The sequence below is a fragment of the Bacillus sp. V33-4 genome, assembly GCF_002860225.1.
GTDB lineage: Bacteria > Bacillota > Bacilli > Bacillales > Cytobacillaceae > Bacillus_BJ > Bacillus_BJ canaveralius.
Window position 1 is genome coordinate 1 of record NZ_PGVC01000002.1, and the last position, 57,671, is coordinate 57,671.

Genomic DNA, 57,671 nt, shown 5'->3' on the forward strand with positions numbered 1-57,671 from the left:
CATGAATCCGCTTACACGTTTTAGGTGGAAATAAATTCCGCCAACAAATGCTTGACTCAAACGTACCTATATAAATATTTCATCATAACCATTCAAACATGCTATTATTATAATGGTTATAGGTAAAATTCAGGAGGACTTCATGAAAAAAACTGTAAAAGTCGTAGCTGCAATTATCGAAAACGAACAAAAAGAAATTCTATGTGCTTTAAGGTCACCTCAAATGTCTATCCCTAATATGTGGGAGTTCCCAGGTGGCAAAGTGGAACCCAACGAGGACCTTTTCTCTGCTTTAAAAAGAGAAATTGAAGAAGAATTGTATTGTCAAATTGAACCGTTAGAATTACATAATGACATCGTTCATGAATATGAAACATTTATCATTAATCTTATTGCAATCAAATGTAAGATTACCGGAGGAACTCCAAGTCCAACCGAGCACTCAAAACTGATATGGCTGAAACGTGAAAACCTAAACTCACTTGTATGGGCTCCAGCAGATATACCCTCAGTAGAACAATTGATCAATGAAAAATAGTCTTCTCAAAAGAGAAGACTATACTTTTTTAGTAAGCTCGGTATAAAGGTTAAAGGGTAATTCATTTTCTAATTTAAGCTGGACCGTTATTGGGTTATTATCTTCGAATTTAATCGTATTACCCTTTCCGATGTAAATAAAAGGTTCGTTTTTACCATCAATTTGCCGATATTTCCTTACAAATAAGTGAAGATTAATTCCTCTAGTTCTATTGTGAATAATATTTTGTCCTGAATTTGTACGTTGAGAAGTAGTATGTGGAGTCTGCCACTGAAAATGTTGGGTGTCTACTATTTCATCTTTGTATGCCAACCTTTCTTCAACGTCCGCCTCTTTGTGCAAGTCTATATAAAGGAAGTAGTCATTTCCATTCGTAAGCAGTCCCGATCCCCTAAAAGAGCTATGACTTTTTCGGAAATTAGAGAGCAGCGCTGCATCCGCCATTTTATATTGCTCGTACAATTTAAAATGAGGTACTCCATAGTATTCATTCATATATTCCTTTTCATATCTGAAAATCCCATAGGTAATAATGTCTTCAATGAATTCCCTGTATTCTGGATTAGCCAGGACTTTTTCAAAAATAGGCGTCTTTACAAGAATCCCATTTGAAAACTGAAATAGCTTCAAGTTAGTCTTTAATTGACCACTATCATAAAAGTCTTGATTTAAGTACTGGAAGGCATGTAGAACAGTATCATCATCGACATCTTTAACCAGCTTTAGAATTTCATGTTTAGCTGTTACCAGAGAAATTTCCTTTTGATTCAAGAGATAACGTATCACCACAAAATCAAAAACACGTTTAATTGGCAGTTTACTAGATAACTCTTTTATAACCCCTTCAAATGAGTCATCTAATAATAATGTTTTTAACCCTTCATCCTTTTCAACTTTAACAACAAATTGCAAATATGTTTTCTCGCGGTCAATAAATTTGATCGGATCGGGTGCTCCGTCATACTTCAAATAGTCCAGTAAAAAATAAGGAGTTCGACCTTGGTTTAGTTTTTTAAACTCAAAATATTCTTCCTTCAGGTACTTCATCGAGTTGAAGTTTTCCTGATCTATTTGCTTCAAGATTCGTTCCTGCGAAACTTTGTCCATTTGAATATGAGTACAGCCAGGAATATTAGCAAAATCTGTAGCAACGGCCACCTTTAAGCTTTCCTTGTCATAATACCGGCTACCATTAAGCGCTAAGGCAATCAAAAACGTTTTATTATGATTACCGATAAAATCTAGGACCGTAAGAAAGCTCTTGCTTCCATGCTTCCTCAACCCACGTCCGAGCTGTTGGATAAACACGATTGGAGAATTTGTAGGCCTTAACATGAGAACGGAATTAACGGAAGGAATGTCTACCCCTTCATTAAAAATATCAACGGTAAAAATAAATTCCAACTCGTCTTGTTCATTTTCTAAGCGGTTAATCGTGCGTTCACGTGTTTCAGAAGAATCTCCGCCATGTAAACAAGTACTCTTATATCCCCTGCAGTTAAACTCGGCAGCCATATATTGTGCATGTTCAATGCTTGCACAAAAACCAAGGCATTTTCGTTTCTCTCCATCGTGTCCATAAAAATTCATTTTTTCAATAATAAAATCAACCCGCTCATTTACTTTCAAGCGCTTAGTAATCTCGGCAATATCGTCAATTACAACATCACTTAAATCGATTCCTTCTATATCTGTGATCCCGAAATAATGAAACGGAATTATCAACTCATCATCAAGGGCCTCATGAAGCCGAACCTCGAGCGCAACATTATTATCAAATAAATCGAATACATTATAGCCATCAGTTCGCTCAGGGGTAGCAGTCATTCCAAGTGTAAATTTAGGGTCAAAATATTCTAAAACATTCTGATAAGTAGGACTAGTAACATGGTGAGCTTCATCTATGATTATGTAGTCAAATTCATCGCTCGCATATTCATGGTAACACTTCGAAAGGGTCTGAATTGTTGCGAATACATAATCAGCATCACTCTCCTTATGATTTCCTGTCAATAATCCAAATTTGATATTTTCATTTGGAAGCAGCGTTTCAAATGTATCTTTTGCTTTCTTTAAAATCTCTTCCCTATGTACTACAAATAGAAGTTTCTTTGGCCTGTAGCTTTTTACATCAAAGGCTGACATATAGGTTTTTCCTGTACCAGTAGCTGCTATAACAAGAGCTTTCTTTTCTCCATAACTCCGAAGTCGCTCTAAATTTTCTGTGGCCCTTCTTTGCATTCGATTCATAGTAATATATTCTGGTTTTTCAAAGATAAGCTGCTGAGCAGACTGTGTCTTGATCAAACTCTTAAGGAAATCTTCATAATCTTGAAGGAGATTATCATCTGCATCCTGGCTCATATTCCAAATTTTATCGTATTCCTTTAAAACTTCTTTTATAAAATAAGAATCCTCTTTTGAAACGATTTCTACATTCCACTCAATATTACTCTTTAAAGCACTTTGTGTAATATTGGATGATCCAATAATCACTTTATAGCTATCTTCATATTCAAAAATATAAGCCTTAGTATGAAAACCAATCTCTTTATCCGTCACAAATACTTTTAACTTAACTTTAGGAAACTCACGAATCTTTTCCAATGACTTTACATCGGTAAAATTGAGATAGGTAGAGGTAATGATCTTCCCAGAAACACCTTTATCCATGGCTTCCTTTAAAGGATCAAGCAAAAGCTGAAGACCACTAAAGTTCATAAACGCCACACTAAAGTAGAACCGCTTGCATTCATTCATTGATTTTACTAGCTCTCTTAACAAATTCCCTTTATCGGAGTTTACAATTAATTTCTTTTCGACTTGCATGAAAGGTCCCCTGACTAAAAAAACATTTAATGTTAAAATTTTACTATAAAACAGTTGGACAGACAAATAAAATCAGTCGTCCTCTAAATACCTTCCAGTTCCACGAAATACTTCTTTTACATGCCAATGTATATATGTATGGTCGGGATAATAATTAGGACTTATAGGCTTCCTAATTTCTTTCCCATGGAACCGCATAAGCCACTCATTAAAACCATTGGTGCCATAGGTTTCTTCAGAAACAATCAATTTTCGATCTTCCAATATTGTAAATGCCCCTCTATCGAATAGTTTGTGGTGAAGGATACACAAACATAATCCATTCTCTTCAATTGCGGGCCCACCTGCCTGGTGCCATTTTATGTGAGCGGCCTCCAAACCAACCGGAACATGACCAACCCGAACATTAAAACCACAAACGGCACATTGATATTCGTAAGCTTTTAATATTTTTAATCTAAAATCTGGAGCCCTCTTATAACATTCTATATTATTACTATTTTCTTGAATGGGAAAATCATAACCGAGACCCACTGCCTGCAAAATATCATCGTGCAATGTTGTTGGAAAATGATCATTAAGAAGTTGAAAGGCTACCTCTTTTTGAAGCACTTTATTACTTTTTAATAACTTGTAAACGTCATCTGTAAATCCTCCGCTTACATGATTAGCAAGGAGATCCCTGTTAAAATTGGTCGAATCAATTGGTTGTGACAATCTCCAAAGGCCGTCGTTTTTCAATCGAACAAAGGGCTGCTCGGGATGATAGGATTTCCTTGATGGGCCAAATTCCAAAAGTAATTGTATTAAATCTTTTCGTACTTCCTCGTACGGTAGAAATTGTATATCCTCTTTCATTTTACCGAGGGCATAAAGAATAAGCAGAGGCTTATGAGGAGCTCTTTGACTTCCATTTTTCCAGATTGATAGGTTTTTTACCTTTTTAAGTAAATTAATTTGATCCATGACTATCCACACTTTCATGAAAAACTACATCTTGAACTATTATAACGTACACTTTTGCAGCTGAAAGATATAATACCTATAGCTTGACGTTTTTGAATGTTAACACGTTGCCGCGCACAAACAAATGCCCATATTTCAATTTTACCTTAAATCCAAATGATTGGAAAAACGTTTTAATAGATAAACAACATATCCTTTCTTCTTCAGCTCTCAACCACCAACGATTTCTTCTTCACAAGCCCCCGTATCCCCTGAAAATTCGCCAAAACCGTCCCCGTAATAATCGTAAGAGTCCCTATTCCTGTATACCAGGAAATCGCTTCTTGATAAACGGCATGCCCTAATAGCACAGCGATGATCGGCGATACAAATAGCCATGTGGATGGAAAGACCGGATTCGTTCTGGCTACCAGCCAATAGAAAAGACTGTGTCCAATCATGGAACCGAAAACAATCAAGTAAAATAGAGAAGCTAATGAAGCGAGGCTTAGATTGAAGGCAATTTGACCTGTTTCCGTTATAAACGACAAAACGATCAGCAATAGCCCGCCCAACATCATTTGCGCAGCATTCAGTGCAATCGGGTGGGTATTCTGAAACTTGTTTACCACCTGTTTCGAATAAATCGCTCCCGATGCATAAAACATTTCCCCTAAGATGATCGCCAAACAGCCATAGATCCATAACGAACTCGTGTCCATTGAAATACTCGGAAAGATCAGAAGCGAGACTCCTATCACTCCGATAATGCATCCAAGAAACGCTGTGCGATTTCCTTTTTGTTTTAAAATCAGATTCTGAATGACGAGGATCAACATCGGGCCGGTTGCGGACAAAACCGCTGCAACTCCCGATGTTACATATTGTTCCGCCCAATACAGGGTCGCAAATGTTCCAAAGGTCAGGCACACTCCCGTTATAAGCATCTCCTTCTGAAAAAGCAAGCTTATGGAAGTCTTTCTTTTCCAAACCATATAGGCAAAAAGCAGCATTCCTGCAAGAAAGAATCGGATCCCTGCTGAAAAAAATGGCGGCATTCCTATATCGACCCCGATTTTAATCGCTAAAAACGTTGTTCCAAAAATCAAGCACATAAACAAATAATTGACGATGACCATGATATATCCTCCTTTTTAACCATCATAAAAGCATGTGAGTAGAACAGTTTGATAAGAATAGACCAGTTGTTTCAAAATTGTGATAAAATAAAGCCATATTTAGGGGGTATGAAGATGGTGATGGTCACTCAAGGGGAGGATTTTCTTTTTAATCAAGTGTATGATTACGTGCTGAACCGGATTGAGCGCAGCGAGTGGAAGGAAAATGAGAAGCTTCCCTCCGTACGGCAGCTGGCAGCTGAACTGGAAATCAATCGCTTGACGGTGCTGAAGGCGTATAAGCTTCTGAAACAGGATAACAAGATTTATGCAAAGGATAAGGTCGGCTATTATGTGCAATCAGGGCAGCCTGATCATGAAATCTGCGATCATCCAATCTATACTGCCAATCTCTTAAAAAGCTCTTTATCTGAAATCCACCAGGCACAGGTTGATTTTAATTTTTCCCAGGCCCTGATCGATCCGAATCTGCTTCCGAATCATTATTTCTCCGATTACGTGAAAAAGGTGTTTGACCTGTATCCAAAGGTACTGGCAACCTACGCCACTGTCCAGGGTGATGAGGAGCTGCGTGATACGCTTTCGCTCTATTTTACGAAGCAATATAAGACGGTGCTTACGCCAGACAATCTGTTAATCCTGTCGGGTTCACAGCAAGGGATCCACCTCGTTGCCGAAACGTTCATCAAGCAGAGGGACACTGTTTTGTTCGAGCGGCCGAGCTACAGTACGGCCATCGATATTTTTAAGGCAAGGGGTGCCCGGATTCGAACAATTGACATCACCCCGGAAGGATATGACCTTGAGCAGTTAGAATATTATATGAAGCTTTATCGGCCGAGATTGTTTTACCTGAATCCTACCTTCCACAATCCGACCGGTTATACCGTGCCAGCTGAACAGCGCAAACAGCTGGTCCACCTGGCCGAGCAGTATCGCTGCCTGCTGGTTGAGGACGATGCCTATCATGACATTTACTTTGACGGAAAGCCGCCCGCTCCCATTTACACCTATGATACGGCTGGTTCGGTTATTTATATTCGCAGCTTTTGCAAATACATTTCGCCGGGCTTAAGAGTGGCCGCGATTATTGCCCAGCCAGCCATCATGAAATCATTGATATCTGCCAAGGCATTAACGGACAATGGCTCTCCCCTTCTTAACCAAAAAATCTTTCTTCATTATTTTTCATCACCCAGACTGCAGCAGCATTTAGAAAAATTGCGGATCGCCCTGCAAATCCGCAAGGAAATGATGGAGGACGCGTTGTCCAGTACAAATTGGGAGTGGCACAGCCCGGCTGGAGGCCTGAATCTTTGGGTGAAGCTCCCTGACAGCTTATCAACAAACGGGCTATTGGCTAAAGCAATCGAACATTCAATCTCCTTTGTGCCAGGCCAGATTTGTGACCCGTTAAAGGAATCCTCCCCGTGGATACGGTTGAGTTATTCCTATTCGAATGAAAAGCAGCTGCAAGAAGGGGTAAAGAAGTTGATCCTTGTTGCTGAAAAATAGAAAGGAGCAGATCGATGAATTTTAATCTGGATGAAGCGATTGGGGTTTTAGAACGCACCCCAAAAACATTGGAGCATTTTTTATCTGGTTTATCTCCTGGATGGGTGAGTTCCAACGAAGGTGAAGGAACTTGGAACGCCTCTGAAGTGATTGACCACCTTATTAAAGGTGAGAAAACCAATTGGATTCCTCGCATAAAGTGGATTCTACTAGAAGGTGAAAAGAAACCCTTTCCTTCATTCGATCGGTATGCACTTTGAACCTGACAGAAAGAACGATTGAACAAAAGCTGATAGAGTTTAAGACCCTTCGCGCAGAAAACATTGCAAAGTTAAAGAATCTGATAGATCCTGAAGTGCATCTAGAGTTGACTGGAACACACCCTGAACTTGGTATTGTAAAGATAAGAGAATTAATTTCTACCTGGGCTGTCCATGATTTAACGCATATTTCGCAAATCGTTAGGGTGATGGCTAAGAGATACAGGGTTGATGTCGGGGCTTGGCGTGAGTACCTTGGAGTTTTTAAGGATAGAAAATAACCTCTTTTTAATACCATAGGTTTTAATTTGTTAAAGCATTCTTAACTCTTATTTATTGACTTAGGTTTCTCCTACCAACGGATTAATTCTAACTTAGAAAAAAAATCACAAACTCAAAAAAAAGGAGCAAAGAGTCACATCTTTGTCCATCACCATTGTACAATCGAAGAAAAGATCCACCCAACGGTTTGGTCTACAAATAATAGACGAAGATAAATGTGCCGAATCTCCTTACATACCAAGGGACGGCAAGCAAGCCGTCCCCCGATGAGAGATATCAGTTTTACTAATAACTTGGAAATAGTACCTCGTGAATATTCCCCGGCTCTTGCCTTTCAGGTATCTCCGCCAGAGCCGCCTGCAACACTTTCCTTTGTGTTTCTTTATCGTGAGGCTTACCGAGCGAATGCCCAAATTCAAACCCTTTTGGATGAATAGCCCGCGGAGGTCTCATCAAACTGGATTGTTCAACATCCAGCGTGATTAAAGTTGTTGGAATTCCCTGTGATTCAATACCACGCTGCACTGTAACTACAGTGCGATGACAGAGCGGTCAGCCGGCCGTCAAGAGAACAGCGTCTGCTTTGGACCGGACGACTTCTTTTACGAGCGCGGGAATGGTTTCTTTATTAATTTTGTTCAGTCTCATGGAATAGCCCATCATCGTTAGATGTTTTTCTGCTACTCCGCCAAGGTCTCCGTCAGCGACCATTTCTCTTAACCTGTCGATCGGAAAAACGGTGTTAATATCCTCTTTCGGAGCATCTGTATTATAATGCTCCTTTGGTGCTGCATGGGTGACGGTTAAATTCTTTGCATCAACATCGCCAGGAATGATGCGGAATGTTGCATCCCCTTCGGCAGGATCCGTGTTATACGGCTCCTGATCCTTCATGTGCACGCCGGAGGTTGAAACGATCATAATTGTCATTTCATTGAGCGGTTTGCTGCTGGGTGTATATGGGATAGCTTTTCTTGAGAGTTCCATACACAGCCTCCTTTTTTTCTGCTTGTTAAAATTACCTGCTTACAGTTTGCGTAAAACATCAAACAGCTCTTCATTATCTGGTTGCCTGTCGATTGGATGAACATCAATCCACTGAATGATCCCTTCTTTATCAATGATAAAGAGGGCACGTTCTGAAGCTCCGTATGCTGGTTCATCTTTATTCTTGCGAAGGACACCATATTTTTCCGAAACTTCTCCGTGCGGATAAAAATCGGAACAGAGCGGATAGGACACTCCGCCAATTGATTTTTGCCATGCATCATGACTGTGGACACTGTCAACTGAAATACCCAGGACCTGGGTATCAAAATCTTCAAAACGAGGCAGATCATCCTCGTATGAAGGCATTTGCGCGCCTCAAACCGGTGTCCAATCTAGAGGGTAAAAACATATGAATACATTTTTGGATCCGCGATAATCACTCAAAGTAACCGTGCGATTACCATGGGCTTCCAATGTGAAATCAGGTGCTTGATCACCTACTTTTAAGGTGCTTGTTTCAGTAGCTCCTTGTGGCATATTAACTCTCCTTTCTTGTTATTCTTTCATGCTCAACAATGTTTATTATCGGCTACTGCTTTCAGCTTTAACCTCTAAAATATGCAAAATTTACATCCGGCAGGTGCTCTTTAACAGAAAAGGATGTCGGTTCAAGAACCGACATCCTCCTACTTTCCTTCACCGTTAGCTTCCCATCTTGATATTTCTTCTCGAACCATTGGCGCAACTTCTTTTCCGAGCAGTTCTATCGCTCTCATCACATCGTCATGCGGCATTGTTCCAACCGGTACGTGCAGCATAAACCGTGTGACACCGACATTCTTCCGAAGGTGAATTATTTTTTCGGCAACTGTCTTCGGATCACCTACGTACAAGGCACCTTCGAAGCTGCGGGCGGCGTCGAAGCTGGAGCGGTCATACGGCCCCCATCCACGCTCCCGGCCCAGTTTATTCATTGCCTGCTGGGTAGATGGGAAAAATTTATCGGCCGCTGTTTCCGTATCCTCGGCAATGAACCCGTGTGAATGCGACGCTACCGTGAGCTTCGATACGTCATGACCTGCGTGCGCTGCTGCCTTTTTATAGAGCCTCACAAGTGGTTCAAAATGCAGCGGGCTGCCACCAATAATCGCCAGAACTAATGGCAGTCCAAGCAGGCCTGCACGAGCAACGGATTCGGAATTACCCCCGCTGCCAATCCATACAGGCAAAGGATTCTGAACAGGGCGCGGGTACACACCGAGATTTTGAATCGCAGGACGATGGCGACCTTGCCAGATGACTTTCTCGGACTCGCGTATTTTTAACAACAACTCCAGCTTCTCTTCGAACAGCTCATTGTAGTCATTTAAATCGTAGCCAAACAGCGGAAAAGATTCGATAAAAGAACCCCGCCCTGCCATGATTTCTGCACGTCCGTTGGAAATCGCGTCGAGTGTAGCAAAATCCTGAAACACTCGCACTGGATCGGCAGAAGAAAGAACCGTTACTGCACTTGTCAGCCGTATCCGCTTTGTTTGGGACGCAGCCGCTGCCAAAATGATAGCAGGAGCTGATGCCGCGTAATCTTCACGATGATGTTCCCCTACACCGAATACATCCAATCCTACCTGATCTGCCAGTACAATTTCCTCGACCACTTCCCGAATTCGCTGGGCATGACTGATGACCTCACCGGTTTCAACATCCGGCGTTGTCTCTACAAACGTGCTTAAACCTATCTCCACTGAATCTTCCTCCCATTCTAGTCGTAGCTACATGTCTCTTGCTGATCTTTTGATATACCTTTTCTAAAAGATACCACTCTTATCCAATCTGTGCACAATGCACTGCTTTTTCGATGATATGTAGAGTTGCTGTTGATTAGTGAAAAAATGGAAATCTGAATTTTATTCATTTTTTCTATAGACTTGGCCACCCATTTCATTAATCCCTTTTGGGTTCATCTGAAAATAAAATGTCTGCAATTTTTAACTGATATATTGTTTTCTAATCACAAAAAACAACATTCCATACATATTTTCTGACACATCCTTGAAAGGTTGTCGAACTCGAAATAAAGCACCGGTTTTTGATTAACCGGTTTGGGGAATAGGAAGAATGACAATACAGGATGGAGGAATTTAGTTTAAATGAAAATACTTTTGATTATCGCTGTGATTGCAGTTGCGTTTGTGGTGTATAAGAAGTTTGTTAAGCGAGGTTAAAATAAAGGGGCTCTTCTGAGTCCCTTTTTGACTGGATATAGGGTGCAGCCGATATTGAAGAATGCACCTGTAGTTCATGATCTATATATTTATTCAAATAACTTCATTCGAGTGGCATTTTTCTCTACTTCAATGAAGCATGCTCCCACAATCCAAGCCTTCCTTTCGCAGGAATAAATTCATCAAGCATCTTCCTGTCCTTAACCTCCCAAGCATAGCTTCCCACATCAAAGTCACCCAATATATAATCATTGCCCGATACGATCCGTCCATCCTCCAGGATTGCCCATGTCGTCTTGTCTTCCGTTACCTTTAAACAATTTACAAGCTGACATATACCAATAATCATCCCGGTTGGAAGAGTACCCTCTGTGTAGCCATGCTTGCCAAGTAAATACAGTATACCCTCATGGCTGCAGACTGCCTTGTCCACTTTCTTGCTAGTATGAATCGCCAGCGGCCCACGATAATTTGTCCTCCATGTCCTTGTTTCATATTGGGCTTCGCCAAGGATGAATAGACTTGCCCAAGGCTGGATCATTGATAAAACCTTCAAATACAGTCCCTCCAACCTGAAAAAATACTTTGTCTTTAAAGTATCCAGATGGAACAATATTATTAGTACAGGCAGTTCCTCAGAATTTCCTTACGCCCCCATAAAATGAAAATGACAATACAGGGGAGGAAATTAGTGCAATGAAAATACTTTTGATTATCGCTTTGATTGCAGTTTGCCTATGTGTATATAAGAAGTTTGTTAAACACAGTTAAAATAAAGGGGCTCTGCAAAGTCCCTTTTGGGTTGAGCAAATCTGCCCAAAAGTTTTAAAAAATCGTTGCCCTCCCTGTTATTTCACGTTTTTTCCTCCTTAACAAATTGTTTCACCCACGATATTTTCTCCAGTAGGCTAAAAATGACCTACCCTTTGGGCAGGTCAAGTGCTTGATATGCTAACTGATACTTTCCTCCATCAGCTACTTCTGAATGGTACAACGCCTTTAGGGCAAAGTTTTTCTCAAGATCATGCTCTTCCATCAGAGTTTTTAAGTGCGTCTGCAATTCTTTATTCTCTTTGACCAGCTGTTTCATTTGCGTCTTAATGTACTTCACGAGATGTGTAACTCCTTTCACCCACCAAATCTATATACTGAACTTATCATCAATTCAGAAAAAAAGCCTGATCCTGTACTGTGTTAACTCTAACATACTAGGGGTCAGGCACTGAAGTTTCTCATCCTCACAAAGACGACACTTATAACTTTATTGCCGTTTTAAAGTGTTCATGACTTTATTAGTTTATAATTTTTATGATTGACCACAGTTTTGATTGGAACGTCTTTTTTTACATCCCTGCCAATTTCCGCAATAACAGAGTTTTCCCGTGTCACTAATACTTTCCCCTTCTGTCCTTGTTCATTCCCTCTTGATATTTGGATCATATCTCCAATATTTGCTTTGTTAATGTTCTCTGTCTGGTTCTCACTTTTTTCTTCTGTCATTTCATGTCCCCCTCGTTATACCATGTTTATGCGATGCGATTTTTCATTTCACCAAGTTAGTATTACCCTTCCCATTAACTATACAAAACTAAAATATAATAAAATGGATGGGAAAATAGGGTAATCCTACAGTTAGTATATAACAGATCTCATTTGTTTCTCATCTTCTACAAAAAGAAGTCCCTTAAAAAATAAAGGAAAATCGTGCTCAGCATTTTTTCCACCGCTGAGATGGAGTTTCATAATATCTTTGTTTATTCGTGGGGTTTTATTATTATGAACGACTCGGCGGCCACTGATTTTATCTTCGAACGCGGCTTTTCCTCTAACAACTTCATCCTTTTTTGGAGCTTCCATTTTAGGTATCTCGAAGCCGATGTATTTTTCAATTGCAGAAATGAATTTTCCTTTATTGCCAGCTCTTCCTGTTCTTCCTGTCCGGTGGACATAGCTCTCTTTTTCCATTGGTACATCATTATTCATGAAAAGTGTGACATTATCAACGTCTATGCCTCTTGCCTCTACATCGGTGGCGATTATGCCTACGTTTCATGCCCAAAAAATAAATTAATAAGTACTAATTTTACATTTGTTATATATTCCCTTCTTAAAACGAAACTATATAAATCATACTATCTTCATACCCCGTATTGCGTATACTACTGTATATAACGAAAAGGATGCCCCAAACGCGAAAATTTTGGGACACCCTATACATTATTGACTGCGTACTCCTTTGTAGGCCTCCTGTATCAATTGTTCCATTTCATCCACAAATATTTTAAGCATCTTTTCCCCTTTTTCTTTAGATGCTTTTGTTGCATCACCAAAAACGCCGCTTTTACTAAGATCTCCTAAGGATATTGTGGATTTACCATACAACATTGGCTTGTCAGGGTATTCACTTACAGCCTTCGACATATCTACCAATTCAGATTTTAGTGCTAACATTAATGAAGTTTCAAATTCACATGCATGAACCATTCCATGCCAGCTTGGAGTCTCACAATGCTCTTTCATAATTTCATTTAGGTTTGGATAGAACAGGTAGATCACTGGTATATCAAGTTCATCCATCAATTCTCGTGCTGCATATTTCATACTGGTTTTGTTTGAATCGTGGCCATTTACGAGAACTAACATTTTTACTCCGTATCGGGCCACACTATGAGCAACATCCTTTACCACTGCTTCAACATGGTGCTGCTGTAAGGATATTGTACCTGGAATGTCTCGCCAAACCCAGGAATATCCAAAGGGCATAGAAGGCAATAATATCGCCCCGGTTCTTTCAGAGAGTTGTCGTGAAATGCCTTCTGCTAAAAAAATATCTACACCGAGAGGTAAATGATGGCCATGCTGCTCTGTGGCTCCTAATGGCAAGATCGCAACAGGGAAATTTCCCACTGCTTTTCTTGCTTCATCCCTTGTCATATAAATTAGCTCTTTGGCCTTTTGCATGCTCATTACCCCTCATTCTTTAATACTGATACATACTCATATGCTTTTGCCCTGATTTTTTCTTTATCCTTTTTTGTTGCTCCCCATGGAACTAGATCACTGCCGATTCCAAAGGAAGAACATCCAGCTTGATAAAACTCCATTATGTTATCCAAAGACACTCCGCCTACAGCCATCAAATGCAAGTTAGGAAAAGGACCCTTTAGATTTTTTACATAATCAGATCCGAGATTGCCTGCAGGAAATAACTTTTGCACCTTTATATTTTGATTGATGGTCTGCATTACTTCCCCTGGTGTGAATACACCCGGGAAAACATTTATATTCAACTGTAGAAGCTGCTTAATAAGTTCCTTGTCCCAACCTGGAGTAATCACGTATTTTGCTCCCGCTTCTATTGCTTTTTTCGCTTGATCAATATTTGTGACTGTTCCTACCCCAAGGTTTATTTTTTGTCCAAATCTTTTATTTAATATTCTAATGCATTCAAGGCCTTTTTCTTCTTCACTCAAAGATACTTCCACCCAGTTGATTCCGCCTTCAATCAAGGCTTCTTGAACATCGATAACATTAGATGGGTCGACTCCGCGAATTATAGCAACGATGGTTCCTTTATCAACAATCATGATAACACCTTCCTAAAATTGAGCCAGCCAGCGGGCTGGATTTTTAACAAAAATCATCTCAATATCTTCCTGGCTGACACCCTCATCCAATAAGCGAGGGATAAACTTTTGGAGTATATACTCAAATCCAGGTCCGCCGCCATAAGCATGAAGATAACTTTTTCTTCCCATATCAGCGGATACCAACAATTGTTTCACATACCCATGGTCGATCATATTTTTTATCAGCTCAACCCGTACACTATCTGGATAATATTTAATCTTACTTGCCCCATCAAATTGCACGTATGCCCCTCGCTTTGCCAGTTGCAAGTGATAATAAGGGTCTGCGTTTCGGTCGCTATGGCCTACCGCTACTTTTGTGAGGTCCACACCCTCTTCTTCAAGTATATCGAGCATTTCCTGGCCCATCGTTCCAGCTTCAGTGTGAAGCCATACCGGTGCCCCCGTTTGGAGTTGGGCTCTGGACATTGAACGAGTCACTTTTTCTTCTAAGGGATGAATAAGTTGATCCCAGGAGCCGGATTTCAAAAATCCTGCTTTAGCGGAAGTCCCATCCATTCCGATGGTAAGGTCACGCACTAATTTCTGCGTTATTTCCTCAATTGTTAATGCTTGGACCCACGTTGGAAAATAAATATGCTTATTAAATCCTGTAGTCATTACAAGATGTACACCCGTTTCCTGAGCCATTCTAATTAAGTGCTTTGCGTCACGGCCATAATCTAAAGTTGTCGCATCAACAAGAGCATTCCCGCCTGCGTTTTTAAATCTCCATAATTCGCTGACGCTTGCTTCATAATCGGTTAATTCTAAATCGCGGTCTTTTTGGCTTGCAGGGGGATTTGCCCACAAGTGTTCATGACTATAAGTAAATCCGAGCTCCTTTGCTTCTATGTCACCTAAAACAGTGCGAACTTTCGCCATTTCTATCACTCCTACAACAATTTAAAGATTAAAATAGTTAGAGGAAAGAATGCTGATTTCTTTCCTCATTTTTCTTTTAATTAAATTCCAAATCCAAATAGCGATCCAACCAGGCGAATAAGAATAATCACGATAATCGCATCAGGGGAAGCAAACCAAAGTCCTTCAACACCGTATTGGGTTACATCGACTAGCGGATATGCAAGTGCGACGAGCAATGTCCAAGTAAATCCGAGGAAAAATCCGCTGAAAACAGCTCCCCTTCTTCCGCCTGTCGCGTTCCCAAATACGCCTGCAGCTCCACCCATAAAGAACAAACCAATAACAGATGGGAGTACTACTACTGGCAGAAAACTAGAAATCAATGTTACTAGTAAACCACCAACTAATGCAGCCAAGAAACCGAGAGTCACTGCTATCGGTGCGAAAGAGTAGAAGATTGGAACATCCAGGGCTGGTTTCGCTCCGGGTACAATTTTTTCACCGACGCCTTTAAACGCTGGGACGATTTCACCCAGGAACATCCGAACCCCTTGCAATAATACAAGGATACCGACAACGAAAGTTAAGGCAGTCATAATCGAGAATTGAATCATGTTCTGCCCGCCTGCAATCTCCTCCATTTTGGCAGGACCGACAAATAATGCAGTAACCACATAAATGATCACCATGACAATCCCCATTAAGACACTCATATCTTTCAGGAAATCCAGTGACTTTGGTACTTTTACGTCTTCAGAAGATTTTTCTTTATTTCCAACTAAACCCCCAACCCACCCAGATAAACTAATCCAGGAACTTCCCCAGAAACCGAAGGCCACATTATCATTGCCAGTTATTTTACGGATAAACGGCTGAGAAATAGCAGGGAATAAAACCATCGATATACCCTGGATAATGGAACCTAGAATAACTGTCATTGAAGTTGAGAAGCCCATTTGGCTGAACACAATTGCCATTGTTCCAGCAAAAGAGAACATCATATGTCCAGTCAAGAAGATATACTTCCATTTTGTCAGTCTTGCAATCACTAAGTTAATTAAAAAAGAGAATATTAGTATTAAAGCAGTTTCTTTACCCAACACTGTTTGGACAGCGGCAACAAGGGCGTTATCTTCAGCAACTATTCCTGTTAGTCCAAACGCTTCCGTAAACATTGTACTAAACGGTATTAAAGCGGTTACAATAATGTTCGCACCTTGTTGCAGAATCAAAAATCCAAATACCGTTTTTAAAGTTCCCTTAATAATATCCGAGGTCGACTTTCTGAGAGCGATCAATCCAACCGCTGCAATAATTGCTAAAATGATAGCCGGGTTGCTTAAAATCGAAACAATAGCATCTAACATTTATTTCACCCCTTTGGCAACTCTTTCGATTACTGGCATTACTTTTCTTTCAATTTCTTCTTTGTCCAGTAAATTATTAATCGCAACCACTTCGACAGACTCCCCGTCAAGTTCTGAGGCAATTTCACCTGAAGCCACCATAAAATCACACTCCTTACCTTTTGCAGATCCTAAATCTACCGCTTCTCCCTGGATGTCATAACCATGTTTTTTTCCAATAGCCTGAACATCCATCAGCAACATGAGCGATGTTCCAAAACCCATACCGCATACCGTCACAACCTTCATTCTCCCCACACTCCTTAATTAAAGATTGAAATAATTTCTTCTTTATTATTTGAACTTAAAATTATTTCCAACTTTGTTTTATCGCCTAAAACTGAAGCCAAGGATTGCAGCATCCCAATATGACTGGTGCTGTCAATTCCAGAGATTGCACAAACCAACTGGACTGGATCGTTTGTTGGATGCCCGAATTTCACTGGGATTTTCAACCTGACAAGGGAAACACTTTGCTGGAGAACCCCATGCTCAGGCCTTGCATGGGGGATTGCAATGGACGGTGCAAGGACAATATAAGGCCCAATGTCCTGAAAGCCTTTAACCATTGCATCAACATAGCGTTCCTCAACAATGTTCTCTTCCACTAGTAAGGCACCGGCACTTCTGATTGCTGCTTCTGCAGACTCTGCTTCAACATCCAAACTAATTAATTTCTCATTTAACTGCAGCATCCTGTCAATCACTTCCTTCACTAAAAGACTTAAATTTATTTCTTCCAAATAGATCAATATCATACTGATAACGATCTGATCGGTTAGCCATTTCAACTAATTCAAACGGTGTGCCATCAGGCAGATAAGAAACCCTCGTGATATGAAGGATTGCCGAATCTGGAGAAACTCCCAGCTCAAGAGCTTCCAAATCGTTCGCGATTCTTGCCTGGATTCTTTCGTGCGCCTTTTCTAACTGAATGCCGTAATCCTCTTCCAGGACTTCATATAGAGATTCTTTGTTTAGCCCTTTTTCAAGAAAACCCGGTACAAATTTTGAGCGAAAATAGTTAATCATGATAGCAATAGTCTCTCCATCAGCACACCGGAGTCTCTTTAAACAGATGACCTTTTCACCTTTAGACAATTTCAATTCTTCGGTCAATTTTCTTGAAGGTTCAATCTCATGCATTAACAGATTTTTAGTTTCGATTATTTTACCTTTTAATCTCATCTCTTCAGTCCAGCTTGTAATGGTCCCCGCTTTTTGTACGATCTTTCGCGATTGAACAAACGTCCCTCTTCCTTGCTTTTTCGAAACAACTCCCTCATTTACAAGCTCATCAATTGTTTTTCGAACGGTGATTCGACTTACTCCATACATTTTTTCAATTTCGGACTCAATCGGAAGAGCGTCACCTTCCTGTAAATTTTCTTCTATGAACTCTAAAAGAGCAGTTTTGAGTTGCTTGTATAGCGGCTCTTTAGCGTTTTTATTTAGGGGTATAATAGCTCCCACCTCTTCCTATAAAAGGTTATCATCTTTTATTTATTGTAACCGTTTTCTTTATAATGACATTATGATGTTTAATGTCAATAACATAAATTAATTCACTAAACATTATAATGTTTAGGTGTTCACCTTACATGGTTTCACCACTTGCATGTGACCACTCAAAAAAAAGTTCGATTAAACTCAACTAAGTTAGTAGAATGCACTTTTGTTTTAATGTTTCTAGAATCTATCATCGTCCCACTTTATGTGTTTTTATGAAAAATAAAAAGCCGTTAAGACCTATATCTCAACGGCTTCAACAGTTTATATTTTTAATTAGTAAAATGGTAAACTACATAATTTAAGTTAAGAGTATAATTGATCTTCACAAGTTTCTGCAGCCAATAACAGGCTTCCGATAACCCCTGCATTATCTCCCAACCCAGGATCAACAATATATTCATTCAAATCTGGTATTGTTACATAGTTAGCCATTAGCTTAGCAAACTCATCACGAATCAGCGGAAATAGTTGCTTTTGCTTCATAACACCGCCGCCGAGGATGATTTTCTCCGGCCTTAAAGTTAGTGAATAGTCTACAAGTGCTTGTGCTATGTAGTAGGCTTCAATTTCCCAGACTTTATCCGCTTTTTCCAGCTCATCCCCCTTACTGCCATACCTGCCTTCAATTGCTGGTCCTGCTGCTAGCCCTTCGAGACAATTCCCGTGGTATGGGCAAGTGCCTTCGTAAGTGTCTTCCGGATGTAATCTAACCAAGACATGTCCCATTTCCGGATGTCCATAACCTTCTAATAGTTTACCGTTAACAACCGCCCCGCCACCAATTCCTGTGCCTACGGTTAAGTAAAGGCAACTTTCACAACCTTGTGCATTCCCTTTTTTCAGTTCGCCATATGCGGCTGCGTTCACATCTGTCGTCCAGGCAACCGCAACCGGATAACGGTCTTTGATCGTCCCCACAAAATCAAAATTACTCCAGCCCGGCTTTGGTGTTGTCGTGATATGTCCATAAGTCTCGGAATTCTTATTTACATCAATCGGACCGAACGAGGCAATCCCAATTGATTTCAAAGAATATTGATCAAAAAATTCAAACACCTGGTTAAGCGTTTCAGCAGGGCTTGTAGTTGGGATACTGATTCTGTCTTTAATTACAAATTGATCATCGCTTACCGCACAGACAAATTTTGTGCCGCCGGCTTCTATTGCTCCGTAATACATTGTTTCACCTCCAATCAGAATCAGTCGCTATTTCCACACAGAATCGAACTTCCACGATTCAATGCTGTTTACACGGACTTTACCGCCTTTTGTAAAAATATTAAACTGCGTGCTGTTGTCATCCGGGTAGATCCGGTTTGTGATGACTTGTTCCCCATCATTGACAAAAAGCTCGACAGATGTTGTGTCCATAAAGATACGCAGGTTGATGCTTCCATTTGGCCTCACTGCCATCGGAGCTTTGCTGGTTCCTTTTTCACCACAGCCGGAATTGTTACGGTCCATGATGATTTCTTTCTGATCAAGATCCAGCAAAATTTCGGTTCTTTGTTTTCCATCTTCTGAGCATCTTAGCTGAATTCCGAATAATGCAGCATCTGTTTCGTTCATGTCAAAATCAATGATTATTTCCGAGACGGGTTCTTGTGATTCATTGATCGTTGTTCGTTCAGCTACTTCGAAGCCATCCAATCTTTTGTAATCGGATCTTAATTGAGCCAACTCGGGTACAGGCTTTTGCTTAACGATGCCGTCTTCCAAAATAAGTTCCCTCGGAATTGTCATCGCTCCGGCCCAGCCGAACTGTTGGGAAGGCATTTTTGTCAGCCACTTTTCCATCCAGCCGATCATGATTCTCCGGCCTTTATCGTCAATCAATGTCTGCGGTGCATAGAAGTCAAATCCATAATCCAATGTTCTATAAATCCCTTGTGTGAAAATGCCTTTATCATAGTCCATGTCACCAATTACATAAAACGGCTTTTCGTTTTGCGTTCCATACATTGGCGAAACAAGCAGGACATGAGAATGATTTAACGGGAATAAATCTGGACACTCCCACATATCTCCCTGGGTGCCATTGCTTTCTGCGGCAACCCCTTTGTAATCCCAATGCTTTAAATCGTCAGAGACATATAGAACCGCTTTTCCTTTTCCATCCTTGTTTGAACCAACGACCATGTACCATTTATCTTCATGCTTCCATACTTTTGGATCTCTAAAGTCTTTTGAACCATCAACCGGAAAATCAGCTATCACAGGGTTTTGTTCATACTTTTCAAAAGAAATTCCATCCTGGCTTGTTGCGATACATTGAACTTGTTGCGGCGAGTTGCCGTCTACATGTCCCGTATAAATCAGAACGAGTTCTTCATTGTCTACCACTGCACTGCCGGAGAAACAGCCATATCCTTTCACGTCTCCGGAATCGTAGGACTCGGAAGGTGCCAGGGCAACCGGCAGGTGTTCCCAATGGACCAGGTCTTTGCTCTTTGCATGCCCCCAGTGCATTGGACCCCAGCTCGAAGCATACGGGTAAAATTGATAAAACAAATGGTACTCGCCCTTATACTGCACCAAACCGTTGGGATCATTGATCCATCCAGTCGGTGCCATGAAGTGATATTTTAACCGGTAAGGACTTTCCTTGATGTTGTCTTTTTTATCCGCTATTTCTTCGTTTGCTTTTTGAAGAGCTGTGAGATGTTTCGTATTTACCATATTCATTCATAGCACCCGCTTTTGTTTGATAATAGCTTCGTAAATACACATGTTAAAAACGTAACTTCTAGATTTATTTGCTTAAAGTACCCTTGACACGTTTAGCATGCTCGATATTTCCGAAAGAAGATTCTCTTGTTTTTTTGTATTTTATGTCCGCCTGGTTTTTCTTCTCCGCCACATAGACCGCTTCTCTTTCTTTCGCGGATGCATAAGCTTTTTGTTGCTCTTCATTTAATTCCTTTTTCGCTTTTTGGACCACGGCAGGCATTTCCGCAACATGAGGAATTCTTTCTTCTACTGGGAGAATATCAAGTTTTGGAGATGGCAGAGTTTGATACCAGTAAGCAGTAGAAGACCAGTCATCAGATAAATGGTTCGCATGTCCATGCTCCAGCGTAACCTTGATGCTCTCAGAGAAATGGATAGGGTCTGCGATGTGAAATCTGTAAGAAACCTGGTAGCCCGGTTTTTCACTTTCATGAATGATTGAACCGTTATATAAAAAGGCATTTTTCTGCATTCCCCAGGCATGTCCGAAATAATCTTCACTGCCTGTTCCGTTAATGCTTGGCTGTTTTTCTCCATCGATGAAAATCATGTCATCGCCTTCGCCCCACCAGCTGCCCTGAAAGTGATTTACCGATAAATTGCAGCCGACATAATGACCCTTTCCTTTTATATCCAGGATTACATAGTTATCTTTACCGGAAAGGTTCGCTACGCGTTGAACTTCCGGACTGTTTACTTGTAGATCATTTCCCCAGCCTTCACAAGGGTTTTCACGGTGCCAGCTCGCATGGAAGTAAACTGTATCCTCAGGCAGTTCTTCTTTATACAGCTCATAATCAATATAATAATAGAGGCCAAACGGCAAAGAGTTTTCGTTCACGATTTCGATTTTGGCTTTTTTATTAAACGGCATCGGGAAGTAGCAGTTTAATGCGGCAGGCGCACCGAACTTATTAGCTTCTTCCGGTTTGACAGAGACGTTGAATGGGACTGATTCAAAGTTTCCCGGCAAGGAATGGCCGACACAGAAGAAATCTCCGAAGGGTGCTAAAACGCTTGGCGTGTCTTGATCGTCCCAAGTGATTTTAATCAATGCTTTCCGGTAATAGAAAGGATCTTGCTCCTCCCATGTAACACCAAGTGCATTGTGGATTTCATTGACAGGTGCGACATTGCTTCCTAAAGCTGGGTCAACAATACTCGGGCCCATAATTTTTCTGCAGAAAGAGGTCATCCAAAAATGCGTTAAACAGCCCGGTCCTTCAATTTCCCCCAATACAACAGACTCGTTTGGCGGAATTAGCCAGTAATCCTGGTTTCTTCCTGTTTGATCCGAACTTGAAATTCTTGCCGATCTTACATCCTTATGTGTTGTTAAGTTTTGCATTAATCCATTTGATAAAGTCATAGTTTTTTCGTCTCCCATTCTAGTTTTTTATCCTTTTACTGCACCGGCAGTCATTCCTTTAATGATGTGCTTTTGGAATATTCCATAGAACACTAACTGTGGAATGATAAATAACAAGCTGGCTGAAACAATGCCGCCGTAATCGATGTTATACCTTCCTTTAAATTCGGATATGGCCAGCGGGATCGTCATGTGTGACGGGTCACTGATTAGCGTTACCGCGAACGGAAATTCATTCCATATGTAAAGAATATTGAAAATGAAGATCGTCATCACCACTGGCTTCACAACCGGAAACACGACTTTTGTACAGAGTGTAAACAGGTTACAGCCATCAATGACCGCAGCCTCTTCAATCTCAGTGGGGAAATCCTTCAGAAATCCTGTAAACAACAGCGTATTAAAAGAAATTGACGTTGCGATATAAGGTAGAATCAGAGATAAATAGGTATTTTCCAGTCCAAGCGAAATCGTAATCCGATAGATTGGAAACAACAAGATAAACGGAGGGATCGCAAGTCCGATAATCAGAAAATAGTAGAGACCATTTCTGAGCTTCCTTCGTTTAAATATCAATCTGCTGATCGCATAAGAACTGGCAAAGGTAATGATCATTTCGATGAATAGCGACACCGCAGCAATGATAAACGTGTTCTTGTACAACAAGGCAAAGTCCAATGTTTCAAAGGCGCGCTTATAGTTATCCAGGTTTATGTTGTCAGGCAATGAAAAGGGATTTGTCAGGATTGTTTGGTTATCTTGAAAAGACAATACGACCATCCACACAAAAGGAATCATGACAATCAGAGTAATAGCATACGTAAGGATATATGTGAGACTGTTCAGTCGTCTGTCTCTTCGGTTCAATGATGCTATAGAAGTATCCTTTGCTTTCATCCACTTTACACCCCTTCCTTGTTGTACAGCCTTCTCCCTAATGAATAGAATCCCAGGAAAGCACCTGAAAATACGATCGTTGCGATCAGCGATGCAACTGCAATGGCCATGCCGTAACCATACTCCCCGGCAATAAAGGTTGTACTGTACATATAAGTGACCAGTACATCAGATAAATGGTTTGGTCCCCCGTTCGTAAGCTGGAGAACGGTTTCAAAAATTTTAAAACAAAGAGTAATCACTAAAATGATGTTTAGCTTGAACGTTTCGTTTAGTAATGGAATCGTGATATTGATCAACTGTTTGAATTTACTCGCGCCGTCCATTTCAGCCGCTTCATAAAGCTCTGACGGTATCAGCGTTAAGCCTGCTAAAAATATCGTCGCGATGTAACCCAGGCTTTGCCAGCTCTGGATAATCGCAACCGAAAAAGGTGTCAATGTATCCCCGCCAATCCATTCAAAAGCGAGCCGGCCGAGACCAATTCTTTCCAATAAAGTATTAATCAGTCCAATTTGGGGATCGAGAATAAATACCCAGATCAAACCCACCATGATTGGCGCAATGATGGAAGGCGAATAGTTGATCGCCCTTAATGAACCAACGCCTTTAATTTTTTTGTTCAATAACAATGACAGTAAAAATGAGCCTGGAATCAGAAGCAATAAAGTGACTAATAAAACAATAAAGGTATTTTTTAATGCGATCATAAAAATCGGATCGTCGAACAGTCTCTGAAAGTTCGCAAGCCCCACGTACTTTGGTTTCCCAATCCCTGAAAAACTGGTAAAGCTGTAATAGGTTGCGATGACGATCGGCATCATAATATAAGTTAAATAGATTAGGAGAGTCGGCAAAAGCAACATTATCTTATTAGTATTACTGCTAAACCATCTCATTTTTCCACCTACCTTTTAGAATTGGCTAATGAGCATATACATTAGCCAGTCTCTAAAAAATTATTTGACAGTCGAAATTTTATCTTCAACAACTTTTACTGCTTGTTCAGGGGTGTAAGTTCCGTTTATGACTCCGTAAATGCTGTCATACATAGCGTTTGCAATTGATTCAGGAACGACAAGGTCCGGCTGGTTTGGCTGGCTCTCCCAGCCTTCAAGCTGCATTTGGTCAACCAGCTTTTTAAAGACTGGATGCTCCGCTTCATTAATTTCAACTGAAGCATTTGTCATTGGCGGCACTTGGTTCTCGACCATGATCTGTGTTCCTTCTTCACCGTAGTAGAATTTAAATAGTTTTAGGATCGCTTCTTTTTTCGCTTTATCTTCACCGGCTTTTTTGCTGGCAAGCAAAGGTGCAGCCGGGACGATTGAGCTTATCTTTTGGTCACCTGTACCATCCGCAAAAGTAGGTCCCCACCAAAATCCAACGTCCTTGCCTATCGCGCTTTGTTCAATTTTTTGGACATCCCACATACCGGAATCGAGCATCGCTGCCTGACCACCCAAGAATTGTTCCACCGCTTGGAAGTAGGTTTGAGTAGTTACGTTTTTAGAAAACGCTCCCAATTTTCTTAATTCATCGATCTTTTGGTAATATTTTATAAAGTCAGCGTTGTTATAGCTTTCATCTCCGGCAAGAATGTCGTCAATTTTATCAAAGTAGCCATATCTGGACAGCATCGTTAAAAATGCCCATACTGAGTATTCATCTTTGGCTCCCTTGGCAATTGTTGTAATGCCATTCTGTTCAAATACTTTTGTTGCCTCGGCAAGATCCTCAAAGGTCTCAGGGATCTTAACCTCATATTGATCAAAAAGTGCTTTGTTATAAAACAAACCTGTAATCAGTGGCTGATAAGGCAAGCCATACTGTTTGCCATCTTTGTTATAGGTATTTAACATGTTATCGTTTAGAGAGTCTTTGATGTCCGGATTGTCGTCAATAAAACCTGATAAATCCATTAGCATATCAGCCTCCTGTAATTCTTTCGCTGAAGCGGGAAGCATCCAGAACACATCCGGAAGTTTATCAGATTGCGACATCATTTTAATACTTTTCACATGCTCCTGTTGTTCTTTTCCAATCAGATTAACTTTGATATCCGGGTTTTCAGCCTGGAATTTTTCAATCACTTTATAAAAGGCAGGCTCTTGATCCTTTGCATTTGCCACATGAATCGCAAAATCAATGGTCGTGGTGCCGTCTGATGATGTGTTAGATTCTTTGCTGTTGCAACCGACTAAAAAGGAACTAATAAGCAATATCAAACTCAAAAGAATACTAAATTTTTTCATGTGAGACCCCTCCGGTTATTTTTTTATTTAAATTTTTAACATGTAACCTTACAAAGAGTTTCTAATAATGATAGATGATTCAATACAAATTTCCGTTGGCTCTTTTGTCCTATCCCTTAACTTTTCCAGCATGAGCCTGGCCGCAGCCTCACCCATCTCAAATGATGGTTGCCTTATAGTCGTAATCGCTGGTTCTGTCAGTTCCATCCAATCGAAATCATCATAAGAAAGGAAGGAGAGATCATCTGGTATTTTGATATTCTGTTCTTTTAAGTATTTGAACACTCCCATGGAAATCGTATTATTCACTACTACAATCCCATCAATTTCATGATTGGATAACAGCTTACTTGCTATTTCATATCCAGATTGAAAGGAAGATTCTACTTCAAAGATAAGCCCTTCATCCAAATCAATCCGATATTTTTTCAAAACATCTTTATAGGCTTCAAAACGTTCAATGGTACTTGACACATCGATCGGACCAGAGATAAATGCAATTTTATTTCTTTGTTTCTTTAACATCAGTTCAATTGCTTCGTAAGTTACAAAATAATTATTAGTGTAGATCGTATCTACGTTATGTAGTGTGTTTGGCTTTCGATCTACATAGACTACTGGATAATCAATATTCCAAGAGTCATTAACTTCACTTCCAATATTTGAAGTTGGCGCAATGATTAATCCATCCACATAATCAATAAACTGTGTCTTAAACATATCAATCTGGTCTAGTTCACTACTTAAATTTTCATGTGAGTTGCCAATTACCAGTCTATAGCCTTCATTGTTTAAAACGCTTTCAACTCCATTTGAAAGAGAGATGAAAAATTGTGCTGACGTGTCTTTATGCTGGATTGGTATGATTAGGCCGATGACCTTCGTATCTTTGCCCTTTAAAGATTTTGCAACTGTGCTGGGCCTGTAATTCAACTCTTCCATTGCCTCAAGAACTTTCTTACGAGTCTCCTCTTTTACAAATCTGGAGGAATTCATGACATTTGACACTGTTGCCGTTGAAACATTGGCCTTTTGCGCCACAAGCTTTATATTTGGTTTTTTTTCCAACAGGCACCCTCCCTTCTACTTTTTCGATACTATCAAAATTAAAGAGGACTAATCATCTTCTCATTAAATCGATTAAATTAAGGACAAATACATCTGAAAGACTTACTTTTAATGTACTATTTAATCGATTAAATCAAACATGAAACTATGAAATTACAACTTGTGAGTAAATCCATTTAATCGATTAAATCAAATGTTAAATAAAAATTCCAGACCTTTTTCTCCATTTAATCGTTTAAATGAGAATTAAAATAAAAAATATAGCCATTCCTTTCCATTTAATCGATTAAATAATAAGGCAGTGCTATATTTTTTTGAAAACGCTTAACTAATTAGTAGTCTAAATTATTTAAAAATTAATGTCAATACTCTTTATATTTATTTTTTTCACAGTCCTTGCAACTGTAATTAGCAGGTATACGCTAAATATTGAACCGGAGAACAGAAAAAATAAACCCGTCACCTTTGCTGTGAGAAAAAGTAGTAATAACAACCCTGTCAGAATATATAAGTTAGTCATAGGATTGTTTAACAAGATATACAGAGATCCTTTGTATATCTCCTTGTTGCCAATGCTATCACTATATACGATAAGGCTATAAAAAAAGAGCATCGTTAATAAAAAGAGAAGTAAATAAAATAAATAGACCACAAAGCTGCTATAAGGAAAATCCATCAACGAGAAGAAACGGATATCCGCAACTATGATAAAACCGCATAGACTAAATGGAAAAAATAAATGGTTACTCTTTTTAAACTGACTCTTGTATAGGCGAACAAATTCTTTTTTAATACTAAACTCGTTTTTTTCCACCAATAATTTTTTTATTATTAAAACCATTGCCGTTGTCGCAGGAAAAAATCCAAGTAGTATGCCGCCGAAAACCGTGAAAACCAGCCAAAGGATATTGATGAACACTAAATTGGAAATCCATACAGATAACCCGTGCAATTTGTTTAATACACTATTATTCATCTATTTTCACCTGCTTTATATTTAGTTACATGGCTTTCGGGGTAATTAGATACAAAGTTTAGCTCAATATTACGATTCACTTTGCACTTTGTAAAGGTTGATATTAAGAACTTATTCATTTTCGCAAGGGTTTTTACGGATATTCCCCGATTTATTTGCTGGTTACGCTGTAGCCGTTGTAAAAATCCTGGTATGGATGTCACCTATCTTTTTTAAAAGCATTGTCACTACATAGTGACCCCATCTTTAAAAATTGCAATCTCTTTAAATCCAAATACTTCATTATTGGTAAGTTTTCTACCAGAAGCTACATCTAGAATATACGAAAAAAACTCATCAGCTAATTTGTCCATAGGCATGTCCTCAATTAGCTTCCCGGCATTAAAGTCAATCCAATTCTTCTTCCGCTCAAATAATGGAGTGTTAGTAGAAATTTTAACAGTAGGAACCGGACCGCCAAACGGAGTTCCTCTTCCAGTTGTAAACAAGACAATTTGACATCCTGAAGCAGCCAGAGCCGTTACCGAGACTAAGTCATTACCCGGTCCCTGAAGTAAATGCAATCCCTTTTCACTAATCCGATCACCGTATTGCAGCACTTCTTCAATTCTTGAGAAGCCTCCTTTTTGGACACAGCCGAGGGATTTTTCTTCAAGAGTTGTGATACCGCCCTTTTTGTTTCCGGGAGAAGGATTTTCGTAGACCGACTGATTATATTTCACAAAGTAGCGTTTGAAGTCATTGACGAGATTGACGATTTCCGTAAACGTTTCTTCGTCCTTTGCTCTTTCCATCAAGATCGATTCTGCGCCAAACATTTCGGGAACTTCTGTTAATACAGTGGCGCCACCGCTTTCCACAATCATATCCGAAAACAAGCCAACTAAAGGGTTTGCCGTTATACCAGACAAGCCATCCGAACCGCCGCATTTCAAGCCAATTCTTAATTCGGAGACGGGTACTTCTTCTCTTTTAAATGCGGAAGCATATTCTGCTAACTCCTCGATTAATTCCAGTCCCAATTCCATCTCATCCTCGACTTGCTGGACATTTAGAAACTTAACGCGCTGCTGATTATAGTCGCCGATTTCCTCTTTGAATAAATCAATGTAATTATTTTCACAGCCGAGTCCAAGCACTAAAATGCCGCCAGCATTTGGGTGATGGATAAGGTCTGATAATATTTTTTGTGTGTATTTCAAATCATCCCCCAACTGGGAGCAGCCATACGGGTGAGCAAAGTGATAGATTCCATCAATATTCCTATGCTTAATTACTTTTTCAGAGACCTTGACTAGATTTTCGGCTACTTTGTTAATGCAGCCTACCGTATTTATAATCCAGATTTCATTCCGGACTCCAACATCGCCATTTTCACGGCGATATCCCAAAAACGTCTGGATGTTTTTGCTTGCAGATTGCTGTTTTATCTTTGGTTTATATGTGTATTCAAGTTCGCCACTAAGATTTGTTTTTACATTATGGGTATGGACAAATTCTCCTGGTTCAATGTCTGTTATCGCATGCCCAATCGGAAATCCATATTTGATGATATACATCCCCGCTGCGATTTTTCTGTTCGATATTTTATGTCCTCTATCTACATCTTCTTTAAGTTCTACGGTAGAGCCGTCTATTTCAAGAAGTGTCCTCTTTTCTAAGTCTTGTAGGCTGATCCAAACATTGTCGGATTCATGTATTTGAATAACGTCTCGTAACATTGCTGATCCCCCTCCATAAAAGAAAGAGGTTAACCTCGTATAGTTAACCTCCATTTTCCCCTTACAATAAACCTGCCTTTTTCAATAGCTGGGCCAACTGCTCTTTTTTCTCAATTGATAATGCTCTAGCTGGTGGCAGCACGTGTGTAGAAATGTTCAGTCCTGTCAATTTCATTGCTTCTTTCACTACATTTACGAAAGGCGAATCCAGCTTGTAGATAAGGGGAAGATGAGCCAATCTTTGATGGAGCTCTAAAGCCTCTTGCATGTTACCTTCCTGGAAAGCGCGATAAATGCCAATCGTAAGCTGCGGTGCAAAGTTTGCACTGGCAGAGATCGCTCCATCCCCGCCAAGTGCCAGTGTATTTAACAAATGGTCATCAAATCCGCAGAACACCTTAAATTGCGAGTGGTTTTCTTTTACCTTTAAAATCATTTCCCTAATATGTCCTGCCTGATCGACTGTTTCTTTAATCCCTACGATATTCTGATTTTTATCTACCAGCTTTAAAACAAATTCAGGGCTTAAATCCTGGCCGGTCAGGTTCGGAAAATTATACAGCAAGATCGGGAGATTGATAGATTGTGCGATTTGGTCATAATGCAGAAACAGATTGTCTTCCGAAAGCGACCAGTAATACGGGTTAATCATTACGACAGCGTCTGCCCCTGCCTTTTCTGCATGTTGACTCAGTTCAATCACTTCGTTCGTGCTGGTACTGCCCGTCCCTATCAAAACGGGTACCCGGCCGTTGACATAGTCAACAGAAAATTCAGCAACCCGTTTGCGTTCTTGAACGGACATTTGCGAAAACTCTCCTCCAGTCCCGAGGAAAAAAAGTCCGTTCACACCCGACTCTATTAAAAAGTCTATTAATTTACCCATCCCTTTTTCATCAAGACTGCCGTTTTCATTGATAATCGTCGATACTGGCGGAATAATGCCTTGAAATGTAACTGCTCTTTGCAAGATCGTCTCCTCCTATTCAGTAAAGAACTCCAATGGCACTGTGACGATACCCGGGAATAACACCAGTAGAAATAGAATCGCCATTTGTACGAGCAAGAACGGGAAAATCCCTTTTGTAATATCTATGATACTTATTTTACTAATTCCGCATCCTACATAAAGGACGGTTCCTACTGGAGGGGTTATTAAGCCAATTGAAAGGTTGATAACCATTAATAATCCAAAGTAAACTGGATCGATTCCAACAGCCTTTACTACTGGCAACAGTACTGGAGTAAAGATCAGAATAGCCGGAGTAAGGTCCATTACACATCCTACAATCAATAAGAAGAGCATGATAATTACCAGCAATAGAGTAGGGTTTGTGGTGATATTGGATAAAAACTCACCTAATTCCCTTGGAACTTGGCCAACCGTAATCGCATACCCTGAAACAATTGCTGTAGCAGCAACGAACATAACAACACCCGTTGTTTTAGCAGTTTCAACAAACACTTTAGGGATTTCAGTCCACTTTAATTCACGATAAATTAAGGAAATAATGAAGGCATAAACTGCCGCAACTACCCCGGCCTCAGTAGGGGTAAAGACGCCGCCACGCAAACCGACAATAATGATAACCGGCAATAGCAATGCCAGGAATGCCCGCTTTAAAGCGACCCACCGCTCTTGTGAAGTTGCTTTCGGAAGAGTATCACTATTGTCACGTTTGGAGACAAAGTACCATACAACCATTAGTCCCACTGCCATTAGAAGACCGGGAACAATACCGGCCATAAACAATTTGGAAATGGATACGCCGCCAACTACCCCAAATAAAATCATTGGAATACTCGGAGGGATTATTGTACCGAGAATACCTGTTGCAGCAGTCAAACCTGTTGCACGATTTTTGTTATAGCCCTTTGCAATCATCATTGGGATCAGGATGGCACCCAGTGCTGCTGTATCGGCAACCGCTGAACCTGACAACCCTGCGAAAATAACACCGGAAATGATGACAACATAGCCAAGTCCGCCGCGGATATGCCCAACAAGTGAACTGGCGAAATCAACGATACGCCTGGATACTCCGCCCGCATTCATGATCTCACCCGTTAAAATGAAGAATGGTATGGCCATTAGCGAGAAGCTGTTAGCCCCTTTAATTAAATATTCGCCAAGTATTCCTGTATCAAATAAACCAAGTGAAACCAGCATAACGACAGCACTTATAAGCATGGAGATTGCGATAGGCACTCCAATCAGCAACAAGGAAAACAGGGATGCAAGAAACAGCCAAATCATTTGTTATTCCTCCCTTCAATTTCAGGCTCTCCTGTTAAAGGAGGTTCCCCATCTTTGGAAAATATGAATTGAATCGTTTGGATGGCCGTAATCGCAATCATTAACACCGCGAATACAACTCCTGCCAGATAAAAGAAGGCTACTGGAATCCCTGTAGCAGGACCCGAAATCATACTATTCAGGTTGATCATTTTAAATAGCCCGTCAATAAACAGGATAAGGACAAAAATAACAAGTGTATTGGCTACCAAAGATAAAACCTTTTGCACTTTGCGGGGAACATTTGCAGTTAAAATGTCTACCCCGAGATGGCTTTTGTCTCTTGCAGCAACAACAGCTCCCAAAAAGACAAGCCAGACGAACAGATAGCGTGATAATTCTTCAGACCAGGTAATCCCTGAATCAAAAGCATAGCGAAGGACTACATTTATAAAAACTAAACCGACCATGCCCACCAGTATAATCACTATTACTGAATTTAAAATACCGTTAAGGACTTTTAACACTTTGCTCATTTTCCCACCTCACCCCAGGTATATAAACCTTATTTTTGTTCGTGAATTTTGTTGATAAACTCCTCTGCCCAATCATATTTTTTATATAGATCCTCATAAACTGGTTCCATTGAGTCTCTCAATTCATTCATGAATTTTTCATCCGGAACTGTAAACTTGATCCCGTGTTCTTCAAGGAACTGCTTTGTTTCACTTTCTGATTCTTGAAGAAGCTCCCATTCATAGTTAGCTGATTCCTTAGCCGCAGCCAAGATGATTTCTCTCGTTTCATCGTCAAGGCCATCAAAAAACTCTTTATTCATCAGATATACATTGGGACTGAACATATGCTTTGTTTCAGTCACATGGCTTTGAACCTCATACAAACCTGATTCCTTCAACGTGGTGATCGGATTTTCCTGGCCGTCAATAACCCCTTGTTCTATTGCCGTAAAAACTTCGGAAAGTGCAAGCGGCTGGACGTTCGCCCCCAAGGCTTTTCCTGTATTAATAAAGATAGGGATATTTGTCATCCGTAACCGGAAACCTTTGAAGTCTTCCATGGAAGCAATTTCACGATTGGCAGAGACCGATCTGAAACCATTGGCTGTCCATGCCAACGGCTCTGCGCCAAGTTCGCGGAAAGCCTCTCCAATTTCATCCCCGACTTCCCCATTTAAGATGCGGTTCGCTTGCTCATAATCATCAAACAAGTATGGCCACTCCACAGCCCCTATCTTTGGATTTGCTGTCTGCAAGCCCATTCCCGTAATCGCCATCTGAATGGAGCCTATCCTTACGCCACTTGTAAATGAATCTTCATCCCCAAGCTCGTTACCCGGATAAATTTCGACTACATATTTTCCGTCTGTTTGTTCTTCAACCATGGGCTTGAATTTTTCTCTTAAAGCAATGTTCTGCGGGTGAGTCTCAGAAAAATAGTTGGCAATTTTAATAGTAGTAACACCGTTTCTCTCTTTGCCAGCCGTTTCAAGCGCATTGCAGCCGGTTAATACGACCAGCATTAATCCTATCATCATAGTTAAAAACGCTTTCATTTTCATACAATAAACCCCCTTGTTTGAACTAAGGTAAGGGACAAAGTGATGTCCCATCCTTTTAAAGTGAAGACCTTGCTTCTTTTACTGCATCCACAAACTGGCGCGCTTTGTTCTCGAGATTAATAAGGAATTCCTCATTTACTTGCTGTTTCATGTTGACCAACGAACTTCCAATCCCTGCAGCCACGGCACCATTTTTAATATAGGCGCCTACATTATCTACATCGAGACCGCCTGTCGGCATAAGCGGAATTTGCGGCATCGGACCATGGATATCCTTAATGTAACTTGGGCCAAAAACATTAGCCGGAAAGACCTTAATAATATCAGCGCCATTTTCGTATGCTGTTAAAATTTCAGTTGGCGTTAAAGCACCTGGTATGCTTACAATTCCATATCTTTTGGCAACTTTAATAGTTTCCTTATTTACAGTAGGAGAAAAGATGAACCTGGCACCGGCCATGATCGCCGCTCTGGCAGTTTCCGGATCTAATACCGTCCCCGCTCCAACAATCACTTCATCGCCCAACTCTTCTGCAACCTGTTCGATCAGGGAAAGAACCTTTGGGGTCTCCACCGTAATCTCAAGTGTTTTCACTCCGCCTTTATGCAAAGACTTTGCGATTGCAACTATATTGTCGGGAGAAGTTCCCCTAATAACTGCAACAACACCATTCTCTTGAATTTGATCTATCAATCTCATTTGTCTTCCATCCTCCTTAACGATTTACATCTTCACCTGACTGACTTGAAAAACGCTCAACCTCTTCTCTTTCAGGAAGACCCTCGACATCACCATTGACCATCGTGACGAATGCCCCTGTAATATTTCCGCGTTCAACCGCTTTAACTGGTTCGAGACCATCCAAGAGACCTGAGATAAAACCTGCGGCAAACCCGTCTCCCGCTCCAACCGGATCAATTACCCGTTCTACGGTAATTCCAGAAACCATTGCTTGTTCATTCTTTGTCATATACATAGCACCTTGTGCGCCCAGTTTTAGTACAACAGTTGAGGGGCCGTGATTAAGAAACAATTCACCCAGTTTACTAGGATCACTTTCCCCAAACAAGAATTGTCCCTCTGAAACTCCTGGAAGCACGATATCTGCTTTTGAGATCAGTTTCAATAATGTGGCTCTTGCCTTGTCTTCACTCCATAATTTCCTTCTAAGATTGGGATCAAAGACAATCTTGACCCCATGTCTTTTGGCGATTTCAACTGCTTCAAAAATGGCTTCTTCACAGCTTTCGCTTAATGCAGGAGTGATTCCCGTTATATGCAGATATGTTGCTTTTGCGATATATTCCTCATCAATATCATGTTTTGATAGAGTACTAGCTGCAGAACCCTTTCGGTAATAATAGACGCGAACATCATTTTCCCTGCGCGGTTCTTTAAAATAGATTCCTGTTGGTGCTGATCCGTCCGTGATCACCTGACTGACATCGACCTTTTCACCGCTGATAAAGGACAGCATGGCACGTCCAAACTCATCATCCCCTACCTTGCTGATCCAGCCGACTTTATGTCCGAGTCTGGAAAGCCCGATTGCGACATTGGACTCTGCACCGCCAAACTTCATCGAAAATTGCTTGGCATATCTCATCAATCCTGTTGTATCAGGAGTAAACAAAACCATTGTTTCACCGATTGTGACGACATCCATTTCCTTCACTTCTTTCCTTATGCCTGTGATAAATAGTTATAAACCGTTTCCGTCACCGGAATCCCGTCACGAAGTCTGGCTTCTTCTTTCAGCTGCTCCGGCTCGCCAGGAACCATTACTTTAGAAAAACCTTCAGCAGGCTGTGTTTCATGAATTTCATTGATCATTTGGTCCATATTCGCCAAAAACTGATTTGGATCTGTGAATACAGCCGGATTTATCGCACAAAGAAAATGTCCAAGCTTCCGTTTTTTACTGTAGTCACCATACATTGTCGCGATATGCGGTCCAAATGCTGCGCCTGCCAATAATCCTGATAATACATCCACGACCATCGCCAGGCCGTATCCTTTCGGGCCAGCAAACGGAAGCAGCGCAGATACTGCATGAGGATCGGTTGTTGGCTTCCCGTTTTCGTCCACTCCCCAATCAGCAGGAACCGCCGCATCAGCCTCTCTTGCGTGCAATACCTTTCCGAAAGCAACATTGCTTGTCGCCATATCCAGTATTACCGGTTTGTTTTCCTTGGCAGGGAAACCAAATGCGATTGGGTTTGTCCCAAAATATGGCTTCGCTCCGCCGAAAGGCACGACCACTTTGTCGGTATGTGTCATCGCCATTCCGACCATATTCTTTTCAGCTGCCTGCTGGACAAAATATGATAGAGCCCCACAATGGCTGCTGTTTGTCACGACAACCATTCCAACACCATTCTTTTCTGCCAGTTTAATAGCATAATCCATGGCTTCTTTCGCAATAACGTGACCCATTCCGTCATCACCGTCAAAAATTGCTGTAGATGGGGCCGTATCTTTTACATTGAATGTTGGATTTGGATTTAACCCGCCTTCTGATAAGCGTTTAACGTAGTGTTCTGTACGCAAAACCCCGTGTGAGCTCACGCCCCGCAAGTCAGCATGGACAAGAACGTCAGCCACCGCTTGTGCATGGTCCTCACGTAAACCCGCTTTTGTTAATTTTGATACAACTAAGCCTGTTAACTCTTCACTCGAAACAATGATATCTGCCATTTATAAACACCCCATTAAGTTAATTTTCAATCTATTCAAGATTTGCATGCCGCTTTCGCATGGCTTCTTTCACTTCTTTGTTCACCTGCAGGCTATGGATAATGATGCCGTCCAGAAGCAGGTGCACACTCTGGTCAAATTGATTCCCTAAAGGCTGAATAGTTTTCGGTTCTTCAGGCCTGCGGTACTTAGTAGCCGCTGGAATTACCAGAACCGCGTCACTTATTCTAGCAATTTTGGAATCCCGGTTTGTAGTAACCAAAAAAACGGTTGCCCCCAATTCCCGGGCCTTTACACAAAATTCATGGATCATTCCAGTTGAGCCGGAACCCGAGATCGCGACAAGCAGGTCTCCTTCGTCAATGCTTGGAGTTGTCGTTTCTCCGACCACAAATACAGAATAGCCTCCATGCATAAGACGCATCGCGAACGCTTTACCCATTAACCCGGAACGGCCCTCTCCATAGACAAAGATGCGCTTTGCTTCCTTTATCTTTTGGGAAAGTGTTAAAGCTTCTTCTTCCGCTACCAATGAGAGAACACTCGTAACTTCTTTTCCTATTGTTTCAATAATGGTTTTCAAATGAGCATCCTCTCCTTTATTTTTTGACGCCGGGTTGAATGTAATCATTGCGTCGCCAATTGTGATGATATCCGCCATGTTGCGGCCCTCCATTCCTCTGTAATTAACATGATTCCCGAACAATTAATTCCGGTTCATATCGATAAATCTGTACTTCTTTCTCGGTGTTGGCTTTCTCAATTTTTTCTATTAGGAGCGTTGCTGCTTTTTCTCCCATTTCCAGCGTCGGCTGCTTTATGATCGTCAAAGCGGGACTGTAAATGCTGGCGAACGAAACTTCATCGATTCCCATCAATGCAAAGTCGTCCGGAATCTGCTTTTTATAGTCCCTTGCATATCGCAGTACTTCCATTAACGATAAATCGTTTCCAGCGAGAATTGCCTGGGGAGGTTTTGGAAGAGAAAACATCGCTTGCAATGATGCACTAATCTCTTGTACTTCAATTCCTCTTACGTATTCAGCTTGTACAGCGATATTCCGTTTATTTAGAGCTTTTTTATAACCTTCAATCCGTTCTAATCGTGGGGTTATTTTTTGGATAAGAGAAGTTGTAATAATCCCAATCCGTTCATATCCCTTTTTAACAAAATGATTGATCGCCAGTTCGGAAGCCTTTTCATTATTAAGAATGACTGTATCCACCGGAACATCAGGTACAATTCGGTCCATAAAAACAAGTGGATATCGGTTCTTCACAAGTGATTCATATAATTCGATATTGCCTCCCGTTGGGAAAACTATTAATCCGTCAACCTGCTTCGCCATTAACATCTCAATATATTTCTTTTCTTTCTTAGGTGAATCATCCGCATTACAAACGATCACGTGATAATCGTTTTCGTGGCAAATATCCTCTATCGTGCGAATTACTTGAGTGGAAAAGGAGTGCAAAATATTCGCAACAATTACACCAATGGTAAATGTCTTTTTTTGCTTCAAGCTTCGGGCGACAGCATTCGGCTGGTATCCGAGCTCAAGAATCGATTGTTCAATCCTCTTCTTTGTTGCCTTGCCCATATAATCAAATCGACTATTCAAATATTGAGAGACAGTACTCTTCGAAACATTCGCATGCTTCGCAACATCTGCCATCGTAACTTTTCTCATCTCAATGCTCCTTTTTTCATAAACCGATTTACTAAACCGGTTTAGTGATATTATAAATAAAATGAAAGCGCTTTTCAAGATAATTTTTTCCCTTCTGATTGACGATTCTTGATATTTCATTTGTCCCACAGTCGTACAAGTCGCTTTGTCCACCCCCTAAAGTAAAAAGAAACCTTGGACGGCAATGAAGCCAATCAAGGTTTCTATAAAAGTTATTTATAATTTAGGAATATCAATGTTGTTTCCTGGTGATGCGCTAAAGAAAATCTCTGGAATGTCAGGGTTATTTTTTTCAATTTAAATACTTGAATTTTGAGTCAGCCCCTTGTTGTTGATTACATTAAAAACCATCAAAAGTTAGAGCTAACGAGGGTTAGTTGTATTCATATTCATATATGTCAAAGATTTTTATCCTTCAATAATTTTTTTTGGTCTTTCTCCTTCAGTTATAAGCCCCAAATTCTTGTACTCCCAAATGATCTGTTGCTCATATGAATCTACTTCAGACAAGTCATCATAATTGTATTCGATATTAAAATCTCCGGTATGGTCAAGTGTGAATGTTAGATTTGTCCATTTTTCTTGTTTTTGGTTACCAAACTCTTCCCAAATTTCAGTAAAACAGTCATATAGTTCATCTTCTAACTGCTCAAAGTCATCCTCTTGAAGATTAAATTTCTTTACGATATCAAGACTATAGACAGGCACGGTTTCCCCTTCTGGATAAAAATAGAAATATATTTGTCTTGAATCTTCACTGACTTCTGCATAAAGGTATATTTTTTCCCAAGGTACCGGAATCATGTTATTCAGTATTTCAACCGCATTTTGATACAATTGTTCCATTCCCTTATCGTCCCTCTTTATTTTACTTTAACATCATCTCCAGTTTATCAAGCTCTACAACAAGGGGCTCTTCATAGCTTTCAATTAAATTAGTGTCAAAGTATGCCCGCAAAGCCCCTTTTATCTTAGGATCTTTACTTAAATCCCCATAGTTATTTGCATCTATTGTTTCCAATAAATCTTGTAATCTCTTTAAAAGCGTGTCTAAAAATGGGTGTTCCCTTTGTTTCTTTTTTGCAATAACAAGATCTATAACCCTTTCGACTTGATTTCTAAGTTGATCCTTTGGTTCATTTTCCATTACATATCTCCGTTTTAAAGTTCTGGATAACTTCTAATTTCTTAGGAAGAATGAAAGAGCGCTTTGGAACTGTGCCCTATAAGATTTCGTGTTGAATAAGAACTTTCTTATTTCACTTTATATACTCGGCTTCCCATCTTTCTTGTTTTTCAACAGGACCAATTTGGGAAAGATCCTCATAGCCATAATTTATTTTCATCTGACCTGTGTTATCTAGAATAAAAGTTAAATTCGTCCACTGTTCCTGTTCTTGTATTTTAAATTCTTCCTGCAATTCAGAAAAAAATCCATACAGGTCATTTTCTAATTCATCAAACTCATTTTCATTAACAACAAATTTCTCAGTAATATCAAGGCTATATATTGGCTCAACACCTGATTCAGGATAATAATAGAAGAAAACTTTTTTATAGCCTTCTCTTAACTCAGCGTATAAGTAGATTTTATTCCATTCTTCAGGGATCATATTCACTAATGTGTTCGCAATTTGCTGATAGAGTTGCTCCATTTTCTTAGTTTCCATCTTGCGTGCCTCCTGTATAGTTAGTTAGCCTATCTGAATATTTTTTACCATCTATTGTATAATTAATTTTAAACGCACTCGGTCGCAATGATTGGCCTTCATATATCGGTTTTACTTTAATATTAACATCTTTACCTTCTTCTAAAGCCTTTTTCCAGGCATTCTCTAGCGTTTTATATTCGCTCCTATTTAGTGTAGCATTCATAGGCACTAAATTGTCAATTTCACCAGACCCTTTAAAAATACTTGCTATTAAATGACCCCCATCATCATTAGATAGTCTATCGTTTCCACCAACTGTTCTTTGGGCATGAAGATTTCGGTTGGCTTTCCCTAATTCTAGTTTAGCTTCAGCAACCGTTATACGCCCATTACCATCAGTAGTATATTTATAGCCTTCACTCGTTGTATACTCTACATTTGGCTTTAACGCTTTTTTACGATTAACTTTTGTATATTGTTCGCCATACTCAACTTTATCAATATCCTTTTTCGCAACCCCAACCGATTTCTCAATCTTCGAACCATTCACCATCCGCATTACAGATTCCTTAGCATCCGCAAATGCTTCTCTCATCGAACTCTGCACTCGGGCATACCCGGCAAGCTGCGGTTGCAAGTACGTTGGTACAGGCAGGTCGCCTATCTTTTTAAAAGCTTTGTCAAACCATAATTTTGTTACCGTTAACGGTCCCCTGACCACATGATTGTATACTACTTTAAAAGCATCGGAAACCTTCTTCGGATTAAACACATTGCGCATTTTGATGAAGACTTCCGAATTTTTAGCGAGGGATGATAGTCCACTGATGGCAGCTGTGCCAGTAAGAGCTTTTCCTCCCTTAATGGCAGATTTCCCAACGACCCCGACCACCTTTGCCGGCGGGAAGAGGGTAGCTAAAACCATCCCGGTCGCAAGAGCTCGTTCTCCAGCCGACAGCTTTTTACCTGTGACCGGGTCATATTCGGCGAAAATTCGCTGGACATCGTACCAGCCGACCACTTCAAGAAGAAACTCCCCGATTTCACCTGCAAGCTTTTGATCGGCGTCTCTCATCTCGCCTGCCGTCATTTTGATTAAATGTTGTGCTTCATCAAGTTTATCCTTGTATCTTCTGATCGTTTCCTTGAACTCTGCTTCAAGGTCCTGAATTCCGCCAGGCAAAACGCCAGGAAAGTCTGCCAGCAGCGAATTGAAGTGCCAGGTTACAGCGTTAAGGGCTTGACTGCAATCTCGTTCCGCTTTGCCAATCTGATCCGCGAACTTCTCCAGCTCATCTACTTTGATCTGGATCTGGGTCATGACAGGGCCTCCACTTTCCTGCGCAATTTACGGATTTCTGCCCCAATTTCACTGACAAGATCGTCCCCTAAACTATAAACCTGATTGGCTGTCTGGTTCAATTCACCTGCAATCAACTCATAGGCTTCACGGGATTGGCCCTGCCAATTAGCCGCATAACAGCCATAAGCACTTCGATAAACCGCGGCTCCGTCTTCGAAATGAGCAGCGGCTTCTATGATATTGGACTTGTAACCTTGCAAGATATCAATCATCCAGAGATACTTCTGACGTTTCGCTTTTCTCTCAAGCTCTTCTAAAAGATTTAAATCCATGGCAACCTCCTAACGTCATTCTTCCGATGGCATTAAACCATTTAATTCCATAAATTGATATTACCAAAATTACCCTCACCACTGAACCAACTTTAGTACTGATTTTAGTGGATAATTACTCTAAAAGAGCTCACCTAGATAGATCGATATTCCTAAAATAATCTCTTCATAAAAAATAAAGCAAAGACATCTGCTTGGTAGATAAATAATGCCACGGAGGTAATAAAAGACTCATAACGCCGGCCCTGGTTTACTGCGCACATAGGCATTTAAAAAACCACCAAATACATTTGGTGGTCTACTAAATTATTGATTTATGGCTTAGTATGCAGTCCAACCTGAATCTGCGGTGACTACTGCACCGTTAACAAAACTTGATTCATCTGAAGCAAGGAATAATGCTACGTTAGCAATCTCTTCTGGTTGGCCCATACGCGGGTTAAGCGCCATTCCTGGTTGTGCGCGTCTCGCACCGTATTCATTGATATTTGTCATCGAGGAACTGATATTTGTCTCAACGCCACCTGGTGCGATTGCGTTACAACGTATGCCTTGTTGAGCATACATAAAACCAGTATTTTTTGTGAAACCAATCACTGCATGTTTAGAAGCAGTATAGGCTGCACCTGCACGAGCTCCATTTAATCCGCCCACAGACGCAACATTAATAATTACACCTTTTTGTTTCTCTAAAAAGATCGGTAACACCTTACGTGTACTGCGCATTACGCTTGTTGTATTAACAGCAAAGACACGTTCCCACTCACTATCTGAAATATCCGCTGCTGGTTCAAAATTATCCATAATTCCAGCATTATTAACTAAAATGTCTAGTGTGCCATAAGTATTGACAGCTGTATCAATTAGATTTTGAATATCATCTTCTTTTGCAACATTCGCTAATACAGCTATTGCTTCTCCGCCACTAGATTTAATTTCGGCTACTGTTGCATTTGCTAAGTCTAGATTAATATCAGAAACAACAACTTTAGCTCCTTCTCTTGCATAATGTACAGCAATTGCTTTCCCATACCAGACGCTGCCCCAGTCACCACAGCAACCTTATTTTCAAGTCTCATCCTAATTCCTCCCGTGCAAATTGTTAACAAATTAAGCAGAAGAACCAACATCTATTTATAGTATAATGAAACCAAACTACAAGACTCAATCAGCAAACGAAGATCCATTTGTTGTTTAATCAACACTATGGATTACATGTGTTTAATAACCAATGATATTGAACATAGGATGGTTAGAATGTCTAAAAACTCGGCCAATATTGATAGAAGAATTAAGAAAACAAAGGCTGCATTAAAAGTATCAATCATAACATTGATGCAACGGAAGGACTTTAAGGATATTTCCATTACTGATATCGTTCAGCTGGCAGACCTGAATCGGGGTACATTCTATAAGCACTATCAATACAAAGAAGAATTATTGGAGGAAGTGATAGATGATGTGATCACGGACTTGATCGCATCCTATCGTGAACCCTATCAAAATAGCGAAACTTTTGAGGTAAGAAACCTGACATCTTCTGCTATTAAAATATTTGAGCATGTTGCAAATTACTCCAGTTTTTACACACTCATTGTGCAATCAAATACATTATCAGGTTTTCAAAATAGAATATGCAATGAGTTAAGAAACCTCGCTTTACAAGATCTCGAAGACTGTCAGCCCAATTCTAAAATTAATCGTGAACTCCGTGGCAGCTATCAAGCATATGATGTCTTTGGAATGATTATTGAATGGATAAATGACGGGTTTAAATACAGTTCGAACTATATGGCGGAACAGTTATTAGAAATTATTAAGAACAACCCTGCAAATCATATTTACAAAACCACGAGAATATAAGTAATAGATTTAAATTTCATCTCTTCTCCACCTCCCCTCGTTTTTTCAATTAAGCAGAAAAGCGATTCTGCATTAGAATCGCTTCCGTGAGCCATCAGTTTGTGCCCTTCATTGCCTTCCGTATGGTAAGGTTTGACGTTGTTGATGACATGAATAGTCGTTCTTAAATTCCATTCCAAGGGTACTCTTTTAAAATCATCGTCTAAATTCGGCAAGCCTACGTCTTGCATATCTCAAGGCCAGGCATACCTTTAACATTTTTTATACAACGGTTTCTTTTCGTTCTGTCCCGGTTGTAAAACTCCCAAATTCCCGGTGAAAATATAGGAGTGGCTGTTTAAATTCACCTAAATTTACATTCTCGACAAGCCCAATAAAAATGGTATGATCTCCGGCCACAACGGTTTTATCCACTTTACAATGAACATGTGCCAATGCGTTTTTCACGATATATGTCTTTTCTGCAGAATCACGCTCTACAAAGTCTTCAAAAAATTTGGGTGCTCCCGGTTTTGCTCCTGCTTTGGCTATGCTCGTTTGTTCATCGCTTAAAATACTTACCCCGAACTGCTGCTGTTCCTTAATTGCCTCCGTACTCGCATTTTTGGTAAATAGACTGACCATCAGCAACGGAGGGTCCATTGATATGGAACAGCAAGCACTTACTGTCGTTCCCCAAGGGCGTCCATCAACCTCTGTTGTAACAACCGTTACGCCCGCTGCCAAACGGCCCATTGATTCCTTGAATTTTTCCATAACTTCTTGCATACCAGGTTCCTCCTTATTACACTGGACATCCGGGTCCATTCAATAACTGAAACGCATCACGGCATGGTTAAAATGTACTTGTCTAGAAGGTTCCATGAGCACCATTTTCAGAGAAGCGACTCTTCGGAATTGGGTTGGACTGTTCCGACTTCCAATCCTTGCGGCAATGAATTTTTTTTCATCATGTAATAGATGACAGCTCCGACAATTGCAGACGAAACGAAGCTGACATCGACCCCGCCCAACATATTGACAAAAGGTCCAACGAACACGGTGGTGTTTGTAAATAATAATCCGATCACAACAGCTATGACCCATGCAGTCATGGCCGGGATATTAAAGCCATTCGAATACCAATATAATCCTCCACGTGTTTCGTGTAATTGTTGTGCCGAGTACTGTCCTTTAAATAGATAGTATCCAACTAGATTGATAGTTAGCCATGGAGATATGGCTACGATAATCAGAGTGACAAACGCGTTAATGATGTCGGTAATTTCATAAACAAACACAATCAGGAGAACAAGTAGAAGACCCACGATACTTACCATCACGGTAGTAATGATCCGGTTCAGCCCCCAACCCATCGTCTCCAGCCCGAGACCTGCGCCATAAAGGGCAAAGCATCCCTGAGTTAAGCTGCCAATCAATCCTACCAATAACAGAGGAAAGACGAACCATATCGGGGAAAGTTCAATAATCCCTTGCACCAGAGGGGTTTCCAGATTGGCAAACATAGTCGTTAAATAAGCTGCTGTATTCATACCGAGCCAACACCCGAAAAACATACCGCCGCCTGCTCCAAGTATAAGAGATCGGGCTTTTGTTGCGCTTGGGATATAGCGAGTATAATCATTGATCAAAGTGGCACAGGATACCGGGATTGATAACGCCACACTTGCTGACAAAAGCCAAGTGGACCAAAATCCGCCCAATAAATAGTCCCCTCCCCGATAAGTTGGATTAAAGTCAGGGAGAAAAACAAGGATTGCCAGGACAAGAATGGCTGCACAAATCCAAGCCCCAATTTTTTCAATTATAATAACCAGCGAATGACCATATATTGCGACAATACTTGTTATAATGCTGAGAATTAAAGCACAGGCGACAAGAACGGTATTTCCTTCGGGCCAGCCAAACAACTTATGTCCGCTGTAAACCAGTGATTGGGCACCGGTCCACACGGTTAACCCGTAGAAGCCGAGCGCAACGAAAATGGTTAGGCAAGCTCCTACTAATCGTCCTTTTGTGCCGAAGTGAGCCCCGCTGCTGACAGGTCCATTTGTTCCAGTTTTTTGTCCCAGTAAAGCCAAAGGCGCTATTAACAAGGAGCCAATGAAAAGCCCGATGGTATTGGCAAAAAATGCGTCCCACCATCCAAGTCCAAATACAATTGGCAGTGCACCGATAATCATAACCGAAAAACATAATTGAGCTCCGCCAAGCACAAAAAATACATTCAAAGGATTGGAGTTTCGATCGCTTTCGGCTATATAATCGATTCCACGGTTTTCCAGCGTCGTTTCATGCATCGCTTTTGCATTCGATTCCAAATTCTTGCACCGCCTTTCACATGTTTAATTTACGTTCACACCAAAAGCGTCGGGCCTGATATTCAGAGTTAGTCTTAACTAGAATAGTTGTACTTTAATGAACTACATCGTTCTAGCATTTACTTTTTTTCACATTTCTTTTCGTAATTGTGATGTCAAAATCCGGGAGGGGAATAACAGACGGTTTAAGCTTAACCAGTTTCCGATTATTTTTAACAGTTCAGCTTATTTGATGGATTAAACTCTGCATAATAGTAGCGCCAACATCTATGAAGATTTTTTTTGACAATAGAAGTGTAATTGTTTGCTAGGGAAGAATCCTGATGTCAGTTGTGAGGCTTAACTCGTAATTACTGGCGGTACAGTTGGTTTGCTGACGCTAAAACCATGCATTGCACATATTCAAAATTCGAGTATATCGGAGATGCGTTTATTTTAAATCATGGGCATACAGGCGCTTAATCTTCTGGCGTGAATCAGGGAGGTTGAGATATTGACGGATATAGTCTACCGCTTCTGAACGACTATACGATCTATAAAGTTCTGACTGGACAACAGGGGCATTTGTAGAATTGGTGTTTTCAAATAACGCGACCCTTGTAGCATGGCTGCCGCATGAAAGGTCCCAAAGGAAGTTAAAGAATTTGTTTTTCTCGCGTGCCGATACACCGGCTCCAGGTAAGTAATCTTCTAGAATCGGGCCAATTTCCGGATTATCCCAAACTTTGCTCGTGAAACGGCTAATTAATCCCTGGCCGCTTAAATCGCGGAGAATGTGCATGACACGTGGATAGTGAATAATTGATTGCAAACGTCCGGCAGTGATGAATTCGGTCGAAGGCACCAATACCCCGTTCCACAATTCAGCTTCTTCCTCGGCAGCCAGAATGTGTGCCTTTAACGAAGCGGAGTAGGAGATTACTTCCGACACTGAATCTCGCACTCCCTGGAAGGAATCCGTTCCAAGGATATCAACGATTGTTTGCGCAGCACCTACAAAAATTTCCGAACGGTACATAAGACGTGCTAGTATATGCCAGTGACATAGAGCACAGGATTCTCTGTATAATCCCAATAATTTGGTGTTTCTAAGGCTGAAGATATATTCGCGAGGAATGAATACATGATCAAAAATCATCATATTATCCAGCTCTTCGCCGAATGAATCAATTGGATGATCCTCAAAATTTGAATCCGGTGAAGTCGTTGGCTCCCTTAGTACCAACGTCAAGCCTGGCGAGTTAATGGGAACAGCACACCAAAGAGCTGCATCCGGGTCCAGGTTCGGGGATGTGGCCGTCGACACTGTTGCAAAGTGGCCCTGGACTCCTACCGAGCCACAAGGTTTTGCCCCGCATAAAATGACACCGTCAGGGAGTTCTTCAACAACTCTTAACGTTCCCTTTTTTTCGCTGGGCGGCAGATTTTTATCTGTTTGGACGTCTGGAATCAAATCTGCGCTCATGACATTATGTTTTTGACTAAACTCTACAAACTCTCGCACATTTTCGGCGTACTCCGGATTTTCTTTTTCAATTTTATCAATGATGGATAGAAATCCCATCGCCATCATGGAACCATAATCATTCGGACGTCCAAAAACACCAAAGGTATGGTACGTACTTAAACGAAGCATTTCACGCCGATGTTTGAGGTCTTCTTTTGTCGTTGGCACCAGCCAGCCAGTGCTGTACCTTTTGCCATCCTCAGGGTTAATAAAAGTTGTTATATCCCGGGTTTCAGGGTCGAATTGTGAATCATAGACCTTCGCCAGGTTGTCAATGCCGCGTTTCAGGGCAGGGTGGGTGGTCACATCATGTATTAAATTCCCATGGGCATCAATTACTCTTCTGCCATCCCTCAGGCTTTCTTTATACTGTTCACCTGTCATCAAATGTGGTTCTTGTCCCTTGCTCAAGACTTCTCTTAATTTATTCGTTGTCGCAATAACGGCCATTCCTTTAAACCCCTTTCACTGAATCTAATTTTAACTCCGGAATCTGCCCTTCATAATACGGAAGCTGATCAACTCGTGGTATGTAGCTTCCATCGTCCACACATTTTTTTACATGGAGTGCAATCTCCTCCAACGTCGCAAACCAAACATCGCCTTTCTGCTGCATATATTGAATCATTTTATCGACGGCGACACATCTTGCGAGTCTTCCTGATACAAATGGATGCCATACAGATATCCACATCCCGCCATGTTCCCAGGCAGCATCAAATTCTGACAAAAACACCTCCATGGCACGCTGTGGGGAGTTTATCGGCATGACATAACCCAATTCCGAATTATGTGTGTATTGGGGCCAATCATCCATTGCCCAGTGGGTCGGCAATTCAACGATTTCACCTGATTTCCCTTTTAAAATATAGGGAATATCATCACCCATTAAAGTAGAATCATATAAAAAACCTTCTTTGGCCAAAAACTCCAGTGAGTGTTTGGAGAAATTATACATTGGGGCTCTCCATCCCCTTGGTCGTTTCCCTGTAAATTTTTCGATTACATCAATCCCGCGATGAAGCCAATACAATTCTTCTTCAGCTGATAATTCATTTGGATGTTCATGCAAGTAGCCGTGATGAGCAATTTCATGGCCATCATTAAGGATTAATTCTACCGTTTTTGGATACCTTTCAATGACCCAGGCCGGGATAAAAAATGTCTGTTTTAGGTTATATTTTTTATACATATTAAGAATTCGGGGTATCGCAATTTCATCATATTTTAGCCATGACATGGTTGAGATCCTGGTATCTGCTGTGTCCGGGTGGGCCAGATGAAGGATACTGTCTGTATCCATATCGAAGGTAATAGCAATGGCACATTTTGCTCCATTTGGCCATGGAACAGGATTTTTAATCATTTAATTTCCTCCTTCCTATTCTCCATCGGGTACTACTGCAATTGCTTCCACTTCTATCAACAGATCCTCAAAGGCAAAACCGGCAATCCGTATGGCAGTTCCTACGGGACCAGGGTCAGCAAGGTACTCCATCCGTACTCTCGTCATCTTTTCCCAGAATTCAGTTGCTTCGTTTTCGTCTTCATCAAATACATAGTAGGTGTTTAATTTGACAATATCTTTCATATCGGCCCCTGCCTCGTTGAGCACCTTTCGAATATTTTCGAACACATTTCGTGTCTGGACTTCAATATCACCTACACCTATCGTCTTGCCATTTTCATCCGCCGAAATTTGACCTCCTACAAAGATCAAATTCCCGACTTTCCATCCTTGCGAGAACGGTACAGGCATGCTCCAATCCCAATGATTTTTAGGCATGATTCTTGTCTTTTCCATCATTTCACCTCATCATTTTTGAATACGTTTTGGCTTAAGGAAACGTCTTTTATTGGCCACTTAGGATTTCTATAATGGATCACCCCCTTAAATAAACTGAGATACCGTCCGCCCGATTTCGAAAATAAAGAAGCCATAACTATCCAAGCTTAATTATTTTCACTGTCCTCACTCTGGCTTTTTAAATGAAATTCAACGATTACTATTTTCTGTACCGTCTGGACGGTTGGTTTTTAACTTTTGGACTAATTATACCGTCCAGACGGTATAAACGTCAACGATATAATTTAAATATTTCGAATTTTTAGTAAGAAAAAAATTTAACCTTTTGGTTGGCTTTATTTGTTTGTTTTAGATGTTACTCATTAAGATTAAAAGTTTATTATTCCTGTTGTTTCATTGCATCCTTTGAACATTTATTTTCAGGAAACCAAAAAAAACAGTCCATCTTCAATGGACTGCGTGTTCTATATATTAAGAACTGTTCTGCTTAAAAAAAAATTTGATAACTTTACATCTGCCTGTCTGGCTCTTCTCCCAGGCCTTCCATTTTAGTAAGTTTAATTAAAGTTTCCAGTATTTTTTGTCGAAGTTCTCCCTGTGGAGGATTGAGCCCAAGCAAATCTGCATACCATAAGCCGTCTACCGCCAAAAATACGATATAGCCGAGAATCAAGTCATTATGATCATTTTCTATTTTTTGATGCCACTCCACATAACGTTCGCGCCAGGATTCAACCCATTCTGAATTAGATAACATGGTAGCAAGTAAACCGGAGCTCATCAGAAAGCGCAGGCCTCCCTGTTCAAAGGACGAGTTAGCAAAGCCGCGAAGCCATTTACCTGGGTCATTTTCTTCAAGTGCAGCGTGCTCCTCAATATGATTATTCGATAATTCCATCACATAGTTAATCATTTCCTTAATTAAGGTGTCTTTAGTAGGAAAATGGTATAGTAATCCTCCTTTACTCATTCCCGCTTCTTTTGCAACGCCTTCAAGGGTTAAATGTGAAACCCCCTCTCTTCCCACTAGTTTGCATGCTTCTATCAATATCGTTTCACGTGTTGTAATAGATTTATTTGTACTCACAATTAGCCTCCGATTAAATAATTTACGAATCATTAAGTTCTTTGTAAAAACCCACTTTATGGGAAGTCCTATATTAATGATAACGTAAATTAATCAATAATCAACTAATTAGAAAACGGTTTCTTGGTCTAATTTGTTAACTAGTAAAGATCTGCCGCTGCACTCATTACGAAAACAACAAAAAGCGATTGCAAGAAAACATGGGACAAACCCGTGTTTTCTTCTAAATCATTCCGTTTGTTCTAATCACTTTTTTATACCAATAGAAACTCTCTTTTGGAATGCGGCGCAGTTCTTTTAAGTCAAATTCTTCGCGGTCAACATAAATAAAGCCGTAACGCTTACTTGAACCTTGATGTGTAGAAATGGACCTTTTCCATCCGTTTCCCATGCCCCTTCAACTTGATAAGCTGATGTTGAAGAGCCCCAGAAAAAACTCTTCGGAAATGGTTTTAGTTTGATGTGTTCCATATGTTTTGCTCCCTTTTGACGTAGTTGCCAATGTTTTATGTTCTATTACTGCATAGGTAAATGTTTGTTACACGTAAACACAATTGTATGGCCTGCTGCAAATAGTGGGCCAGAGCCCGCCCGATGAATAAAAAGCCCTTGATATTCAAGGACTTTATTTTTCGGCATAGTTAAACGGTTCCTAACCAGTCTGTTTACGCTGGAGAAGCACCCACTATTTTAGTTTGTATTCATATTGATCCAATATCCACTGTGGCAGTTCCATTCGAGCCGTCATTAAAGGGTCGACAACCTGGCAAATGCGTAGATCACCAACCAATGATAACAGCATTCCAGCTTCATCCATTTCAAGGCCAAGCTGCTTGACTAAAAACTGATGCATGTTGACGGTTGCTAATTTTGCTGCGTCATCCAATGTTTGCGCAGAGGCAATTGTTATTACTCTGTCTTCACTAACCAGCATTGGCAACGGAAGGGATTCCCCTTTTATAACATCCATTTTGACTGTTACTTCCCCTGGAACTTCCAGGCCGCATATCACAATCTCACCATCAGCCATAACCGCATGTAAATCACCCATGGATAGCAACGCGCCAGACACGTTCACTGGTAAATACAATGTTGAGCCTTTAATAATTTTCTTGCAATCCATGTTCCCGCCGTGAGCACCCGGGGTTCCAGTAGGAATTTCTTCGTCTCCAGGTGCAGTGCCGATGACTCCGATCATCGGTTTAATGGGAATATGAATCTTGTCATTGAAAATGGCTTTCCCATCATATATCGGAATGATTTTTGTCGTTTCGCCCGTTACGATATCCCCTAGAACGCCAAGCTTAGGGGCAGTCGTCATGACTCCTTTACTATCAATCTTGATATCGATAATTGTTACTTTTAAAATATCCTCAGGCTCCGCCCCCTCGACAAATAATGGGCCTGTCGCGGGGTTAATTTTATCCCATCCGACTGAGCTAAAAGGCTGGTCTTCCTGCTGAATTTGATTACTGAAGCAGTCATAAGTTTCAAAAATGACCGTAGTCCCTGCTTCCACCTTTTTTACAGGTGCATTTTTTGGCGACATCTTAAGGATAGCTTGCTCTTTAGCAATAATCTCCATGATTGATGCTCCTTACTTTGTTTTTAGATAGCTTTATAGACGAAACTATTACTTAGAAAAGCCTTCCACCTCATCTATCACGACATGAATATAGTAAACACTCAGCTTCATTATCCAGCCGTTAGAGTATAAGCCACTTTTCCATCTGCACCAACATCTATCAACGCTCCTCTAAGCAGGCCTTGGTCATAGTCAGTCCCGGCATTTATACAAACGGTTCTTCCTATCGTGGTGACCCCGCGGCTTTCATGAACATGGCCATGTAAGGCAACCAATGGTTGATACATTTCAATTGCTTCGCGAACGGCTTTGCTGCCTGCTGGTGCAGTTGCCAGCGCATCTCCATCAAGCACTGGCTTTAATTCGGAATCATACAACGTCCCTTGATCCAAATCTGTGTCGTAAGGCGGTATATGAATATTAAAAATACATTTAGCCATGTTTTTAACTTGAGAAGCTAACTCATTGATTTTTCCAGCCAGTTCTTCCTCACTGAACTCGCGTGGATACTTAAATACACTTGGTTTACCGCCACCAATAGAAAGGATTTCAAATCCATTAATCTCGATGATGTTGCCATCTCCATTTTGAAGATAACTTCCAGAGTTAAGAAACTCATCCAGATAAAAATCGTCTACGCTTCCCGGAATGATAATACAAGGAATCCCTGCGGCTTGGTATCGTTCATCAGCCAACTTAATCCACTGTTTCAGAACTTCGATTTGCTTCTCTTTAATAATCCTTTCCGCATCGTTCTCATTTAATCTATTTAAATCTGCTTCTGAGATTACCAATGGATAAAATCCGGCATTCCGTAAATTTCTTTCCAGATCCGGGATTTCACTGGCCTTTTTCACTTTCACTGTCGAACCATAATACGTACACGTATATACCCCGGACTTTTCCACAATCGGTACAACCATTTTTCCTGTAAAGTCCCCGCCATACATGACTAAATCAGCATTATAGAACTTGCCGGCATTAGTGAATTTCCGAAATGCGGTTTCAGCGCCATGCAGGTCGCCTGCATAAAATATCTTCAATTTCTCCTCACCCCGTATCGCTCTTATTATTTTTAAAAGACTATCAGTCAGAAGGTATCTCCTGGAATTGGATATCGATATCGATGCCTTTTTTAGCATGCGAACGTTTCATAACGAAATAGATGACAATCGGGATCAACATTAACAAGAGGGATACAACAATCATCGTAAATGGCAAATCGCCTCTAAAGAATGGGATCAGGAGATAATAACAAATAGACACGCTGATCGCCAATGTTAACCAACCTAAAATGGTCACCAAATGCATTCCCAAAAATTTAGTCTTAACAATCGGCGGCGAGGAATTAAACAATACTTTCTTTCGGGTTGAAAAAACGATCCCGGCAATTCCTAAGAAAATCCACGCCAAGAACCAGGTGAAAATGGTGTAAGCGATATTTGCAGTCCATGACGGAACGAAAATATCGAGCATCAGAAAAACCCAGGCGGCTGCGATAATCGTTTTCAACGCATACGTCGGTGAATTTGTCTTTGGATTGAGTTCCATAAATTTTTTAGGAATTAATCGGTCAAATGACCAGGCAACGAAGTTACGGGACGGGCCGAAGCCTAATCCAGCCGCTGAACCAAATGTGGCAATCGCGAAGCATATCGCAATTAAAAACACGAAAATAGGACTCTTTGTCATAATACCAATCATGATCGTGATAAAAGGATCATAACCTGCAAATGGATAAGCCTCATGCCCGGCATTATAAAGATAATATAAGCTGTTTGACCATACGTCACCAAAGTTAATATAAGTCATGCCATAGAAAACAGCCCATATCACCATTAATATAGCTAGGGAACCAAACAATGCAAGCAACTGAGATTTTTGGACATTACGAACTTCTCCAGCCAGATTTGCTCCAAAGGTTGAACCTAATGTATTTAGAATGATATAAGTTGATCCAGCCATGAAGGTGGCACCAAAAAGAAATTCTGTAGTAAAACCATCTTGTTTAGCAATAGTAATGACATCGTCATAGTTTAAGCCTGTTAGTTGAGTAAAATTTGCTGCAAAAGTTCCTTGCCCGGTTACGAGGTTTGCGATAATAAATACTACAGCTCCCAAAAGTGTGGCACCTAACGTGATATAAGCCAAGCGCACCATCCACTTTGTTCCTTTGTAATAAATATAGTAGATAAACAGCAACATGGCTGTTCCGATGAGCGCATGCATGTAATTACTGTTAAAAAACTCAGCATAGCCAAGCCATGTCGCATCATTGCCATTAATCAGCGCAATCGAATAGAAGAATTCTACAATGGACCATTTTATAATCCAATTCAACAGAATTCCTGTCCACGAGATTGAAGTAAAGGTAATCATAAAACTCGCCATTAAGCCCAGTGACGGATGCAGAATACGGCTAATATAGATATATTCACCGCCTGACCTTGGCATGGATACGGAAAATAACCAATATAACCCTGCAATAATAAACATTTGTGATACAGCTAAAATAGCCCAAACCATATGTGCCCCCGGATACAAAAATGGAGCCCACATAATGTATACGAGTGCAAACATTAACCCCGGGTTTGCAGCTGAGTAGATCATCGTATCGATTGGACTGATTTGCCGTGCGATGCCACCGCTTGATTTCTGTTCAAACAACGCGAGACCAGAATTAGACATGTTTTCCCCCTTCTCTCCATATGGTTTTCTCATACATTTCAGGCACCCAAAGAGACTATATCTGACACATCCATTACGACTTGTTGCAGCAACAGGGTTCCAAAAGTTGCGACACTCCAGTATTGTTTCGCTACAATCACCTCCTTGCTAAAATAAGAGAAATATTTTTTAAATATTTTGAAAATTAATCTCAAAAAAATATTCTTCTTCATCTAAGCAGGTTCAAAACGTTTTTTACCGATTCAGCTGAAATGTCCAAGGCTAGTTTTTCTTCAGCTGTTAGCGGTAATTCAATAATACTTTCTATGCCGTTTCCGCCAAGAATCGCAGGAACTCCAAGATATATATCTTCGTAACCGTATTCTCCCTCCAAATATGCTACGGAAGGAAGAATTCGCTTTTTGTCTTTCACTATCGCTTCTGCCATTTGGACAATTGAAGCGGCAGGGGCATAATAAGCACTTCCCTGGCCAAGCAATTTAACAATTTCTTCTCCGCCTTTACGGGTTCGTTCAACAATCGCAGCAATTTTTTCTTCTGATAAAATTTTTTCTAAAGGGATTCCTCCTGCATACGAATAACGAATTAAAGGAACCATTGTATCTCCATGGCCTCCTAAAACAAAACCCGAAACATCTTCAACCGAAATATTTAACTCTGCGGCGACAAATGCAATAAACCTGGCAGTATCCAGCACCCCGGATTGACCGATCACCCTGTTTTTCGGAAAGCCGGTCGACTTAAAGCAAATATATGTCATTGCATCTACTGGGTTGCTAAGTACTAAAACATAGCTTTCAGGAGCATAGTAAGCTATCTGTGCTGACACTTCAGCCATTATTTGTGCATTTGTTGCAGCGAGATCGTCCCTGGTCATACCCGGTGTTCTTGCAATCCCGGCAGTGATAATAACTACATCTGCATCGCTAATATCTTCATAATTGCAGGTTCCTGTAATAGCATAATCAAACTTTTGTATCGGTCCTGTTTCTAACAGGTCTAGCGCTTTTCCTTTTGTAGGGTTCTGCAAAGAGGGAATATCAACAAGCACAATATCGCCAAGCTCTTTTTGTGCAATCATTAACGCGATCGTGGTGCCTGTATATCCCGATCCAATCACTGCAAACTTTTTCCGTTTAAATGACACGTTTGATCCCCCCTTTCCCCAAAAATATTGAACCCTATTGAAATGATAACTGGTTCCATCATTGCTGATTTTGATTCTTCTATTGCTCAGCGTTTTCCGTATCAGCTGATTGTTTGTCAGTCTGTTCCCGTTCGTTTTTTAACTGTTTAACTTCATTTTTGTCTTCGATCAATTGACTCGTGTCGATATCGGGATGAGGAATGACATTAAAGGCGACTAGTGCTTTCGTTCTTTCCGCCACTTTTTTGCCCGATTCAACAGCAGACTGCACAGCACTTACATCACCTTCTACCAATATAGTTACCAGTGCCGCGTCTACCATTGACTGTTTGACAAGGCTGACATTTGCATTCTTTAACATCGCATCCGCTACTTCGATCGAAGCTGCCAATCCCCTGGTTTCCACCATTCCTAACGCTTTAGTCACCGTCCTCACCCTTTCGTGTATCAATTGCATCAATAATTCCGATCACTAATGCATCTATGGGTAACCTATTATCGTCTGAGTACGAAGCAGGGGAACCTTTCGTAACCATTACTTTATCCCCTAACCCGGCTCCGATCCGATCTACTGCAACCAATGCCGGCTCTCGTGGATTATCACGGTCTAACAGATCAGGCTGGATCACCAAGAACTTTAATCCTGTTAATCCTTCCTCTTTTCGTGTTGCCCAGATGTTGCCTACCACTGTACCAATGATCATGAGTCACTCCCCTTTTAGCCTCTGCCATCGATAATTTTTATGTCCTTCTCTTTTGCGGTATCTCGTGCCAAAGGAGTGATGATCGTATCATGATGAACATGTATACAGTCCTCTTTCCACCGATCAATTATCTCTTTCGTTAGTAATTTCTCATCAAAGTTGATAAATTGCTTTCCGTCGGAAGAACGAGACAACTGCTCTTTTTCCTCTGGGATAATTGATTTCAACGGATAAAAGTGAACCCCAAAATCTTGTAATCGTTGATGATAATCTAATAACTGCGTCATATATTTGTTGTTTACCGTTTGATTGTCATGGGGTTTTAGAATCCACGATAAAGAGTTGTTCGGAACAAAATCAACATGGAATCCTTGAGACATCAATTTGGAAAATAACAAGCTCTCAGGTGTATCAATAATGCCTAATGCTCCCTTTACAAGTAAGTCCTGATTCACGTCCAAAAAAACCGCTTGGCAGGTCGAACAGGGAATATCACTGCTATCAGGCTGCCTCTCGATGACATCCCAATGCGATTTGAGCTCCTCTATCTGCTCCTTGTGTTGCTGCAGATCCTTAGCAATGACAAGAAGCTGCTGCTTTTTCTGCTTAGCCGATTCCATTCTCCGGAGGACTGCGATGACAATTTCTTCAACATCATATTGATTGGTCATATGTCAACCCCGCTTTGACTAATCTCCCTTTCTGGCCATTTTTTATCGCACCAGCGTTTGCTTCATCTGTATCAATATGCATTTCTAATATGAATTTAGGCGATACACGAATACGCACCCGTTCGAACGTGATCGGACGCTCCTCATTAGAGATTTCTACCTTTACATAGTCGCCGTCGTGCAAATCAAGGTGATGCGCATCAGCTGGTGGCATATGAATATGAGCCTGGGCGATGATCAATCCTTCGTCCAAATAGATACTTCCTTTTGGTCCGACAATTGTTACCGGGGAGGAGCCCTGAATGTTTCCTGACTCACGGATCGGCGGATTCACCCCGAGCCGGATCGAATCTGTTCTACTTATTTCAACTTGTGCCGCTCTTCTTAACGGTCCGAGGACTCGAACCTTCTCGATGCTCCCGCGGGGCCCTGCGATGGTTACCGTTTCATTTGCAGCAAATTGGCCTGGTTGTGATAAATCCGACTTCTTTGTTAGCTGATACCCTTTCCCAAACAGTTTTTCTAAAGCCATCCCACTCAGATGACAGTGGCGCGCTGAAACGGCAACAGGAATAGCTATTGTGTCATGCCTTCTCTCCTCTAATTTTCGTAACACTTCTTTTACAATTTGTTGTGAGTCAAGTTTGATCATCTCATGAACCTCACTCTATTATTGCTTAGCTAGTTTTCAAGACTCTATTTTTGGCAGAATGATTTGCAGCTCATTATGAGGCCGTGGAATGACATGAACGGAAATAAGTTCCCCAACACGCTGTGCAGCCGCGCTGCCTGCATCAGTTGCCGCTTTAACTGCCCCAACATCACCCGTTACAAGCACAGTAACAATCCCTCCGCCTACATGAACCTTCCCTACTATGTTCACATTGGCAGCCTTCACCATCGCATCCGCCGCTTCCAATGAAGCAACCAATCCTCTCGTTTCGATCATTCCAAGTGCACCGTTAATATCTTTAGCCATGCTGGACTCCTCCTAATTATTGATTTTGATACTTCTCGATAACGCTCTTTACCAACTGCGAAACTAAGTCGGGATCAGCTGATGTTGATTTCATATCCACTTCTCTAATCACTTGTTTAACAATTTGATCAACGCTGTCGGTGGTTAAGTTTTGCTGAATCCCTTCTTTCGTATATTTCGATGGTTTTGGTATCGAGACATCTTTAATTCCATAGGCGATTCGTTTTATATTGATCAAATGATGAGCTGTGATATTGTCGGAGGTAATATTTCCGCCATATGACCCGCAACCCAATGTCATTGAGGCTGTTAATCCTGTTGTTGCTCCTGCGGCACCGATGGAAGCAAGCGTGTTCACCAAGATACGTGAAACGGGCATTTCAATGCCAAACATATTGACTACTGTTTCATCGTTTGAATGAAGTGACAAACTATGTCCTCTGCCTCCGAGATTCAATAATGCCAGACAAATTGTTTTCGCCTCTTCTACATCATCTGCTGTATACAAAGCAAAAATTGGCGACAGTTTTTCAATCGAAAAAGGGATATCCTTCCCAATCCGGTTTTCTTCAGAAATTAATATTCGTGTCCCGTTCGGAACCTCAATTCCGGCCATTTCAGCAATGGTTTCAGCTGTTCGTCCCACAATAGCCGGGTTTAGCTTGCCT

59 protein-coding genes and 5 pseudogenes (1 of these 64 running past the window's edge) are annotated in these 57,671 nt (G+C 40.8%); 4 read left to right on the top strand and 60 right to left on the bottom strand.

Features of this window, described 5'->3' with window-relative positions:
- Positions 1–142: 142 nt before the first annotated feature.
- Positions 143–538 (top strand): (deoxy)nucleoside triphosphate pyrophosphohydrolase, encoded by a 396-nt coding sequence (locus CVD23_RS00470; protein WP_101664665.1) that lies wholly within the window; start codon positions 143–145, stop codon positions 536–538.
- Between the two features lie 18 nt (positions 539–556).
- On the opposite strand, the gene CVD23_RS00475 is transcribed toward CVD23_RS00470, so the two are convergent.
- The 3 genes from CVD23_RS00475 to CVD23_RS00485 form a co-directional block, all read right to left on the bottom strand.
- Complete coding sequence (locus CVD23_RS00475) at positions 557–3,367, bottom strand: DEAD/DEAH box helicase (protein ID WP_101664667.1); 2,811 nt, start codon at positions 3,365–3,367, stop codon at positions 557–559.
- 72 nt (positions 3,368–3,439) lie between these two features.
- Entirely contained in the window at positions 3,440–4,333 is an 894-nt protein-coding gene (locus CVD23_RS00480; protein ID WP_101664877.1) for a phosphorothioated DNA-binding restriction endonuclease, read from the bottom strand.
- Between the two features lie 203 nt (positions 4,334–4,536).
- Positions 4,537–5,451 (bottom strand): DMT family transporter, encoded by a 915-nt coding sequence (locus tag CVD23_RS00485; RefSeq protein WP_101664669.1) that lies wholly within the window; start codon positions 5,449–5,451, stop codon positions 4,537–4,539.
- Between the two features lie 114 nt (positions 5,452–5,565).
- Between CVD23_RS00485 and CVD23_RS00490 the strand changes: the two genes are divergently transcribed.
- Together CVD23_RS00490 and CVD23_RS00495 are read left to right on the top strand one after the other, a co-directional pair.
- Positions 5,566–6,966, top strand: coding sequence for an aminotransferase-like domain-containing protein (locus tag CVD23_RS00490; protein WP_101664671.1), 1,401 nt, complete (start codon positions 5,566–5,568; stop codon positions 6,964–6,966).
- A 14-nt stretch (positions 6,967–6,980) separates the two neighbouring features.
- Positions 6,981–7,507, top strand: a pseudogene (locus CVD23_RS00495) (DinB family protein).
- A 286-nt stretch (positions 7,508–7,793) separates the two neighbouring features.
- Here the strand turns inward: CVD23_RS00495 and CVD23_RS00500 are convergent.
- The 39 genes and pseudogenes from CVD23_RS00500 to CVD23_RS00690 form a co-directional block, all read right to left on the bottom strand.
- Complete coding sequence (locus CVD23_RS00500) at positions 7,794–8,033, bottom strand: hypothetical protein (RefSeq protein WP_101664673.1); 240 nt, start codon at positions 8,031–8,033, stop codon at positions 7,794–7,796.
- A 27-nt stretch (positions 8,034–8,060) separates the two neighbouring features.
- Positions 8,061–8,495, bottom strand: a complete 435-nt coding sequence (locus tag CVD23_RS00505) for a glycine/sarcosine/betaine reductase selenoprotein B family protein (RefSeq protein WP_101664675.1) — start codon at positions 8,493–8,495, stop codon at positions 8,061–8,063.
- A gap of 39 nt (positions 8,496–8,534) precedes the next feature.
- Complete coding sequence (locus CVD23_RS00510) at positions 8,535–9,035, bottom strand: redoxin domain-containing protein (protein WP_101664677.1); 501 nt, start codon at positions 9,033–9,035, stop codon at positions 8,535–8,537.
- Positions 9,036–9,184: 149 nt separating this feature from the next.
- Positions 9,185–10,243: an LLM class flavin-dependent oxidoreductase gene (locus CVD23_RS00515; RefSeq protein ID WP_101578070.1), complete on the bottom strand. Its 1,059-nt coding sequence runs from the start codon at positions 10,241–10,243 to the stop codon at positions 9,185–9,187.
- A gap of 604 nt (positions 10,244–10,847) precedes the next feature.
- A complete protein-coding gene (locus tag CVD23_RS00520; RefSeq protein WP_101664679.1) occupies positions 10,848–11,279 on the bottom strand; it encodes an ASCH domain-containing protein in 432 nt (143 codons plus the stop codon).
- A gap of 363 nt (positions 11,280–11,642) precedes the next feature.
- Positions 11,643–11,834, bottom strand: a complete 192-nt coding sequence (locus tag CVD23_RS00525; protein ID WP_101578072.1) for a hypothetical protein — start codon at positions 11,832–11,834, stop codon at positions 11,643–11,645.
- 170 nt (positions 11,835–12,004) lie between these two features.
- Positions 12,005–12,223, bottom strand: coding sequence for a DUF2187 family protein (locus CVD23_RS00530; RefSeq protein WP_101664681.1), 219 nt, complete (start codon positions 12,221–12,223; stop codon positions 12,005–12,007).
- 216 nt (positions 12,224–12,439) lie between these two features.
- Positions 12,440–12,763 (bottom strand): annotated as a pseudogene (locus CVD23_RS00535) (helicase-related protein); the annotation flags it as partial.
- Between the two features lie 177 nt (positions 12,764–12,940).
- A complete protein-coding gene (locus CVD23_RS00540) occupies positions 12,941–13,684 on the bottom strand; it encodes a creatininase family protein (protein WP_257987805.1) in 744 nt (247 codons plus the stop codon).
- Between the two features lie 5 nt (positions 13,685–13,689).
- Positions 13,690–14,310: a bifunctional 4-hydroxy-2-oxoglutarate aldolase/2-dehydro-3-deoxy-phosphogluconate aldolase gene (locus CVD23_RS00545; protein WP_101578075.1), complete on the bottom strand. Its 621-nt coding sequence runs from the start codon at positions 14,308–14,310 to the stop codon at positions 13,690–13,692.
- A gap of 12 nt (positions 14,311–14,322) precedes the next feature.
- Positions 14,323–15,237 carry a phosphotriesterase family protein gene (locus CVD23_RS00550; RefSeq protein WP_101578076.1) on the bottom strand — a complete coding sequence of 305 codons (915 nt, stop codon included), beginning with the start codon at positions 15,235–15,237 and terminating at the stop codon, positions 14,323–14,325.
- Between the two features lie 80 nt (positions 15,238–15,317).
- Positions 15,318–16,586: a PTS ascorbate transporter subunit IIC gene (locus CVD23_RS00555; protein ID WP_101664685.1), complete on the bottom strand. Its 1,269-nt coding sequence runs from the start codon at positions 16,584–16,586 to the stop codon at positions 15,318–15,320.
- Positions 16,587–16,874 (bottom strand): PTS sugar transporter subunit IIB, encoded by a 288-nt coding sequence (locus CVD23_RS00560; RefSeq protein ID WP_101578078.1) that lies wholly within the window; start codon positions 16,872–16,874, stop codon positions 16,587–16,589. It lies immediately after the preceding gene.
- Positions 16,875–16,888: 14 nt separating this feature from the next.
- Positions 16,889–17,320 carry a PTS sugar transporter subunit IIA gene (locus tag CVD23_RS00565; protein ID WP_101578079.1) on the bottom strand — a complete coding sequence of 144 codons (432 nt, stop codon included), beginning with the start codon at positions 17,318–17,320 and terminating at the stop codon, positions 16,889–16,891.
- 4 nt (positions 17,321–17,324) lie between these two features.
- Complete coding sequence (locus CVD23_RS00570) at positions 17,325–18,098, bottom strand: GntR family transcriptional regulator (RefSeq protein ID WP_257987807.1); 774 nt, start codon at positions 18,096–18,098, stop codon at positions 17,325–17,327.
- A 342-nt stretch (positions 18,099–18,440) separates the two neighbouring features.
- Positions 18,441–19,316 carry an ROK family protein gene (locus CVD23_RS00575; protein WP_101664687.1) on the bottom strand — a complete coding sequence of 292 codons (876 nt, stop codon included), beginning with the start codon at positions 19,314–19,316 and terminating at the stop codon, positions 18,441–18,443.
- 27 nt (positions 19,317–19,343) lie between these two features.
- Positions 19,344–20,822: a glycoside hydrolase family 32 protein gene (locus CVD23_RS00580; RefSeq protein ID WP_257987809.1), complete on the bottom strand. Its 1,479-nt coding sequence runs from the start codon at positions 20,820–20,822 to the stop codon at positions 19,344–19,346.
- 67 nt (positions 20,823–20,889) lie between these two features.
- Positions 20,890–22,236 carry a glycoside hydrolase family 172 protein gene (locus tag CVD23_RS00585; protein WP_101664689.1) on the bottom strand — a complete coding sequence of 449 codons (1,347 nt, stop codon included), beginning with the start codon at positions 22,234–22,236 and terminating at the stop codon, positions 20,890–20,892.
- 27 nt (positions 22,237–22,263) lie between these two features.
- The gene (locus tag CVD23_RS00590) at positions 22,264–23,133 is read right to left on the bottom strand and encodes a carbohydrate ABC transporter permease (RefSeq protein WP_101578082.1); all 870 of its coding nucleotides are present in this window, start codon (positions 23,131–23,133) and stop codon (positions 22,264–22,266) included.
- A gap of 5 nt (positions 23,134–23,138) precedes the next feature.
- On the bottom strand, positions 23,139–24,032 hold the full coding sequence (locus CVD23_RS00595; protein ID WP_101578083.1) for a carbohydrate ABC transporter permease: 894 nt from the start codon (positions 24,030–24,032) through the stop codon (positions 23,139–23,141).
- Positions 24,033–24,092: 60 nt separating this feature from the next.
- Positions 24,093–25,388 (bottom strand): ABC transporter substrate-binding protein, encoded by a 1,296-nt coding sequence (locus CVD23_RS00600; RefSeq protein ID WP_101664691.1) that lies wholly within the window; start codon positions 25,386–25,388, stop codon positions 24,093–24,095.
- Positions 25,389–25,436: 48 nt separating this feature from the next.
- Positions 25,437–26,456, bottom strand: coding sequence for a LacI family DNA-binding transcriptional regulator (locus tag CVD23_RS00605; protein WP_101578085.1), 1,020 nt, complete (start codon positions 26,454–26,456; stop codon positions 25,437–25,439).
- A 349-nt stretch (positions 26,457–26,805) separates the two neighbouring features.
- A complete protein-coding gene (locus CVD23_RS00610) occupies positions 26,806–27,432 on the bottom strand; it encodes a YesL family protein (RefSeq protein WP_101578086.1) in 627 nt (208 codons plus the stop codon).
- 227 nt (positions 27,433–27,659) lie between these two features.
- Entirely contained in the window at positions 27,660–29,153 is a 1,494-nt protein-coding gene (locus CVD23_RS00615) for a UxaA family hydrolase (RefSeq protein WP_101664693.1), read from the bottom strand.
- Between the two features lie 61 nt (positions 29,154–29,214).
- Complete coding sequence (gene dapA, locus CVD23_RS00620; RefSeq protein WP_101578088.1) at positions 29,215–30,123, bottom strand: 4-hydroxy-tetrahydrodipicolinate synthase; 909 nt, start codon at positions 30,121–30,123, stop codon at positions 29,215–29,217.
- A 12-nt stretch (positions 30,124–30,135) separates the two neighbouring features.
- Complete coding sequence (locus CVD23_RS00625; RefSeq protein ID WP_101578089.1) at positions 30,136–31,410, bottom strand: TRAP transporter large permease; 1,275 nt, start codon at positions 31,408–31,410, stop codon at positions 30,136–30,138.
- On the bottom strand, positions 31,407–31,925 hold the full coding sequence (locus CVD23_RS00630) for a TRAP transporter small permease (protein ID WP_101578090.1): 519 nt from the start codon (positions 31,923–31,925) through the stop codon (positions 31,407–31,409). The genes CVD23_RS00625 and CVD23_RS00630 overlap by 4 nt, the downstream gene beginning before the upstream one ends.
- A gap of 29 nt (positions 31,926–31,954) precedes the next feature.
- Positions 31,955–32,968 carry a TRAP transporter substrate-binding protein gene (locus tag CVD23_RS00635; protein WP_245917482.1) on the bottom strand — a complete coding sequence of 338 codons (1,014 nt, stop codon included), beginning with the start codon at positions 32,966–32,968 and terminating at the stop codon, positions 31,955–31,957.
- A gap of 55 nt (positions 32,969–33,023) precedes the next feature.
- Positions 33,024–33,668 (bottom strand): bifunctional 4-hydroxy-2-oxoglutarate aldolase/2-dehydro-3-deoxy-phosphogluconate aldolase, encoded by a 645-nt coding sequence (locus CVD23_RS00640; protein WP_101664695.1) that lies wholly within the window; start codon positions 33,666–33,668, stop codon positions 33,024–33,026.
- A 16-nt stretch (positions 33,669–33,684) separates the two neighbouring features.
- Complete coding sequence (locus tag CVD23_RS00645; RefSeq protein WP_101664697.1) at positions 33,685–34,635, bottom strand: sugar kinase; 951 nt, start codon at positions 34,633–34,635, stop codon at positions 33,685–33,687.
- Positions 34,636–34,652: 17 nt separating this feature from the next.
- On the bottom strand, positions 34,653–35,666 hold the full coding sequence (gene allD, locus CVD23_RS00650; protein WP_101664699.1) for an ureidoglycolate dehydrogenase: 1,014 nt from the start codon (positions 35,664–35,666) through the stop codon (positions 34,653–34,655).
- Between the two features lie 31 nt (positions 35,667–35,697).
- A complete protein-coding gene (gene hxlB / locus CVD23_RS00655) occupies positions 35,698–36,327 on the bottom strand; it encodes a 6-phospho-3-hexuloisomerase (protein ID WP_308314908.1) in 630 nt (209 codons plus the stop codon).
- A 25-nt stretch (positions 36,328–36,352) separates the two neighbouring features.
- A complete protein-coding gene (locus tag CVD23_RS00660; protein WP_101664885.1) occupies positions 36,353–37,357 on the bottom strand; it encodes a substrate-binding domain-containing protein in 1,005 nt (334 codons plus the stop codon).
- Positions 37,358–37,765: 408 nt separating this feature from the next.
- Complete coding sequence (locus CVD23_RS00665) at positions 37,766–38,203, bottom strand: antitoxin YezG family protein (RefSeq protein WP_101578094.1); 438 nt, start codon at positions 38,201–38,203, stop codon at positions 37,766–37,768.
- A gap of 22 nt (positions 38,204–38,225) precedes the next feature.
- Complete coding sequence (locus tag CVD23_RS00670; protein ID WP_101578095.1) at positions 38,226–38,504, bottom strand: hypothetical protein; 279 nt, start codon at positions 38,502–38,504, stop codon at positions 38,226–38,228.
- 112 nt (positions 38,505–38,616) lie between these two features.
- Positions 38,617–39,027, bottom strand: a complete 411-nt coding sequence (locus CVD23_RS00675; RefSeq protein WP_101578096.1) for an immunity protein YezG family protein — start codon at positions 39,025–39,027, stop codon at positions 38,617–38,619.
- The gene (locus tag CVD23_RS00680; protein WP_101664701.1) at positions 39,017–40,330 is read right to left on the bottom strand and encodes a DNA/RNA non-specific endonuclease; all 1,314 of its coding nucleotides are present in this window, start codon (positions 40,328–40,330) and stop codon (positions 39,017–39,019) included. The genes CVD23_RS00675 and CVD23_RS00680 overlap by 11 nt, the downstream gene beginning before the upstream one ends.
- Entirely contained in the window at positions 40,327–40,644 is a 318-nt protein-coding gene (locus tag CVD23_RS00685; RefSeq protein ID WP_101578755.1) for a DUF5082 domain-containing protein, read from the bottom strand. The genes CVD23_RS00680 and CVD23_RS00685 overlap by 4 nt, the downstream gene beginning before the upstream one ends.
- A gap of 321 nt (positions 40,645–40,965) precedes the next feature.
- Positions 40,966–41,723: pseudogene (locus tag CVD23_RS00690) on the bottom strand (SDR family oxidoreductase).
- Positions 41,724–41,901: 178 nt separating this feature from the next.
- Between CVD23_RS00690 and CVD23_RS00695 the strand changes: the two are divergent.
- Complete coding sequence (locus CVD23_RS00695) at positions 41,902–42,507, top strand: TetR/AcrR family transcriptional regulator (RefSeq protein ID WP_101664703.1); 606 nt, start codon at positions 41,902–41,904, stop codon at positions 42,505–42,507.
- A 261-nt stretch (positions 42,508–42,768) separates the two neighbouring features.
- On the opposite strand, the gene CVD23_RS00705 is transcribed toward CVD23_RS00695, so the two are convergent.
- The 18 genes and pseudogenes from CVD23_RS00705 to CVD23_RS00790 all read right to left on the bottom strand — a co-directional run.
- Positions 42,769–43,275 (bottom strand): flavin reductase family protein, encoded by a 507-nt coding sequence (locus CVD23_RS00705; RefSeq protein WP_180955456.1) that lies wholly within the window; start codon positions 43,273–43,275, stop codon positions 42,769–42,771.
- Between the two features lie 107 nt (positions 43,276–43,382).
- Entirely contained in the window at positions 43,383–44,828 is a 1,446-nt protein-coding gene (locus CVD23_RS00710) for a purine-cytosine permease family protein (RefSeq protein WP_101578750.1), read from the bottom strand.
- 430 nt (positions 44,829–45,258) lie between these two features.
- Positions 45,259–46,785, bottom strand: coding sequence for a 4-hydroxyphenylacetate 3-hydroxylase N-terminal domain-containing protein (locus CVD23_RS00715; protein WP_101664707.1), 1,527 nt, complete (start codon positions 46,783–46,785; stop codon positions 45,259–45,261).
- Positions 46,786–46,789: 4 nt separating this feature from the next.
- Complete coding sequence (locus CVD23_RS00720) at positions 46,790–47,701, bottom strand: polysaccharide deacetylase family protein (RefSeq protein ID WP_101664709.1); 912 nt, start codon at positions 47,699–47,701, stop codon at positions 46,790–46,792.
- Positions 47,702–47,716: 15 nt separating this feature from the next.
- The gene (locus CVD23_RS00725) at positions 47,717–48,139 is read right to left on the bottom strand and encodes a RidA family protein (protein WP_180955458.1); all 423 of its coding nucleotides are present in this window, start codon (positions 48,137–48,139) and stop codon (positions 47,717–47,719) included.
- 511 nt (positions 48,140–48,650) lie between these two features.
- Entirely contained in the window at positions 48,651–49,229 is a 579-nt protein-coding gene (locus CVD23_RS00730) for a TetR/AcrR family transcriptional regulator (protein ID WP_180955460.1), read from the bottom strand.
- A 223-nt stretch (positions 49,230–49,452) separates the two neighbouring features.
- A pseudogene (locus CVD23_RS00735) lies at positions 49,453–49,596 on the bottom strand (family 1 glycosylhydrolase); the annotation flags it as partial.
- 38 nt (positions 49,597–49,634) lie between these two features.
- Positions 49,635–49,700 (bottom strand): annotated as a pseudogene (locus CVD23_RS22745) (hypothetical protein); the annotation flags it as partial.
- A 214-nt stretch (positions 49,701–49,914) separates the two neighbouring features.
- Positions 49,915–50,814: an acetamidase/formamidase family protein gene (locus tag CVD23_RS00745; RefSeq protein WP_101664715.1), complete on the bottom strand. Its 900-nt coding sequence runs from the start codon at positions 50,812–50,814 to the stop codon at positions 49,915–49,917.
- Positions 50,815–50,924: 110 nt separating this feature from the next.
- Positions 50,925–51,857 carry a metallophosphoesterase family protein gene (locus tag CVD23_RS00750; RefSeq protein WP_101664717.1) on the bottom strand — a complete coding sequence of 311 codons (933 nt, stop codon included), beginning with the start codon at positions 51,855–51,857 and terminating at the stop codon, positions 50,925–50,927.
- A gap of 43 nt (positions 51,858–51,900) precedes the next feature.
- A complete protein-coding gene (locus tag CVD23_RS00755) occupies positions 51,901–53,502 on the bottom strand; it encodes an APC family permease (protein WP_180955461.1) in 1,602 nt (533 codons plus the stop codon).
- A gap of 208 nt (positions 53,503–53,710) precedes the next feature.
- A complete protein-coding gene (gene mdh / locus CVD23_RS00760; RefSeq protein WP_101664721.1) occupies positions 53,711–54,649 on the bottom strand; it encodes a malate dehydrogenase in 939 nt (312 codons plus the stop codon).
- Positions 54,650–54,728: 79 nt separating this feature from the next.
- On the bottom strand, positions 54,729–55,076 hold the full coding sequence (locus CVD23_RS00765; RefSeq protein WP_101664723.1) for a BMC domain-containing protein: 348 nt from the start codon (positions 55,074–55,076) through the stop codon (positions 54,729–54,731).
- Positions 55,069–55,353: a EutN/CcmL family microcompartment protein gene (locus CVD23_RS00770; protein WP_101578739.1), complete on the bottom strand. Its 285-nt coding sequence runs from the start codon at positions 55,351–55,353 to the stop codon at positions 55,069–55,071. Before CVD23_RS00770 ends, CVD23_RS00765 begins: the two co-directional genes overlap by 8 nt.
- A 14-nt stretch (positions 55,354–55,367) precedes the next feature.
- Positions 55,368–56,024: a hypothetical protein gene (locus CVD23_RS00775; RefSeq protein WP_101664725.1), complete on the bottom strand. Its 657-nt coding sequence runs from the start codon at positions 56,022–56,024 to the stop codon at positions 55,368–55,370.
- Entirely contained in the window at positions 56,008–56,676 is a 669-nt protein-coding gene (locus tag CVD23_RS00780; protein WP_101578737.1) for a phosphate propanoyltransferase, read from the bottom strand. Before CVD23_RS00780 ends, CVD23_RS00775 begins: the two co-directional genes overlap by 17 nt.
- Before the next feature lie 36 nt (positions 56,677–56,712).
- Positions 56,713–57,003, bottom strand: coding sequence for a BMC domain-containing protein (locus tag CVD23_RS00785; protein ID WP_101578736.1), 291 nt, complete (start codon positions 57,001–57,003; stop codon positions 56,713–56,715).
- Between the two features lie 16 nt (positions 57,004–57,019).
- Positions 57,020–57,671 carry the end of an aldehyde dehydrogenase family protein gene (locus tag CVD23_RS00790; RefSeq protein WP_180955487.1) on the bottom strand. The gene runs 845 nt beyond the window's last position, so only the last 652 of its 1,497 coding nucleotides appear in the window; the start codon falls outside the window, past its right edge — the gene reads right to left on this strand; the stop codon is at positions 57,020–57,022.

What these genes read in the sequence shown, in the direction of transcription:
- CVD23_RS00470 (WP_101664665.1), top strand. Translation starts at nt 143, where the DNA reads ATGAAAAAAACTGTAAAAGTCGTAGCTGCAATTATCGAAAACGAACAA.
- CVD23_RS00475 (WP_101664667.1), bottom strand. Translation starts at nt 3,367, where the DNA reads ATGCAAGTCGAAAAGAAATTAATTGTAAACTCCGATAAAGGGAATTTG.
- CVD23_RS00480 (WP_101664877.1), bottom strand. Translation starts at nt 4,333, where the DNA reads ATGGATCAAATTAATTTACTTAAAAAGGTAAAAAACCTATCAATCTGG.
- CVD23_RS00485 (WP_101664669.1), bottom strand. Translation starts at nt 5,451, where the DNA reads ATGGTCATCGTCAATTATTTGTTTATGTGCTTGATTTTTGGAACAACG.
- CVD23_RS00490 (WP_101664671.1), top strand. Translation starts at nt 5,566, where the DNA reads ATGGTGATGGTCACTCAAGGGGAGGATTTTCTTTTTAATCAAGTGTAT.
- CVD23_RS00505 (WP_101664675.1), bottom strand. Translation starts at nt 8,495, where the DNA reads ATGGAACTCTCAAGAAAAGCTATCCCATATACACCCAGCAGCAAACCG.
- CVD23_RS00530 (WP_101664681.1), bottom strand. Translation starts at nt 12,223, where the DNA reads ATGACAGAAGAAAAAAGTGAGAACCAGACAGAGAACATTAACAAAGCA.
- CVD23_RS00540 (WP_257987805.1), bottom strand. Translation starts at nt 13,684, where the DNA reads ATGCAAAAGGCCAAAGAGCTAATTTATATGACAAGGGATGAAGCAAGA.
- CVD23_RS00545 (WP_101578075.1), bottom strand. Translation starts at nt 14,310, where the DNA reads ATGATTGTTGATAAAGGAACCATCGTTGCTATAATTCGCGGAGTCGAC.
- CVD23_RS00550 (WP_101578076.1), bottom strand. Translation starts at nt 15,237, where the DNA reads ATGGCGAAAGTTCGCACTGTTTTAGGTGACATAGAAGCAAAGGAGCTC.
- CVD23_RS00555 (WP_101664685.1), bottom strand. Translation starts at nt 16,586, where the DNA reads ATGTTAGATGCTATTGTTTCGATTTTAAGCAACCCGGCTATCATTTTA.
- CVD23_RS00560 (WP_101578078.1), bottom strand. Translation starts at nt 16,874, where the DNA reads ATGAAGGTTGTGACGGTATGCGGTATGGGTTTTGGAACATCGCTCATG.
- CVD23_RS00565 (WP_101578079.1), bottom strand. Translation starts at nt 17,320, where the DNA reads ATGCTGCAGTTAAATGAGAAATTAATTAGTTTGGATGTTGAAGCAGAG.
- CVD23_RS00575 (WP_101664687.1), bottom strand. Translation starts at nt 19,316, where the DNA reads ATGTATTACGGAGCAATAGAAGCCGGCGGCACAAAATTTGTCTGTGCG.
- CVD23_RS00580 (WP_257987809.1), bottom strand. Translation starts at nt 20,822, where the DNA reads ATGAATATGGTAAATACGAAACATCTCACAGCTCTTCAAAAAGCAAAC.
- CVD23_RS00585 (WP_101664689.1), bottom strand. Translation starts at nt 22,236, where the DNA reads ATGACTTTATCAAATGGATTAATGCAAAACTTAACAACACATAAGGAT.
- CVD23_RS00590 (WP_101578082.1), bottom strand. Translation starts at nt 23,133, where the DNA reads ATGAAAGCAAAGGATACTTCTATAGCATCATTGAACCGAAGAGACAGA.
- CVD23_RS00595 (WP_101578083.1), bottom strand. Translation starts at nt 24,032, where the DNA reads ATGAGATGGTTTAGCAGTAATACTAATAAGATAATGTTGCTTTTGCCG.
- CVD23_RS00600 (WP_101664691.1), bottom strand. Translation starts at nt 25,388, where the DNA reads ATGAAAAAATTTAGTATTCTTTTGAGTTTGATATTGCTTATTAGTTCC.
- CVD23_RS00610 (WP_101578086.1), bottom strand. Translation starts at nt 27,432, where the DNA reads ATGAATAATAGTGTATTAAACAAATTGCACGGGTTATCTGTATGGATT.
- CVD23_RS00615 (WP_101664693.1), bottom strand. Translation starts at nt 29,153, where the DNA reads ATGTTACGAGACGTTATTCAAATACATGAATCCGACAATGTTTGGATC.
- CVD23_RS00625 (WP_101578089.1), bottom strand. Translation starts at nt 31,410, where the DNA reads ATGATTTGGCTGTTTCTTGCATCCCTGTTTTCCTTGTTGCTGATTGGA.
- CVD23_RS00630 (WP_101578090.1), bottom strand. Translation starts at nt 31,925, where the DNA reads ATGAGCAAAGTGTTAAAAGTCCTTAACGGTATTTTAAATTCAGTAATA.
- CVD23_RS00635 (WP_245917482.1), bottom strand. Translation starts at nt 32,968, where the DNA reads ATGAAAATGAAAGCGTTTTTAACTATGATGATAGGATTAATGCTGGTC.
- CVD23_RS00640 (WP_101664695.1), bottom strand. Translation starts at nt 33,668, where the DNA reads ATGAGATTGATAGATCAAATTCAAGAGAATGGTGTTGTTGCAGTTATT.
- CVD23_RS00645 (WP_101664697.1), bottom strand. Translation starts at nt 34,635, where the DNA reads ATGGATGTCGTCACAATCGGTGAAACAATGGTTTTGTTTACTCCTGAT.
- allD (WP_101664699.1), bottom strand. Translation starts at nt 35,666, where the DNA reads ATGGCAGATATCATTGTTTCGAGTGAAGAGTTAACAGGCTTAGTTGTA.
- hxlB (WP_308314908.1), bottom strand. Translation starts at nt 36,327, where the DNA reads ATGGCGGATATCATCACAATTGGCGACGCAATGATTACATTCAACCCG.
- CVD23_RS00660 (WP_101664885.1), bottom strand. Translation starts at nt 37,357, where the DNA reads ATGAGAAAAGTTACGATGGCAGATGTTGCGAAGCATGCGAATGTTTCG.
- CVD23_RS00665 (WP_101578094.1), bottom strand. Translation starts at nt 38,203, where the DNA reads ATGGAACAATTGTATCAAAATGCGGTTGAAATACTGAATAACATGATT.
- CVD23_RS00670 (WP_101578095.1), bottom strand. Translation starts at nt 38,504, where the DNA reads ATGGAAAATGAACCAAAGGATCAACTTAGAAATCAAGTCGAAAGGGTT.
- CVD23_RS00675 (WP_101578096.1), bottom strand. Translation starts at nt 39,027, where the DNA reads ATGGAAACTAAGAAAATGGAGCAACTCTATCAGCAAATTGCGAACACA.
- CVD23_RS00680 (WP_101664701.1), bottom strand. Translation starts at nt 40,330, where the DNA reads ATGACCCAGATCCAGATCAAAGTAGATGAGCTGGAGAAGTTCGCGGAT.
- CVD23_RS00685 (WP_101578755.1), bottom strand. Translation starts at nt 40,644, where the DNA reads ATGGATTTAAATCTTTTAGAAGAGCTTGAGAGAAAAGCGAAACGTCAG.
- CVD23_RS00695 (WP_101664703.1), top strand. Translation starts at nt 41,902, where the DNA reads ATGTCTAAAAACTCGGCCAATATTGATAGAAGAATTAAGAAAACAAAG.
- CVD23_RS00705 (WP_180955456.1), bottom strand. Translation starts at nt 43,275, where the DNA reads ATGCAAGAAGTTATGGAAAAATTCAAGGAATCAATGGGCCGTTTGGCA.
- CVD23_RS00715 (WP_101664707.1), bottom strand. Translation starts at nt 46,785, where the DNA reads ATGGCCGTTATTGCGACAACGAATAAATTAAGAGAAGTCTTGAGCAAG.
- CVD23_RS00720 (WP_101664709.1), bottom strand. Translation starts at nt 47,701, where the DNA reads ATGATTAAAAATCCTGTTCCATGGCCAAATGGAGCAAAATGTGCCATT.
- CVD23_RS00725 (WP_180955458.1), bottom strand. Translation starts at nt 48,139, where the DNA reads ATGGAAAAGACAAGAATCATGCCTAAAAATCATTGGGATTGGAGCATG.
- CVD23_RS00745 (WP_101664715.1), bottom strand. Translation starts at nt 50,814, where the DNA reads ATGGAGATTATTGCTAAAGAGCAAGCTATCCTTAAGATGTCGCCAAAA.
- CVD23_RS00755 (WP_180955461.1), bottom strand. Translation starts at nt 53,502, where the DNA reads ATGTCTAATTCTGGTCTCGCGTTGTTTGAACAGAAATCAAGCGGTGGC.
- CVD23_RS00770 (WP_101578739.1), bottom strand. Translation starts at nt 55,353, where the DNA reads ATGATCATTGGTACAGTGGTAGGCAACATCTGGGCAACACGAAAAGAG.
- CVD23_RS00775 (WP_101664725.1), bottom strand. Translation starts at nt 56,024, where the DNA reads ATGACCAATCAATATGATGTTGAAGAAATTGTCATCGCAGTCCTCCGG.
- CVD23_RS00780 (WP_101578737.1), bottom strand. Translation starts at nt 56,676, where the DNA reads ATGATCAAACTTGACTCACAACAAATTGTAAAAGAAGTGTTACGAAAA.
- CVD23_RS00785 (WP_101578736.1), bottom strand. Translation starts at nt 57,003, where the DNA reads ATGGCTAAAGATATTAACGGTGCACTTGGAATGATCGAAACGAGAGGA.